The sequence below is a fragment of the Clostridium sp. HMP27 genome (assembly GCF_000765165.1).
GTDB lineage: Bacteria > Bacillota > Clostridia > Clostridiales > Clostridiaceae > Clostridium_AK.
On the sequence record NZ_JMFY01000001.1, the window covers coordinates 57,672 to 115,342 of the forward strand.

Below are 57,671 nucleotides of genomic sequence, written 5' to 3' on the forward strand. Positions count from 1 at the left end.
CTCAAATAATGGGAGTCTGTATAGACTGTGCTAAAAAGATGGGCCTTCCAGCATTAAACCAACTTTTAGAATCTACAGGAATTAGTTCAGATGATATGGAGAGTTATACAGAGCAGTTAAATAGTATGCTTGAAAATGTAGATTTAAATGAATTTGCTAATAATGATATGTTTAATAATATAATAAATAGTTTAACCGCAAGCAATGAAACATCTTTAGAGAAAAATGAATCAAAGGATGTATTTGAGAGTAATGAAATTAAGAATATGTTTAGGGGTTTTGAAGATGGCAAGGACTATGAATATGATGAAAATAAAAGCAATATAAAGACGAAAAATAATGTATTTAAAAAGAAAAGAAATAACTTAGATAAGTATGGTATAAACCTTAATGAAAGAGCTAAGAATGGTGAGGTTGATCCTGTAATAGGAAGAAATGCGGAAATAGATAGGGTAATTCAAATCCTTAATAGAAGAACTAAGAATAATCCTATACTTATAGGAGAACCTGGGGTAGGTAAAACTGCAATAGCAGAGGGATTAGCAGTTAGAATCTCTAAAAAGGAAGTTCCAGCAAAGCTATTTGATGCAGAGGTATATTTATTAGATCTTACAGCAGTAGTTGCAGGAACTCAATTTAGAGGACAATTTGAAGGAAGAATGAAAAGTATAATTGATGAAGCTAAAGAAGAAGGAAATATTATATTAGTTATAGATGAAATTCATAATATAATGGGGGCAGGAGAAGCTCAGGGAGGAGCTATAAATGCTGCTAATATATTAAAGCCCGCATTAGCCAGAGGTGAAATACAAGTTATTGGAGCAACTACTTTAGAGGAATACAGAAAACAAATAGAAAAGGATTCAGCGCTTGAAAGAAGATTTCAACCTGTACTCGTAGAAGAGCCAACTATAGAAGAAGCTATAGAAATACTAATGGGTATAAAGAAATACTATGAAGATTATCATAAAGTTCATATAAGTAATGATGTTATAATTGAAGCTGTAAAACTTTCCGAAAGATATATAAACGATAGATATCTTCCTGATAAAGCTATAGATGTAATTGATGAAGCTAGCTCTAGAGCAAACTTAAAAAATAAAGGTATTATGGAAGTAAAATCTTTAAAGGAAGAACTTCAAAAAATACAACAAGAAATAATGAAAGAAGCTAGCAATGGAAATTATGAAAGGGCAGCTGAATATAAAACACAGGAGTTTAGAATTAAAGAAAAACTAAAGAGAATTGAAGATGAATGCAATAGTGCGGAGTTAACTATAGAAGACATAGCTTCTGTTATAGAGGCGTGGACAAAAATTCCAATTCATAAGGTGAAGGAAAACGAAGGAGAAAAATTATTAAACTTAGAAAATAAGCTTCATGAAAGAGTAATAGGGCAAGAAGAAGCTGTAAATGCTTTGGCAAAATCTATTAGAAGAAATAGACTAGGATTTAAGAAAAAGAAAAAACCTTCGTCTTTTATATTTGTAGGGCCTACAGGGGTAGGAAAGACAGAACTTGTAAAGGCATTGGCTTCTGAATTATTTGGAAGCGAGGAAGCGTTAATTAGAGTGGATATGTCTGAATATATGGAAAAGCATACTTCGTCAAAGCTTATAGGAGCACCTCCGGGATATGTTGGATATGATGAGGGGGGCCAGCTTACAGAAAAAGTTAGAAGAAGGCCTTATTCTGTAGTGCTATTGGATGAAATAGAAAAGGCTCATCCAGATGTATTTAATATGTTACTTCAAATATTGGATGATGGAAGGCTTACAGATGGTCAAGGAAGAACTGTATACTTCGATAATACGGTAATTATAATGACATCCAATGCAGGAACAAATTTTAAGGGAAGCAAAATAGGATTTGGCAGTAGTGATTATGAAGCTTTAGAGGTTCAGGTAAGAGATGCACTTAAAGACACTTTCAGACCAGAATTTTTAAATAGGGTAGATGAAACAATAGTATTTAAACCGCTTGCAAAAGAAGAGTTATATAGAATAGTAGATTTAATGATTAAAGAGGTGGAAGAAGAGCTATTTGAAAAGAATATACAAATAAAGGTTAATCAGGATGTTAAAGATCTTATTCTTGAAAAGGGATATGATGAAAAATATGGAGCGAGACCTTTAAGAAGAGCAATTCAAAGATATTTAGAAGATGAGATAACAGAGGCTTATTTCCAAAAACGTATTAAGGAAGGCTCAACTATAGATCTAGGTGTAGAAAAAGATAAAATAATAATAAATAACGTTTTATAAAATTTTTAATTGAGTTTACAGCCTGGTATTTTAATACCAGGCTGTAAACTTTAAAGGAGGATATTTTGCATGAAGCTGTCAAGAGAATTTTATAATAGAGATACTTTAGAAGTAGCAAAGGAGCTCTTAGGAAAAAACTTAGTCACTGTTGAAAATAATATAATAACTTCAGGGAAGATTGTAGAAGTAGAAGCATATATGGGGCTAGAAGATAAGGCTGCTCACAGCTATGGTGGCCGTAGAACCAAAAGAGTGGAGGTTATGTATGGAAAACCTGGAGTTGCTTATGTGTATTTCATATATGGACTTTATTATTGTATGAATGTAGTATCAAGGGAGGAAGGGATAGCTCAGGCAGTATTAATAAGAGCTGTTGAGCCTTTACAAGGAAAAGAAATTATGAGTAAAAGAAGGTTTAATAAGAACTATGATGAACTAAAGAAAAGAGATATAATTAACTTAACCAGCGGCCCTTCTAAATTATGTATGGCTTTCAATATTGATAGGAGCATGAATGGTGAGGATTTATTAGGAGATAGGATATACATAGAAGAAGGTAACAAAGAAGAATTTGAAATTGGAGAATCCTCTAGAATTGGGATTGATTATGCTGAGGAAGCTAAGCATTACCCTTGGAGATTTTTTGTTTCGGGAAATCCATATGTATCTAAATAAGTAAAATGTGGTAAAATTATAATATACTAAAATATTTAATTTTTATAGATAAAGGGATGGGTGGAATTTATGAATATACTGTATTATGATTGCTTTTCAGGAATCAGTGGAGATATGAATTTAGCGGCTATGATGGATTTAGGAGTTCCTAAAGAATATCTTGTAGAAGAACTTAAGAAACTTGATATAAATGATGAATATGAATTAAATATAACTAAGGAAGTTAAAAATGGAATATCAGGAACCAAGGTAAATGTGGATTTAAACTCTCATCACCATCATGATGAACATAATCACCATCATCATAGAAATTTAAGGGATATAGAAGATATAATAAAAAATAGTGATCTTAAAGAGAAAGTAAAAAACTTAAGTTTAAATATATTTAAGATAGTAGCAGAAGCAGAAGCTAAAGTTCATAATAAGGAATTATATGAAGTTCATTTTCATGAAGTTGGAGCAACAGATTCTATTATAGATATTGTTGGAGCAGCAATATGCTGTGATTACTTAGATGTGGAAGAAATATTTTGTTCTACTGTAGAGGTAGGTAGTGGATTTGTTCATTGCGCTCATGGAGTGCTGCCAATACCTGCGCCAGCCACGGTAGAAATACTTAAGGATGTACCAATAAGAAAGGGAAGTGTGCCTTTTGAAGCAACTACCCCAACTGGAGCTGCCATATTAAAAGCTTTAGTAAAACAGTTTACAGATAGAGAGGAATTTAAGATATTAAAGGTTGGTTATGGCATAGGATGCAAGGATTTTGATAAAATACCTAATGTACTTAGAGTATTTATTGCTGAAAAGGAAGAAAAAAAAAACAGTGTTTTGTAACTGAATGTAATATAGACGATATGAGTTCAGAGATTTATCCATATGTAATAGATAGGCTTTTAAGCTCTGGAGCTCAAGATGTATATTTAACTCCTATAGTTATGAAAAAGGGAAGACCAGCTATAAAGCTATCTGTATTACATACAGAAGAAAAAGAAAAAAGTATCACAGATATATTGTTTAATGAAACAACAACTATAGGATTTAGAAAATACAAGGTAGAAAAGAGTATCTTAGATAGAGATATAAAAAGTATAAGCACTTCTTATGGAGAAATAAAAGTAAAAGCATGTTATATTGATGGAGATTTAGTTAAATACAAGCCTGAATTTGAGGATATAAAAGCAATTGCTTTAGAGAGAAGTATACCTTTTATAACATTATACGAGGATATAAAAATGGAAATAGAAAATTTGAAAGTATGGGGTGAATAAATTGTATAATGAGAAGTATGAAGAACTTAAAAACTATATAAAATCTCTTAAAAAGATTACAGTTGCCTTTTCTGGAGGAGTAGATAGTACTTTTTTATTAAAGGTTTGCCAAGATGCAATAGGTAAGGACGTTATTGCCATAACTGTAAAGGCACCATATATACCTGATAGAGAAATAAAAGAAGTAGAAAGTATAATAAAAGAGTTAAAAATAGAACATTATTTCTTAGAGTTTCCTATGCTAGAAGAGATAAAGTATAATCCTGAAGATAGGTGCTATATATGTAAGACACATGTATTTAGTAAAATAAAAGAATTTTCAAATAGAATGGGAATAGATTATGTAGTAGATGGAAGCAATTTAGATGATACAAAGGATTATAGACCAGGGATGAGAGCCCTTAAGGAACTTAATATAAAAAGTCCATTATTAGAATGTAAACTTACTAAAAAGGATATAAGAGAAATATCTAAAGAATTAGGGCTTATTACTTGGGACAAGCCATCCTATGCTTGTTTATTATCTAGGATTCCTTATGGGGAAGAAATAAAATTAGAAGAGCTTAATAAAATTGAAAAGGGAGAAAATTATTTAGCTGAAGCTGGTTTTAAGGGTGCACGTATAAGAAGTTATGGAGATTTAGCTCGTATAGAAGTATATAATGAACAAATAAATAACCTTTTAGATAAGGACGTAAGAAAAAGTATAATAGAAGGTTTAAAGAATGTAGGTTATAAATATGTGACATTAGATTTAGAAGGATATAGAACAGGAAGCATGAATGTAAATATAAAAGGTGGCATGGATAATGAATGAAAGGGAGTTAAGGGAACTTCTTTTAAAGGTTAAAGAAGATAATTTAGGGATAGATGAGGCATTAAATGAATTAAAGGAACTGCCATTTAAGGACTTAGGTTTTGCAAACATAGATAATCATAGAGAACTTAGAGTAGGCTACCCAGAGGTAATATATTGTGCAGGAAAGACTGTAGAGCAAGTAAAAAGCATAGTAGAATTTATGATGACAAGGGGAAATAATATACTAGCTACAAGGGCTACAGAGGAAATGTATATAGAAGTAAAACATATATGTGACAAAGCTCAGTATTTCAAGGAGGCAAAAATAATAAGAATTATGCAAACTGAGGTAAAAAGGAGCTCAAGCTATATAGCTGTAGTTACTGCAGGAACCTCTGACATACCTGTATCTGAAGAAGCGGCCATAACTGCAGAAACCTTTGGAAATGAAGTAAAAAGAATATATGATGTAGGGGTTGCCGGGATACACCGATTGTTTAATAGATTGGATGATATAAGAGGAGCAAAGGTAGTTATTGTAGTGGCAGGAATGGAAGGCGCTTTAGCTAGTGTAATAGGTGGCCTTGTAGATAAACCAGTTATTGCAGTTCCAACAAGTGTAGGATACGGGGCAAATTTTAATGGACTATCTGCACTTTTATGTATGCTTAACAGTTGTGCAAGCGGAGTTACTGTAGTGAACATAGATAATGGGTTTGGAGCAGGATATTCCGCAAGTATTATTAATAAATTGGGTGATAAAGATATATAATTCATGATTTATGGAGAGGATAACTCTAGATATAAGGAATACTTATAAGAAGTTCTTAAAAGGATTACAATAAAATGTATGCTTTCTAAAGGATATGAAATAGGCGGCATGGATATATTAATAAATGGAAGTATCGATAAAGTGCACTTAATAAAAATAAGTGAAGAATCAGGAAGTAATTTTAGCGTATTAATGAAAGTGTTAAAGAAATTATAAATTAAAAGGGTTGTAAAAGGTGATGTAAATATGAAAAGATATAAGAGATTCATTTCACTTTTTCTAATTCTTATATTTTTTATTAGTGTTTCTTCTTGTAAAGGTATAGGTGAATCTAATTCTCCTAAAAACATACGGGGTGTAATAAATATATGGTGTAGCGAAGAATATGAAGCTAGCATGAAGTTTGTGGCACAAGCTTTTAAAAAGGTATATCCTAAAGCTACTATAAACATAAAATTAGTTAGTAGGAAAGACTTAAATATAGAAGATAAGCTGCAAAATGAGGCTCATATATTTATGATACAAGATAGGGACACTCCTTACTATCTAAAAAAATATAAGGATGACTTGAGAAATGTAACTAGTATAGTAAGTAGTCGTAAGAACTTATTTAAAAAGGAAACCTTGAGTAATATATCTCTTAATGAAAAGATATATGCTGTACCTATAGAAAGCAATCCATATGTTATGGTTTATAGAAAAGATATATTTTCTAAGTATAAAATTAAAATAGAGGACATAAATACCTGGAATGATTACATAAATGAATATGAAAGGCTTAAAAAGGATTCTAAAATATCATATAGTTTTTTATCTGGAAACTCCATTGATTACTATGAGATGTTCTTAAGCCAATTAAATAAGGTATTGATAGACTCAAATAATAATATGTATATATCATCAGCTGAATCCATGAAGTCAATTAACTTGATAAGAGAGTTAAGAAAAATGGGAATTTTAAAGGACGATAAACAGAGGTTTTCCTTAAACTCCATAAAATCTGGCAAGGTAGTATCGTTTATTGCAAATTATAAAGAACTTAAGATATTAGAGGAAAGTGTTCCTGAGCTCAAGGGAAAGTTTCAAATTGCGGCGATGCCTTCATTTGAAGCTGGTGGAAATAAGTTTGTGTCTATCAATGGAAATAATCTAATTGCATTAGATAACAGTAAGTATAATAATTTAATTGATGGATTTTTTGAATTCTTATTAGACAATGAAAAATTGCAGCTTGATTTATTTGCGCAATACTCTATATTTCCATGTAATTTAAATATTCAACAAAGCAAGGCCGTATTAAATCCCGTAGAATACTTTGGAGCAGATAAGGCATGGCAATTTTTAAGTAATGTACAAAAGCAATCGTTTTATAATCCGTATGGTGCTAACTATCCTTATATAAAAGATGAATTCGAAAAGCATATATATGACATTATAAAACAAAAGAAAAACTTAAAAGAAAATACTTTAGATGTTGAGAAAGAATTAAAGGAAAAGCTTAAAGATACTGGGTTCTAAATCTTAAGAACCCAGTATTTTTTTATAAGCATTCAATGTAGCTAAGGCTGTATTATGCCAAGAAAATAACTTAGATTGTTTTAATCCTTTTTCACTTAATTCATTTAAAATGCTTTCACTGGACAGTGTTGTTAATAAGGCAGCTTCTAATTCTTGCCTATTTAGGGGATTTATAAGTATTCCTGCATCTCTAACAACTTCAGGAATAGAGGAAATATTAGAGGCTATAACGGGAGTGCCGCAGCTCATTGCCTCTAAAGGAGGGAGTCCAAAACCTTCATATAAAGAGGGATATACAAAAACATCAGAGGCATTATAAAACCAAGGAAGATGCTCTTCTGGTATAAATCCAGTAAACTTTATTCTTGAATATATTTCTTGGGTTTGACTTAAATTAAATAACTCTTCTAGGTTATCTTTATTTGCACCTGTAATAACTAGTGAATATTCCTTAGGTAAATCATTATATACTTTAGAAAATGCAAGTATAAGGGATTTAACGTTTTTCCTTGGGCTGAAGCCCCCTATATATAATATAAATGGGTTAGTTATGTTATAAGTTTTTTCAAGAGCCTGCCTGCACTTTTCTTTGTCTAAAGGTGTATATTTTTTGTCTGCAGCTAAGGGGGTAACATAAACTTTACTTTCATCAATGGGGAAAAATCTAAGTATGTCTTTTTTGGAGTATTCGGATACAGTAAGTATGCCGTCGCTTAATTCTACAAGCTTTGGTAGAGAAGATAAAAACTTGTTTAAATATCCATCCCCAACAGTCTCAGGCATTATATATGGAATTAAATCATGAATAGTGATTACCTTTTTACAAGAAATGCTTTCATCTAAGCCTATACCATTTTGAGGTACATGAAATAAATCTATACCTTCTCTTCTTGAATTTTCACCAAAGTAATATTTTTCAAAGAAACTTTTATGTTTTTTAGAGCTAAGTATTATATGAGAATTATCTCTTTTAAATTCATCATAGTTTTTTCCCCACCAATAAATAAAAAATTCATTTTCTTTATCTAAGTTGATCATATTTTTAACTAAATTTTCAGTATATGTTCCTATACCTGTGCCATTATACCAACTTATACCTCTTCCATCAATGGCTATTTTCATACATCTACCTCCTGTTAAAGCTTATAGATTGAAATTATGTGTATATATATTATTAATATTATTAAAATACGAAAATGTGCCTTATAAGCTAAAATAAACCTATATTATATGTATGTCACCTCAAAGCCATATAATTCATATAATAAAAATATAAGTATGCATATTATGAGGAGGCTGTATGAACATAGACAATGTAAAACAAGTTGTACAAGATAAATATAATTTAGATGTATTAGACATGACAAAGATAAAAAATGTATACAAAATATCAGGGGAAGAGGGAGATTACTGCTTGAAGGTTATAAATTATAATCTTTCTCGTTTTTTATTTGTAATTGGAGCTATAAAGCATCTACAAAATAAAAAATTTAAGAGCACTCCTACAATAATAAAAAACAAGGATGGAGGTGAGTATGTACAAATAGGTTCTTATTTTGCATATTTAACTCCTTGGATAAATGCAAGGGAATGTAACTATAGTAATCCATTAGATGTTATGGCAGCTGCATCAAAACTTGCAGATCTTCATAAAAAAAGCTTGGGGTTTATAGTGGATAAAAAAATGGAAGTAAGAACAGGATGGTTTAATTGGTCCAGAGATTTTTTAAAGAAAAAAGGAGATTTATTAAAATTTAAAGATGCAATACTTTCAAAAGCTCAAAGAACAGAATTTGATAATTTATATTTGGAATCCATGGAAGAGGAACTGGGAAGAATAGATAAAACATTAGGAAACCTATCAAATACCAAATATCTTTCAAAGATGGTATCAGAATATAAGCTCAAGGGCTTTTGTCATCATGATTATGCTCATCATAATGTGCTCATAGAAGAAAGTGGAGATATAGATATAATTGATTTTGACTACTGCCTTTTAGATACCCACCTGCATGATTTAAGTAGTTTAATTATAAGGGTTATGAAAAATGGAAAGTGGGATGTGGATAATGCAAAGCTTATATTAGACTCTTATAATGGTGTATACGCATTAGATAATGATGATATTCCAATTATGGCAGTCTTAATAGAATTTCCTCAAGCTTATTGGCAATTGGGGATACAATATTATGAGGAAAAACAACCTTGGGGAGAGGAATTTTTTATTAATAAGCTTATTAAAATATATGAAGATAAGGACTATAGGCAAGATTTTGTAGATGAATTTAAATCTATAAGTTATAAGTAGAACTGGAGGTGGAATAAATAATATGATGACTATAGTTACATTTGAACAATATTTAAAGGATAAAAATATAGATGTAGTAGACAAATTTAGTTATGCTAGTATAGCTATAAATGAAGAGAACTTGATAAAACAAATGAAGATTATAGATGAATTTCACAAAAGAACTATAGGAGGGCAAGTAATTTTTAAAAATAGATTAGAAAATAATATAGGAAAGCTTGTAGAAGATTTTAAGGTAGGACTTAAAAAGTTAAAAAGAGAAGAACAAGTATTAAAATCAAAAGGGGTAGAAAATAAATTTGAAATGCTTCTTTTAAATAACGTAGAACTCTATATAGAAAGAGGAGAGAAGTCGATTAAAACTATTTATGAAAATGGCTACTTGGATCTTATAAGAAGAAGCATGAAAAATAAGGAGATATGTATAGGGACTGAAGATTTTATAAATTTAACGGAAGATAATATCTTACAAATAAAAAATCTAAATAAGTGTAGTTATGATATGGTGGAAATAGATTGCTTTTATTTACTTCGAAAGTATAAGAAAAAAAAATATGAGTTGGATTATCAAAAGCTTATAAGAGAGTTTTGTTCTATAGAATTCTTAATGAACGATAGCTATAGTTTTATTGCTGGACTCCTGTCCTATCCTTATGATTTTGTAAGAATATGTACTAGATATAGAAAAAAGGACTTAACCCCAGAAGAATGTTTTGAAAAGTTAGTAAGGGCTATGAGGCAGGATGGAGATAGCTTAATATAGGGGGGATATTAATGGAAGTATATGATGAAAAATTATATCTTTGTGGATATGCGCTAGATACTGAATTATTTAATAAGTTTGATGTAGAAATATATGATATATATCCACTTAGAAGCGTATTTTTTGTAAGTACAAATAAAGGAAATAAGATATTAAAGAAAATAGATTACAGTATGGAAGAGCTAACATTTATATATAATGGTTTGGAATATATAAAGAAAAAGTTTAGTAGGGTAATGAATTTTCATCAAAGTAAAGATGGAGAAATATTTATAAGTTTTGAGGGTCAGGTTTATTGCTTAATAGATTTGGTAGAGGGAATGGAATGTGATTTTAATAATCCCATAGATATCTCTATTGCAGCACGGGGATTGGCAGAAATGCATTCAGCATCGGAAGGATTTAGGTGTAAGCTTGTAGGTAAAGATAACAATGGAAAACTTATCGATAACTTTAAAAGAAGAATAGATGAAATGAAGTTTTTTAAGAGAATTGCTGAAATGCATGAAAATAAAAATGAATTTGATATTAACTTTTTAAAGTATGTTGATTTTTATATAAAAGAAATTGAAGAGAGTATAGAAATACTTGAAGGTTCTTGTTACTACAAGCTTTGCAGTGAAGAAGATAAGAAAGTTTTATGTCATCATGATTTAGCGTATCACAATATTATAATAAAGGATAACGAGGCCTACTTCATAGACTTTGATTATGCTATGATAGATTTAAAAGTACATGACTTAGCAAACTTCACATTAAAGGTAATTAAAGATTTTGCTTTTGATTTAGAAAAGGCTAAGGTTATACTAAATGAATACATGAGCATAAACCCAATTGAAAGTAGAGAACTAAAAGTATTATATGGGATTTTAAAATTTCCTGAAGAGATATATTCTATTTGTAGAGATTACTATGGAAGAAGAAAAAGCTGGACTAATGAAGTGTTTATTGATAGATTAAATAAGAAAATAGAGAAGGAAGAATTTAGGCAGGAATTTTTAAATGAATTTAAAGCTGTGTGTCTAGTTTAATAGACACACAGCTTTTTAACTATTAAGTATTTTACTATATGCAATCATAGTATTGTGTGCAGTAGAGTCCCAGGTAAGTTCAGAGGAACGTACAAGCCCTTTCAAAATAAGTTTTTCACGGAGATTATCATCCATTAGCCCCTTGGAAATAGAATGAAATAGGTCGTCTATATTGTTAGGGTCTATAAGTAGTGCAGCATCCTTAACTACCTCAGGTATAGAGGTAAGGTTTGAAGCCACAACTGGTACACCACATGCCATAGCTTCCAGGGGGGGAAGTCCAAAACCTTCATAAAAGGATGGATATACAAAGAGTTTTGCTGCATTATAAAAATAAGGCATATGATCTATGGAAATAAATCCGGGAAATATTACCTTATCTTCTATATGAAGTTGTTCGCAGCGCTTTTTATATATTTCATAAGACTTACCTTTCTTGCCTGCAATGACAAGCTTTATATCCTTTTTATAGTGGGCGATAACCTTACTAAATGATTCAATAAGACCTATTATATTTTTACGAGGGCTAAAACCTCCTACGTATAAGATAAAGTCGTTATTTATTCCGTAAAAGTCTTTTACTACTTGTTTACTAACAAGCTTATCTATAGGCCTATAAATATCCTCACTAGCTAAATAAGTAACAAATATTTTTTCTCTTGGAAAATTAAATGCTTTTATAATATCTTCCTTTGAAAAATTAGATACTGTTATTATACCATCACACATTGATACTATTTCAGGTAGTTTTTCTTGAAATAACTTTAGATAACCTTCACTAGTAGTTTCTGGCATTCTATAAGGTATAACATCATGAAGTGTTATCATTAGGGGGCACTTTTTTTCCTCAGGACTTCCGATGCCGTTTTGTGGAACATGATAAAGATCTACTTCATTAGATTTTAGTATATTTGGGATGTTAACCTCGTCCCAGAAATTGTTTTTGCAGTTTTCTGTAATGTTTTTTATTGAAAAATTAGAGTTAAAATTAATATCATATTTAGAGTTTTGAGGCATAAAAACCATATAATCATTTAGGGAGTCAACCTTATTTACATAGTTTATAAGCTGATATGTGTAAGTACCTATGCCCGTTCCTCTATACCATTGAGAAGCCCTTCCGTCTATACCTATCTTCATACGAACTAACCTTCCTTATAGTGGTTATATTTTATTATATTAGACATGGATTGAAAGTGTTAATAAAAGTTCTTATATAAAAATCATATGATGGATATTATACAATTTATACATTAATTTAACTTCTAAATAATATGTTTATTTCATATAAATTATAAGGAGGTGATTACTATGATGAGAGAATTTGAAATAGAAAGGCAGTTCGACATTAAAATTGAAAGCCTTAAACCAAATAGAGGAGTTTATTTAGTAAAAACAAATAAAGGTATCAAATGTCTAAAGAAAATAAATTACGGGGTGCAAAAATTATTGTTTGTATATGGAGCAAAGGAACATCTTATAAACAAGGGATTTAGTGGAGTAGATAGATATTGCCTTAATGTAGATGGGAATCCATATGCTCTAGTAAATGAGGACATATACACATTATCTGAATGGATTGATGGACGAGAAGCAGATTTTAGAAACAAGGAAGACCTCTATATAGCAGCTCAAAAGCTTGCATATATGCATATTGTTTCCAAAGGATATGAACCTCCAGAAAATAGCAAACTTAAAAGTGATTTAGGAAGATGGCCTCACCTTATGGAGAAAAGGGTTAGATCTTTTGAAAAAATGAGGGACATGACTCGTAAAAGAAGTAATAAAAATAGCTTTGAAATGAATTATCTAAAGACAATCCAGTTTTATAAAGACTTAGGTAAAAGAGCAATGAAGGTATTAAATTCATCTAATTATATGGAGATTTGCAGAATAACAGAAGAAGAAAAGGCATTTTGTCACCATGATTATACTTATCATAATATAATAATAGATAATACTAATGATGTAAATGTCATAGATTTCGATTACTGTAAGAGGGAAGTAAGGGTGTATGATATTTCTTCCTTTATAATAAAGGTTCTTAAAAGAGTTGAATGGAATATAGAATATGCACATTTAATTATAAGTGCTTATAATGAGATAAGTCCATTGTCTACAGATGAGTATAAGGTATTATTTGCCTTTTTATTATTCCCACAAAGGTTTTGGAGACTTTGTAATAGATATTATTACAATGAAGTTAATTGGCCAACCAATACCTTTAATAATAAAATGGAGGAATTAATAGCTGAACAGGATTTATATATTAATTTTATTGATGAATTTAAAAAATACTATAATCAAGAGGAATAGTAATTAAGGCATGTATTACTTATAAAAAGTAGTACATGCCAATAATTTTGCACTTAACTAAGGAAACATACATATTATATATAATGAAATTAAGGGTGTATGGAGATGTTTTTATTGAAGATAGGAGATATAGTAGTAAGAAAGTCCTATGGAAAAGATATTACATTTAAGATAATAAATATAAAAGAAACAGAAGATGGAGAAATATATACACTTAAAGGAATAAATCTTAGAATAATAGCGGATTCAGTAGAAGAGGATTTGGAAGTAGTGGCTGAAGAAGATACAAAGCAGGAACAAGTTTTTAGCAGAAAAGTAAATTCATCAATAAAAAAGATTCTTTTAGGTAGAACAGGAAAAGATCTTTATAGAAGAGAGTTTAAAGTGATAAAAGGCAATAATAATGAACTGTCTTTTGGAAGGCCAGGGAAAATACTTCATGTTGATGGAGATTCAGAGTACCTAGATGTATGTTTAAAGGTGTATAAGCAATTAGGATTAGATGTTATCGGAAGAGTGATTGCAGAAAAGGATCAACCTTCACAGGTGCTTCAGCTAGTAAAGACAGTAAAGCCCGATATTGTAGTTATAACAGGTCATGACGCAGTAACTAAAGGAACAAGAGATTATATAGACATAAATAACTATAGAAACTCTAAGTATTATGTTGAAACTGTATCTGAGCTTAGAAATTATGAACCAGGGTATGATAATTTAGTTATCTTTGCAGGAGCATGTCAGTCTAATTATGAAGCTCTTTTAGACGCAGGTGCTAATTTTGCAAGTTCGCCTAATCGAGTTTTAATACATTGCCTTGATCCTGTATTTCTATGTGAAAAAATAGCATACACAAATATAGAAAAAGTGGTATCTATACCTGAAGCATTAGAAAATACCATTACAGGAGTAAAGGGGATAGGTGGGCTTCAAACAAGAGGAAAATATAGAGAGGGATTTCCAAAATCACAGTATTTAAAATAATTAAACATAAAGAAATCTTATGAAATGTAATAGAGATATGCAAAGAATTCTCATGCATATCTTTATTACATTTTTATGAATAATGCCAAACTAGTGAGGGAATACTATATGAGGATTAAGTCGAAAAGGAATAATATATGTATACGTTTTAAAAATAGCATAGTTTACAAAAAATTAATATTGACAAAGTATAAAAATCAAGATAAAATTATAAGTTTATTGACAAAAATGAAGCTATGTTATATAATGTATTATGTAGAAAGAGGGTGTTTAGTGTGGAAAGAGGAAATGTATTGGCTTCTATAAAAAAAGATATAGAAAACCATGTAGGGGAAAGCGTAACACTAAAGGCTAACGGAGGCAGAAGAAGAACTTTTGTTAACAAAGGCACTATTGAAAAAACTTACCCTAGCATCTTTGTAGTAAGGTTAGACAGTGACGCCCAGAGGACAGTGACTTACAGTTATTCAGATGTATTGACAAAGACAGTTCAATTGGTTTATGCATAATAAAACACATAATAAAAGAGCAGTGATAATATCGCTGCTTTGTTTTTTTGTCTGCATATAAAAAAGAAAGATGGCTTTTCCATCTTTCGACTATGGTATAAAAGGGTATTGAGAATTTATGAGAGGTTATATGGTCAACAACTAATTTTATAATACGCCAAAATAAGATATATGTCAACAATTATTAAGAAATTTTCAAAAAAATATAGATGTAAAACATAAAAAAATGACGAAATATGTATATTAATGCTTGATAAAAACCTCGTTTGTGTAAGAAACTAAATAATTAAAAATTATCATATTTATTACCAATCTACTATATATATAGATAGTAGGTTTATAATAGGGGGGAATATGATTATGTCTATAGAGTTGATAAGAGAAAATATAGAATGCGAACAGCTCCTAGGGGAAAATATGGCGGATACAATAGTTAAAGGAGAGTATGTTATACCTGATACCCATCCAGATGTAGTGGAAATACTGACTGTAGAGTCAAAGCCTGTTATAACTAATAAAGAAGTGCAGCAGGATAAGATTTTAGTAGAAGGTGAGGTAAAGCATAATGTAATTTATAAGGCTCGCGAAGATGAAAAGCTTGGCATACACAATGTGACTTACAACAATAAATTCTCTAATCAAATAGAGTTAAAAGGTGCAGAACATAGAATGGATTGTGATGTTGAGTGTTACGTTGAACACATGGGATGCAACATACTAAATGAAAGAAAGGTAATGGTAGAAGGCATAGTAAAATTAAAAGCTGAAGTGTATAAAAATAATAACTTTCAAATAGTTAAGGATGTTGATGGAGATAAAAATGTTCAAATGTTAAAAAATACTTCTAAAATAGATAAAATTGTGGGAACTATAAAGGGTAACTTAGAAGCAGATATAAATTTAGCGGTTCCTGCAGATAAGCCTCAAATAGGTAATGTGTTAAAAACCAATATAAATCTAAAAAAGAAAAATATAAATATTATGGAGAATAAAATAAACGTAGAAGCTAATGCTGTTTTGTATGTTTTATATAGGGGTAAGGATACAACAGATATAGCTTGCTTAGAAAAAGAAGTGGTATTAAATAACGAATTTGAATTTGATGGAATCAATCCACTTATGGAGGGATTTACTGAATTTAATGTAGAGCCAGTAGAAATTGAAGTAAAGGAAGATGAAGCTGCGGAAAATAGAGTAGTTGAAGCAAAGGTTAATGTTAAAACATCTACAAAGGTTCTTAATAAAGAACAGATGGATGTTCTAGAGGACATATATTCACCTGATGCAATATTAAACATGAAAAAAGAAAGCTATGAACTTAATGACATGGTTGGAAATGTTAATACAGAAACAGTAGTTAAGGGAGATATTGAAATAGATAAAGAGTCTCCAAAGCCTGTTGAAGTAATTATGGCTAGTGGAAATGTATGTATTACTGATAAGAAAGTAATGGAGGAAAAGGTAGCAGTAGAAGGTGTAGTTAGGGCAGAAGTAATGTACAAGGTAGATGATGAAAATAAGTCTGTTGAAAATATAAGAGAAGAACTTCCATTTAGTGCTACAGTAGATATTTCAGGGTGTAAGCTTGATATGCAGGCTATAGCAAAGGCGCTTTTAGAGAATTTAGAAGCTTCTATAGAAGCTGGGAATATAGCCATAAAGGCGCTAATAGAATTGAATGTAAGAGTAAATGCGCCAGTTAATAAAGAATTCTTAGTAGAACTTGAATCCGTAGAAGATGAAGTTACAAAGAAAAAGTGCAGCATTACAATATATATTGTTCAAAAGGAAGATACATTATGGAAAATAGCTAAGAAGTATTTTACAACTATGGATGATTTAATGAAAATGAATGGTATTGACTCACCGGATATGGTTAAGCCAGGTGAAAAACTATTGATACCTGGAAGATTAGTATTCTGATAATAAATTATTTAAAACACAGCATGTTCTGTATTTGTACAGGAGGATGTTGTGTTTTTTTATTTTGCATGAATAAGTGGGTTTAAATTGGGAAAAATAAAAAATACCTGCGGAAAGAGGTGTTGAGTTTTGGAGGAAAGAATAAAAAGCAATTTAATAATAATAGGAGGAGCAGAGGATAAAGAAGGCGATAAGAATATATTAAAAGAAGTTTGTTCTCATATTGATAAGGATAAGGATGAATTGCTTATAGCAACAGTGGCATCAGGAGTACCAGAAGAATTAGGGGATCAATATAAATACATATTTTCTGGATTAGGGGTAAAGAATATAGCAATATTGAATGTTAAGGAAAGAAAAGATGCTTATGATGATTATCATGTGAATTTAATTTCAAGAGCTTCCATAGTATTTTTTACAGGTGGAGATCAATTAAGAATAACCAGTCTAATTGGAGGTACTCCTTTGTATAGAATGATGAAAAAGAGGTATGAAGAAGGGTGTATGTTTGTAGGGACTTCTGCAGGGGCTTCTGTTATGAGTGATACTATGATTGTGACAGGTCCTGAGGAAGAATCTCCAAGAAAATGTACTTTAAAAATGGCTCCTGGACTGGGTCTTATAAAAGGTGTAATAATAGATCAGCATTTTGCTCAAAGGGGAAGGATTGGAAGATTATTAGTAGGAATATCTGAAAATCCTGAAAGTATAGGAATTGGTATTGATGAAGATACTGCTATTATAGTTAATAGAGAAGCTCAATTTAGTGTAATAGGTTCTGGGGCTGTATATGTAATTGATGGAAGTGAAATTACTAAAACCAATGTTTCTGAGCAAAATCCAGATGAAATATTATCTATATGTAATATTAAAATGCACATATTAAAAAAAGATGATAAATATGATTTAAATAGGAGGACACCTTAGAAAATGAAAGTAATAGAGATAGCTTGGTATGAAGGTAGAAATATCTATAGTCATAGGCCTTGTATAAAATTAGATTTAGATTTAGAAGGATATAGTGATGTTCCAAGCAATAAGATAGAAAATTTTAATAGTGGATTGCTACAAATTTTGCCTGAATTAAGGGAACATAGATGTGGCATAGATGAAGAAGGTGGATTCGTAAAAAGATTAAATGAAGGTACATATCTAGCACATATTTGTGAACATATGATACTTGCTATTCAAAATAAATTAGGCATAGAGGCTAAATATGGAAAGGCAAGAGAAGTAAATGGGGACCACTATTACATAATTTATGAATATAAATATAAAAAGACAGGTATAGATACAGGTAAACTTGCAGTATCATTGATAAATTCACTTATAAAAAATGAAGATATTAATATGGATAAAGATATTAATAAGTTAAAGAATACTCTGATATCTGAAGAACTAGGGCCGAGTACACTTGCTATTTTAGAAGAAGCTAAAAAAAGAGGTATTCCTGCAATTAGATTGAATGAGGGTAGTGTATTTCAGTTAGGTTATGGCAGCACTTCTAAGTTAATAGAAGCTACTGTAAGCAGCAATACTGGATGCATTCCGGTGGATATTGCATGTGACAAGCTACTTACAAAAAATATCCTTCAAAGACAATGCATTCCGGTAGCAGATGGGGAAGAGGTGAAGAGTCCTATTCAAATGCTTATGCTTGCAGATAGAATAGGATTTCCAGTAGTATTAAAGCCTAGATTTGGCAATCAAGGCAAGGGAGTTTTGGTGAACCTAAGAAATGAGCAAGAATTAATAAAAGCATATAAGACTATAATTAAGGAATACAAGGAAATAATTATAGAAAAATATGTTGTAGGAAAAGACTATAGGGTTTGCGTGGTAGATGGTAAGGTAGTAGCAGTATCAGAAAGAATACCACCATATGTAACTGGAGATGGGAAGAGTACTATAGAACAGCTTATTGAGAAATTAAACAAAGATCCAAGAAGAGGAGAGGGACATGAAAAACCTCTAACTAAAATAAAGATAAATGATGAGCTAATAAACTATATATCAAAAAATTCATATTATCTAGAATCAATACCTGAAGAGGGAGAGAAAATATCGCTAAGAGAAAATGCTAATTTATCAACAGGGGGAGTAGCGGTGGATTACACCGATTCTATATGTGATGAGAATATAGATATATGTGTTAGAGCGGCAAAGGCTGTAGGTTTAGATATATGTGGTATAGATGTGTGCTGTACAGATATAAGTAAACCTATAGATGGTGTGATTATAGAAATAAATGCTGCACCAGGAATAAGAATGCATGAAATTCCATATGAGGGACAGCAAAGAAATGTATCAGGGGCTATAATCGATATGTTGTTTAAAAATGTAGAAAATCAAATTCCTGTTGTATCAGTTACAGGAACTAATGGAAAAACTACAACAACAAGATTAATATCTTATGTTTTATCCTTAGTGGGACATAGAACTGGAATGACTACTACAGGAGGAATATATGTAAACAATAAATGTATTAGTAAGGGAGATACAACTGGATATAATAGTGCGATGACGGTTCTTCTTAATAAGGATGTAGATGCGGCAGTGCTTGAGACGGCAAGGGGAGGAATAATTAGGAAAGGCCTAGCATATGATTTAGCAGATGTTGGGGTAATAACTAATATAGCATCAGATCATTTAGGGTTAGATGGAATAAATTCTATTGAAGAATTGGCATTTGTAAAATCCCTTGTAGGAGAAGCTGTTAAGGATGATGGCTACGTGGTATTAAATGCAGATGATAAAATGAGTATGAGCATAAGAAGTAGAATAAAAAGTAATATAATATTATTTTCTAAAGATAAGCATAACGAAGATGTATTGCAACATATAAAAAATGGAGGAAAGTCAATTTATATAGAAAATGACTACATTTGTCTAGAAAATAATGAAGGAATGACCCCTATAATCAAAGTAAAGGATATAAAAATTACAGTAGATGGTAAATTAGAATACAATATAGAAAATGCTATGGCTGCTTGTGCAGCACTTATAGGTTTAAATATAGATCTTAAACTTATAAGAAAGGGCATGAAAAATTTTTATCCGGATGAGGAACATAATCCGGGAAGATTTAATATGTATAGGATAAATGATATAACTGTAATATTAGATTATGGGCATAATATAGAAGGATATAAGGCTGTACTAGAAGGTGCAAAAAAACTAAGATGTAAGAGGCTCATAGGAATAATAGGAGTTCCAGGAGATAGAAAAGATGAAAATATATTAAGTTTAGGAAAGATATCGGGAGAAAATTTTGATTATATTTATATAAAAGAGGATGAAGATAGAAGAGGAAGAAAAGTGGGGGAAGTAGCAGAGCTTTTAGAACGAGGCGTACGACAAACTAATTTTAGTACTAAGAATGTAAATGTAGTATTAAATGAAAAAGATGCATTATTAGAAGCAATCAGAAACTCTAGAAAGGGAGATTTGATTATAGTATTCTTTGAAAAGTATGAACCATTATTAGATATTGTAAAAAATGAAATTAATATGAATAAGGACATAAATATTAAAGAAGTGTTAACGTGCGTATAAGCTATAAAATAAAGCAGCATTTTATAAAGGGATGCTGCTTTATTTTATAGCTTTCTTTTAATGGGTATATTATAATAAATTAATAAAAAACTTATACAAAGGGATTGAGGAATTATGAAATTAAAGGCTTATGCAAAAATAAACTTGTTCTTAGATGTTATAGGTAAAAGAGTCGATGGATATCATGATTTGGAAATGATTATGCAAACCGTAGATCTATGGGATGAAGTTGATGTTGAGAAGAGTGATGAGGGAATAGAATTAATCTGTGATAATGCTAATTTACCTAAAGATAAGGGCAATATTGCCTATAGGGCAGCAGAACTATTTATAAGGACTTATAATATAAATAGCGGAGTTAAGATTAAAATAAAAAAGAATATACCTGTAGAGGCGGGTCTTGCAGGGGGAAGTACTGATGGAGCTGCAGTAATTAAGATGCTTAATATAATATTCAATAAAAACTTATCTCAGGAAGAAATGATAAGTTTAGGAATGGAAATAGGTGCAGATGTTCCATTTTGCATAGTTGGAGGAACTGCTAAGTGTGAAGGAGTGGGGGAAATAATAAAGCCTTTAAAACCTTTAAGGGATTGTATTTTAGTGCTGGTTAAACCAAACTTTGGAGTTTCAACAAAAGAAGTATTTAATAAAATAGATAGCAAAATTTATGTTCATCCATCAATAGATAAAATTCTTAAAGGGATTGCTGAAGGAAACTTAACTAAAATAGGAAGTAGCTTAAATAATGTATTAGAGCAAGTAACCGTAGAACAAAATCCTATAATAGGAGACATAAAGGAAATGATTAAATCAAATGGTTCTCTTGGGACTTTGATGAGTGGAAGCGGACCTACAGTATATGGGGTTTTTGATGACTTACATAAAGCGAAAAATTGCTATAAGGAAGCTATAAAAAGTTATGATCAAGTATTTTTGACTAAAACAATTATACCGTAGATATAAAAAAGACTTAGGACTATATTAAGTATGTCCTAAGTCTTTTTATGTATAAATAAGATAATGATTAGAGAAAATAAGTAAAGCAAATTATTTATTTAAGTGAGGTTAACTATGAATATATTATTAGACTTATTGGAGCTATTCGATGGATATTTTTTAATACTTATCTTAATACAAAGTTTTGTATTATACATGTTAGATTATAACTACTTTAAAAGAGAAAATATGTGTAGAGCTACAAGACAATGTAAATCAATATCTTTTGTCAGTACTATAGTTGCTGCAGTACTTTATATAACTAGAATGATATTGCTATAAAGGAGGTGCGGATTATGAAAGAGGAAATAAGAAATAAAATTTACTCCAATTTAGATGAGAATATAGATTACATAAAGAGCTTGCTTAAGGATGTATCTGACATAGTATATAGAGAATTTTACATAGGAGAAAACAAAGCCACATTAATATATATAGATGGTATGGCAGACAAAATTCTTATAAACAATTTCGTGCTTGAGAGTTTAATGTTGGAGAAGACATCTATAAAGGTTGAGGATATTGAGAAAAGATTTCTGACTGTATCTGATATGAGAGAGGAAAAGGACTTAAGTAAAGCTGTAAATTCCATGATGTCTGGAGATACTATGTTATTCATTAATAATTTTACAGCTTGCTATGTTATAGCAACACGTTTTTGGCCAGCTAGAGGGGTATCAGAGCCATCTGGAGAAACTGTTGTCAGAGGTGGTAGAGATGGGTTTACTGAAACTATAAGATTTAATACAGCCCTTGTAAGAAGAAGGATAAGAGACACTCGTCTTAAAGTTATACCTAAAAGTCTAGGAAGTAGATCTAAAACTGATACAGTGATTATGTATATGGAAGATATAGCTGATAAAAATATAGTTGATGAGACTATGAAAAGAATAGAAAGAATAAGTATAGATTCTATACTAGATAGTGGATATGTTGAACAGCTAATAGAAGATAGTAAGTGGTCGATATTTCCTCAAGTACAAAGTACAGAAAGGCCGGATGTAGTAGCAAGCGCATTATATGAAGGAAGGGTAGCAGTATTAGTAGACAATTCACCCTTTGCGTTGATAGTACCTGCAACTTTACCGGTGTTTTTTCAATCTCCAGATGATTATTATCAAAGATGGGCATATGGAAGTATGTTTAGAATTATAAGATTAATTGCAGTATTTATGTCTCTTGTATTGCCAGCATTATATGTAGCAGTAACTTCTTTTCATGTATCCATATCTCCTACAAAACTTGCTTACTTTATTGCAGCCTCTAGGGAAGGTGTGCCTTTTCCAGCATTTGTAGAAACTATTATCATGGAAGTGAGTTTAGCGCTGCTTACGGAATCTACTGTAAGGTTGCCCAAACCTATTGGTTCAACTATAGGTATAGTAGGGGGATTAATTATAGGTCAAGCGGCAGTAAGCGCAGGAATAGTAAGTCCCATAATGATAATAATTATATCAATAACAACTTTAACCAATTTTACAACACCTAATTATGAAGTAGCTATGGCAATACGAATTATAAGATTTTTATTAATTATTGCGGCTTCATTTATAGGTTTATATGGAATAGTATTAGGTCTTATATTGTTATTGATTCATCTTATAAGGCTTAAAAGTTTTGGGATATCGTATTTATCACCACTTGTTAATCCTAATATAAGGGATTTTAAAGATGTATACATAAGATTACCTTGGGATTCATTTAAAGAAAGACCTAAGTATTTAAATACTAAGGATAAAATAAGGCAAAAGTAAAAGGGGTGAGAAAGTGATATGGATAATAAAAAATTCACAACAGGATATGGATTATTTTCTACAATTATAGTTACTTTATTGGGAGTTAATGTATTTTCATATCCTAGAGAACTTGCTGAGATAGTTGGAAATGATGGATGGATATCTATAATTATTAGTGGATTTATAGTATGGCCATTAAGTTATTTAATATATAAAATAATGAAAAATAATTCTTACAAGCACTTTGAGGAAATAATTGAGGGGACCTTTGGGAAAATACTAGGTAAAATAGTAGGACTAAGTTTTGTAATATATAGCGTTGTATTTTCAGCATTTGGTCTCAGAGTATTTGGAGAGGAAATAAAACTATACTTATTGGAAAGGACTCCAATAGAGTTTTTATTCTTAGTAACTATACTGGTTGGAAGTTATTTAATTAGAGCAGAGGTAGATAACTTAGTGAAATTTAATGAAGTTTCATTTTGGCTTATGTTTATACCAATTGGAGTAGTGTTTATGGTGTGTTTATACAATGTGGATTTTACTAATCTATTGCCTGCATTCGATGCTAAACCAATTAAATATATAACTAGTTTAAATACATCGATAATTAGATATGGTGGATTGTCGATACTATTCTTAATTCTTCCTTTGGTAAAAGAGCAAGTAAATACAAAGAAGGCTATAAAAAGAGGAATTATATTTACAACAGTATTTTATTTGATTACCTTTGTTCTTACAGTAGCTACATTCGGGGAAAAACAAGTTTCAATTCTATTATGGCCAGTTGTAAGTATGATAGGAAATATAAATATACCAGGCTCGTTTATAGAAAGATGGGAAGGGATATTTATGAGTATATGGATTATTTTTTATATGACTACCTTTGTAAATCAGTATTATTTTGCTGCGGATATGACAAAAAGGATATTTAATTTAGAGGACATAAAACTAGGGGCAGCGATAATTATACCTTTAACATATCTTGTTGCTCTATATCCTAAAAATGTTCAAGATGTATCTGAAATATCTTCGCTCGTCAGTCCTATATTATTTCTTATAAATATAGTACTGATTCCTCTTGCGCTGCTTATCTTTAAACCTAGAAAAAGGAGGGGGGATATAAATGAGAAGCCGCAATAAGCTTTTATTAACACTTTTATTAAGTATGAGTATATTACTTAATGGTTGTTGGGATAAAGTTGAAATAGATAGAAGATACTTTATTTCTACCATAGGAATAGATATAGGGACAGATATAGGAAAGATAGATGAACTTAAAAAAATAAAGCCTGGAGATCCATTTGCAGAGGTTGATATTAAAAAGCTAAGTGTATCCTACAATTTTCCGGATATAAGTCAGTTGGGACCGCAACAAGGAGGAGTTGCAGAAACAAAGACAATAACTACGGAAGCTTATTCCATGGAGGACGCTATATCTAAAGCTATAGAAAAAAGTAGCAGAAGTATAAGTTTTGCGCACACAGAAATGATTTTGTTAGGAAGTGAGTTTTTTGCACATCCTGATGTAGCAAAGGAAGTTGTGGATTATCTCCAAAGACAACCATCCTTAAATAGGACTATGCTAGTTATTATGACCCTTGGAAAAGTAGAAGATTTCTTGAAATATAAACCTGAGATGGAGAAGAGTTTAGATAACTATCTCCAAGGACTTATAAAAGGGAGCGATAGAAAAATTGGTGTAATACCAATAACCTTGGATGAATTTCTGAATGATTTAATTACATCTGGAAATGTTACTGTTCCTTGTATATCGTTAGATAGAGAAAAGAATGAACTTAAACTTGCAGGAACAGGTATAGTAAAAAATTATAAGATGGTAGATACATTATCAGTGGATATGACTGAAGATATTCAAATTTTACAGGGTAAGCTTAAAAGAGGAAAGAGAGTGGTATATAAGGAAGGTCACCCTATTGATTTTGAAATAGAAGGAATTGAGAAGAAAATAAAAGTTAAGGAAAATGATGATAAATTGGAGTTTGATATTAATTTAAATTTAGAAGGAGAGATTAAAGGATATTATGTTGGAAAGGAAGTGCTTTCTAGAACGTTTATTGAGGAACTAGAAAATAACTTGGGTAAATCATTGAAGAATGAAAACGAAAGGCTTGTAAAAGCACTTCAAAGTAAATACGAATCAGATCTATTGGATCTTAGGGAATATGTTCAAAAGTTTCACCCGTTTATATGGAATAAAGTTAAGGATAATTGGGGTGAGGTATATAAAAGTGCTAAGGTAAATGTAAACTGTGTAGTTAATGTGAGAAGAATAGGTCAAGTAAAATAAAAAAATATAAATAAGTGATTATTTAAAAAAATACTGGTAATAATAGCTAGTACAGTAGGGGAAAAGTTTAGATATATTAGGGGGAAAAAATTATGAAAAAAACTTTTATAGCTATTATTACTATATTTTTAGCATTTATAACTATAAGTATTTATGGATCTGAATTTAAGACAAGCTTTATGCAAAAGCGAATTGCAGACAAGCTTATAAGGTTTCATGTAATAGCAAATAGTGATTTAAATTATGATCAAAAGCTTAAGTTAAAAGTAAGAAATGAAGTGTTAAAATATATGACACCTAAACTCAAAAATTCAAAGAGTATAGATGAATCAAGAAAGATAATAACTGAAAACGATAATGAAATAAGAAAAATATCAGAAAGAGTAATAAAAGAAAGTGGATATAAATACACATTGAACACAACTTTATCCCATGAAAATTTTCCAGTTAAGACTTATGGAAGTATAACCTTGCCAGCAGGAAATTATGAAGCATATAGAATAATAATAGGGGAAGGTAAGGGGCAGAATTGGTGGTGTATTATGTTTCCGCCATTATGCTTTGTAGATATTACAAAAGGAAACATAGCACAAAAGGAAACAGAAAAAGAAATGAAAGCTGTATTTACAGATGAAGAATATAAGTCTGTAGATAATACTGTAAAAAACAATGATACAGATAAAAGCAAGAGAAATAAAGAGAACTCTAAAGATGAAAATAAGATAGTTGTTAAATTTAAGTTATTTGAGCTGATAAAAGAAGTGTTTAATATATGAGTTGAATTTACTTAATTAAAGTATAAGTTAATATTCTAAAATAAAGGTCAATGGCATAATTCGATAGAATTTACCATTGACCTTTATTTTAAAGAACTTTTATCTAGTAGGCTTTTCAATATATCATATAAGTTTTCGCCGACATGTGGGTTTGAAAATTCTCTGCAATTATCTTTCATTTCCTGAAGTTTTGCCTCGTTCGAAATTAGATAATCTATAGCATCTATACAATTCTTGCTTTCGCTTAAGTTTATAGCAAGATTATATTTTAACAGGAACTCTGCATTTTTTTCTTCTTGGCCTGGTATTGGAGAAAATATTGCGAGAGGAACTCCGCATATTAAAGCTTCTGTAACAGTGAGTCCACCAGGTTTGGAAATAAGCAAGTCACAAGCTTGCATATACTTGTTTACATTATCTGTAAAGCCAATGATATAAGTAGGCTTCGTCTGAAAATTATCCCTAATTTTAATGAGTTCATCATATAGCCTTTTGTTCCTACCTGTAACTATTATTATCTGTATGTCTTTATCTAGAAATAAAAGCTTTTTGTATATATTCTCTATTTTACCAATACCTAAGCTGCCTCCCATAATGAGAATGGTCTTTTTATTTGGGGAAAGTCCTATATCTTCTAGAGTTTTTGCAGAATCATATTTTTTAAAAAACTCAGGCTTAATAGGTATTCCTATATTGTATATAGTATCTCTATCTATTCCCTTAGACACCATCTCGTTAGCCATATCTGAATTTGAAACTATATAGGCATCTATATAAGGATGAAGCCAAAAGCTATGACAAGCATAATCAGTTATTACAGAAACTGTTGGTAAGTTTTTCTTATGCTTCATCTTTATAATGGATATCATTTCTGTAGTAAATGCATGAGTAGAAATTAAGATATCCGGTTTAAACTCATCTATAAGAGGTATTAGTTTATAAGTTAATATTTCATTTATTTTAGCACTTAAGTTTGCAATCCCGTAGTCTGATTCAGAATAATCATAAAGCTTGCCAAATAGATTAGGAGATAGTTTTATAGTTTTTAGATATCCTCCTATTACAACTTTATCTATTAAGGGATTTATGTATCTTATTGTATCTATTATTTTTACTTCACTATTATTATCGTAAATATCAATATAGGATTTTACTGCTTCAGCTGCACGTTTATGCCCTCCGCCTGCGGATACTGAAAAAATCAAAGCTTTCATTATCTAAGTATGTCCCCTTCCTGTAAAACTCCTAAAATTAGCAAAAACTCACATTAGATATTGTACACTATTTTAACTAAAAATATAAGTAACTAACAATATGATTTAATAGTTAGATAACTTTATTACAAATACATTATACCACACAAGTAAAGGGGAGTCTTTTAAATTTAGGTAATGAATAACTATAAAGGTTATTACAGATAATAAAAAAGAAATTTATCCAGATAGGAGGTATTGGTATGAAGATAAGAAATAAAAGAGTGTTGTATACAATAATAGTAACACTAATAGTAGTTTTTTCTACTACATTTGCCATATTAATGACGTTGGAAAGAACAGATTATAGAAACTATCTACAAGCAGAGTATAGTAAAAATATGTATGAGCTTATAAACTCTGTGCAAAATATAAGAGTAAATTTGGGTAAGTCAGCTATAGTAGGGTCTAGGGAACAAAGTATAATTGTTTTTGGAGATATATTTAGAAATGCAGCTATTGCTAATGATAAGCTACATTCTTTACCTATAGAACAACAAACGATACAGAACACTAGCAAGTTTTTATCTCAGGTAGGAGATTTTTGTTATTCATTAGGGAAAGCAGCATCTCAGGGTAAAGAGTTAGAGGAAAAGGATTATAATACTATAGAATTGCTTAAAAATAAATCTTTTCAATTAGAAGCATCATTAAATGAAGTTGCAAATGATATTAACAGCGGAAGAGTAAAGTGGGGAGAAATAAGAAAAAAGGTTTCTGGAGTGCTAGCAAAGAATGGTGAAGAAACTATAGTAGAAAAGTTTTCATCTATACAGAAACAAGTAGCACAATATCCTGCCCTAATATATGATGGGCCATTCTCTGATAACGTACAAGACATAAAACCCAGGATAAGTTCGGAAAGGGAAGTTTCAAAAGAAGAAGCACAAGGGGTAGCTGAAAAGGCAATAGGGAAAAATAGAATAGAAAATATAACTTTAAAGGAAGAACAGACAAGAGCAAAGATTCCTACATATTCCTTTGATATAATATTAAAGGGAAGAGATGAAAAGTCTAAAGTAGTATGTGATATAAGTAAGAAAGGTGGGAAAGTAGTATATGTACTAGATTATAGACAAGTGAAAACAGCAAGTATATCTAAGGAAAAGGCAATGGAGTTGGGGAGAAACTATTTGCAAGGGTTAGGATATGATAATATGTATCCAACATATGCATTAAATTATAATAATACCTTAATAGTAAATTATGTTTATAAACAAGGTGATATAATAGTATATCCTGATCAAATAAAAGTTAAAATGGCATTAGATGATGGAAAAATAATAGGTGTAGAGGCGGAAAAGTATCTTATATCACACTTAGAAAAAAGAAATATAGAAAATCCTAAGATTACACAAGAAGTTGCAAAACAAAGGGTTGGAAAAAAATTAAATGTAAAATCTGTAAATCTTACTATTGTGCCAACTGAAGTAAATACAGAGGCATTGTGCTACGAATTTTTAGGAGCATATAATGGAGAAAGCTTTATAGTATATATAAATGCAAATACAGGTTTTGAACAGAGAATAATACAAATAATAAACACTCCTAATGGTGAACTTACTATGTAAAATATAATAAAAAATTATTGATTAAATACATAAAAAAAATTAAACTATTCATAGTGAGTATTTACATTTTTAAATAATATATTAAAATAGTATAGTATGATATTATAATACTCCGATGATGTATATTTTCCAATTATTTTAAGAGGAGATGGAATAATGAATAAAATAGCTATTCTTTTTGGGGGAAAATCAACAGAACATGAGGTATCTAGAGTATCGGCAGCATCAGTACTTAGAAATATAGATAGTTCTAAATATGAAATACGTGTAGTAGGAATTACAAGAGAAGGAAGCTGGTATGAATACCTGGGTTCTATAGATAATATAGAAAGTGGATTATGGGAAAAAGATAATGAAAATAAAAAGGAGAACGCTCAAAATATACTGTTTAATAAAGAAGTTGATGTAGTGTTTCCTGTAATGCATGGTTTATATGGAGAAGATGGAACAATTCAAGGATTATGTAAGCTTGTTGGAATACCTTTTGTAGGACCGGGGGTTCTATCATCATCATTATGTATGGATAAAGTCTATACTAAGTATGTTCTAGAAAACTTCGGAATAAAACAAGCTAATTATGTAGTTGTTACAGAGTATAATTATAATAAAAATAAAGATGAATTAATAGAAAATATAGAAAGCAAGCTTGGATATGATGTGTTTATAAAACCATCTAACAGTGGATCTTCAGTAGGCATAACTAAGGCTCATAATAGACAAGAGCTTATAACTGGTCTAGAAGAAGCCCTAAAGTATGATAGAAAAATACTTGTAGAAGAGGCTTTAAACGCAAGAGAAATAGAAGTAGCTGTACTTGGAAATGATGAACCTCAGGGTGCTGTGCCAGGAGAAATAATACCTGCAAAGGAATTCTATGATTTTGAAGCGAAATATCAAAATGAAGCTTCAAAGCTTTTAATACCAGCTAATTTGTCAGACGAAAAGTTACAAGAAATAAAAGAATTAGCTATAAAAATATATACATTATTGGATTGTCAAGGAATGTCTAGAGTAGATTTTCTAATGGATAAGGAAACAGGAGAAGCTTATTTCAATGAAGTAAACACATTACCTGGATTTACTCAAATAAGTATGTATCCTAAGCTTTGGGAGGCTTCAGGTAAAAAGTATTCACAGCTTATAGATGAATTAATTGAACTTGCAATAGAAAGAAATAATAAATAAAGGGTGATGAATATGACAAGAGCATTAGCGATGATGTCAGGTGGGTTAGATAGTACACTTGCTGCTAAACTAATAAAAGAACAAGGTATAGATGTAATAGGAATATGCTTTAGATCAAATTTCTTTAATGAAAAAAATGCTTTAAGAATGGCAGAACAAATAGAAATACCGTTACATGTAGTAGACTTTTCTGATGATCATTTGAGAATAGTAAAAAATCCTAAGCATGGTTATGGAAAGAATATGAATCCATGTGTGGATTGCCATGCTTTAATGATGACTTATTCCGGAAAACTTTTAGAAGAACTTAATGCAGACTTCATAATAACAGGAGAGGTATTAAATCAAAGGCCTATGTCTCAAAACCGTTCTGCATTAGATATAGTAAAAAATGAATCAGGATATAGTGATAAGATATTAAGACCATTATGTGCTAAGAATTTACTTCCTACAGAAATGGAGCTAAATGGTTTAGTAGATAGAGAAAAGCTTTTAGATATTTCCGGAAGAAGTAGAAAAGTTCAAATGGAACTAGCCGAAAAGTGGGGCGTAGTTGATTATCCATCTCCTGCTGGTGGATGTAAGTTAACAGAACCTAACTATTCTAAGAGATTGAAGGAACTATTGGAATATAATAAAGAACCAAGTTCATCAGAATTATATCTTTTGAGAATAGGTAGACACTTTAGAGTTACACCTAATTGTAAGATAATATCTACCAGAACATTAGATGAAGCAAATTCTATAAAAGAATATTTAAATTATGAAGACTTAATATTTTTTGCTGAAGATTATAATGGATCTATGGTAGTACTTATTGGGAAGCCTACTAATGAGGATATAGAGATGGCAGCTAAGATAACTGCAAGATATTCTAAAGGAAAAGATAATCCTAAGGTGGTAATAAAGTATGGTAATTTTTCTAAAGAATTAAATAATCATATAACTGTTACTCCAGCTACTGATGAAGAAATAAATAAATATATAATATAAGTTTCGTAATAGTTATATGAAGAGGTGGTTGTTCTAATGCTAAAGGAAGTACTTATTACTGTTAAAAGTACTCAGGATAATGATGAAAAAAACTCCATTGAGGTAATTTCTGTTGGTAAATTTGCTAAAATGGAAGGGCTTTATCGTGTAGTATATGAAGAAACTGAAATATCTGGGATGGAAGGTACCACTACTCATTTTAAGATTTACCCTGATGAAAAAAGGATGATTCTTTTGAGAATGGGAAGTACAGACGCTAGAATGGAGTTTGAAAATAGAAAAAAACATGTATGCCTTTATGATACTCCCTATGGTGTTTTAGAAATTGCCATAACAACTAATGATTTGAAAATTGATATAAACGATGATGGAGGAAAAATCCGCATAGATTATGAAATGAGCGTATCGGGTCAAAAGCCTATTCGCACTATTTTGTCCATAGATATAAGACCTCAATAGAATACTCTATTGAGGTTTTTTTATATATAATGGTAAAATAAGGTTTAAAAATAAAAAATATGGGCATTAATGTAAGTAAATATTTAAGGAAGGTAGTTGAATATAAATGAATTATTTTTTTGATAGACATAATAGATATAAAAATATAATAGAGTTTTTATGTCAATATAAAGGCGTAAGTGAAGGAGAACTTTTCAAAATACTAGAGGATGAAGATTGTAAGTATTTGTTAGCCTTGCTATTAAAAAAGTATGAATGTTTAAATCAACAAGAATTTCATGAAAACTTTCCTTCAAGCAAGGTAAATTTTAAAGAATACATGAAGAATGCAGAGGAGAAAATGCTTTTTAATAAAAGAATAAGGGACATGTATTTTGAAGCAGAAGAGCTATTGGATAAGAAAGTGAAATAGTAATATACTAAAAAGAAGGAATTTTATAATATTTATAGAAATGTTATAAATGCTATAATTTTAGTTATTTTAAAATTTTTGGAGATGAAAAAAATGATAAATTCAAATATTACTATAGCTTTAAAAAACCATATGATTAAATATGAGATAAGAGAAATTTCCATATTTAAATTAAGCTCTTTAAAATATGAAGTTGACTCTATTAAAGATGTAAGTATAGAAGATAGGCAAGTATGTTTGGAAATTGTATGCCCACTTTGCGGACGAAATCATCAGTATGAATATAGTATTCAAGAATTTCTGAATTCTAAATTAATAGTAGGTGGATGTAAGGAGATTTATATACCATTATTTTATATAGGAAATCATAAAAAGGTTATAGAAAAGGTTAAGTTATTTAATAGTACTAATAATAAGATTTATGCATTATTATAAAGATATTTAAATACCACTCTAATAATATTAATGCTTAAAGTTTTTCTGGATAAAGTTCATAAAATAGGTTATAATGTTATCGCATGTATCCCTTCGAAGAGTTTCTTTTATTTTCCCAGAGGATTTATTATATATAATTTAATATCACAGGAGGTGTTATTTTTTGTCAAATGTGGAATTAGACAATATGACTGTAAACGAATTAAAGTCTATTGCTAAAGAATTAGGAATAAAAAATATATCTAAATTAAAGAAATCAGAGCTTATAGAGGAGATTAAGAAGGTATCTCCTATGTATATAGAAAAGGACGGAGTAGTATTAAGAGAAAAAATAAGTCCTAAAAGCACAGTAGAGGCTAAATATGAACCGGTGCAGGAACAAGAAAAAGAATACATAAAGCCACAGGAAGTAAGTCCTGAGGAGAAAAAAGAAAAGCTTAAAGAAATGATAAATGAATCAGATACAGCTAAAGGTGTATTAGAGATAATAGAAAATAATAACTATGGATTTTTAAGAGGAAAGAATTATTTAACAGGACCGGACGACATATATGTATCACCATCTCAAATAAGAAGATTTAACTTAAAAACTGGTGACGAAGTACAAGGTAAAGTTAGAACTCCTAAGGAAGGAGAAAAATTTAAGGCCTTATTATATGTAGAAAAAGTAAATGGGGAAAATCCTGAAAGAGCAGTGAGAAGAAAGCCTTTTGAATTATTAACTCCTATTTATCCAAATAAGAGAATAAGACTTGAAACCACAAAAGAAGACCTTTCAGCAAGACTTATGGATATAATATGTCCTATAGGAAAAGGTCAAAGAGGAATTATTGTGGCTCCTCCTAAGGCTGGAAAGACCACTCTTCTTAAAAAGATTGCTCAAAGCATTTCTACTAATCATCCTGAATCTAAGCTCATAGTATTGCTTATTGATGAGAGACCAGAAGAAGTTACTGATATGCAAAGATCTATAAATGGCGAAGTTATATACTCTACCTTTGATGAAGAACCAGAACATCATACAAAGGTGGCATATATGGTTCTAGAAAGAGCTAAGAGAATGGTAGAACAAGGACAAGACGTGATTATACTTTTAGATAGTATAACAAGATTATCAAGAGCATATAACTTGACAATTAATCCAACAGGAAGAACACTTTCAGGTGGTCTTGATCCAGGAGCTTTAATAATGCCTAAAAAGTTCTTTGGTGCTGCAAGAAATATAGAAGAAGGCGGAAGTTTAACTATACTTGCGACAGCTTTGGTGGAGACTGGAAGCAGAATGGATGATATGATATTTGAAGAATTTAAAGGTACTGGTAATATGGAAGTTCACTTAGATAGAAAGCTTCAAGAAAGAAGAATATTCCCAGCTATAGATATCTATAAATCTGGAACAAGAAAAGAAGATTTACTTTTAACAGAAGTAGAGTATGATGCATCATTTAACATAAGAAAGATGTTATATACTGAAAATAACACTCAAAATGTAACAGAACAATTAATTAGCATGTTGTTTAAAACTAAAAATAATGGTGAATTTTTAAATATAATAGGTAAAGAAAAGTTAAATAAATAAAAAAATAAACCCGAATTAATTCGGGTTTATTTATTATAAAAATTATTCTTCGTTCTTTAAGTTGAACTTCTTCATGAACTTATCAACTCTTCCGCCAGCATCAACGATCTTCTGCTTGCCAGTGAAGAATGGATGGCATTTAGAACATATTTCAACCTTTAGTTCTTTTTTAGTAGAACCAGTTGTAAAAGTGTTTCCACATGCACACTTAACTACTGCATCATGATGGTAGTCTGGATGTATGCCTTCTCTCATGTTTTTCACCTCTCTCGTGAATTCTAGACTTTATCGTCCGAATTTTTAACTCCTAAATTATAACACAGTGATTATTTGTAAGTCAATAAAATTTAATTATTTCCTCTTTATTATATTATGCTTCTCTGTTACAATTATACTTGTTTATTAAAGACTGGGGGGATTTCTATGTATGGACCAAAGAATCATGGCTGGATAGAGGTAATTGTAGGGCCGATGTATAGTGGTAAATCAGAAGAACTTATAAGAAGAATACGAAGAGCTAAGATTGCTAAGCAAAAGGTTCAGGTCTTTAAACCTGAAATTGATGATAGATACAGTAAGGAAGATGTAGTTTCTCATTGTGGAGATAAGGAAGATGCCATACCTGTAACAGTTAGCAATCAAATAATCGAATTAATTGATAAAGACGTTCAAGTAATAGCCATAGATGAGATTCAGTTTTTTGATGACAATATAATAGACGTAGTAAATTATTTAGCAAGCATGGATAAAAGAATAATTTGTGCAGGGCTTGATATGGATTTTAAAGGAGAACCTTTTGGACCTATTGCAAAACTTATGGCTGTGGCAGAATTTGTAGATAAAATTCAAGCTATATGTATGAGATGTGGCAACCCAGCTACTAGAACTCAGAGACTTATAAATGGTAAACCAGCGAGTTATGATGAACCTATAGTTCTTGTAGGGGCTAAGGAGTCTTATGAAGCTAGGTGTAGAAAATGTCACGTTGTTTTAGGAGAGAGGTGAAGCAATGAAAAGGAACTGTACAGTAGGAGGACAAGCAGTTATTGAAGGCGTAATGATGAGAGGGAGTAAGGGCATTGCTACTGCGGTGAGAAAAGAAAATGGAGAGATTGAAGTAAAATTAGAAAAGTTTGTACCTTATTCAAAAAGAAATAAGCTTTTTAATATACCAATTATAAGAGGATTCGTATCTCTAATAGAATCTTTGATAATAGGGATAAAAACCCTAAATTATTCAGCTTCATTTTTTGAAGAGGAAGAGGAAAATAAATCTACCTTTGATAAGTGGTTTGAAAATAAATTTAAAGAAAAAAGCGACAGTATAATAGCAACTATAAGTCTTATTATATCATTAATTTTTTCAGTTCTTTTATTTTTTATACTGCCTAATTTAATTGCAAGTGGATTTAAGCTTTTAAGAATAGAAAATACAATTATGTTAAATATAATAGAAGGAATAATAAGGGTGAGCATATTTTTAGCTTATTTATATTTTATAGGAAAGTTAGAAGATATAAAGAGGGTTTTTGAGTATCACGGGGCAGAGCATAAGACTATATTTTGCTATGAGCAAGATGATGAGCTTATATCTGAAAAAGCAAAGAAATATCCTCGTTTCCATCCTCGATGTGGAACTAATTTCATGTTTTTGGTAATGATAGTAAGTATAATATTATTTTCAGCAGTGGGATGGAATTCTTGGTGGGAAAATATGCTTTGGAGAATAGTGCTATTGCCATTTGTATCAGGAATAACTTATGAACTTATAAAGTGGTTAGGAAGGAGCAAAAGTAATCTGTCAGGTATTATAGCTTACCCAGGATTAATGCTTCAAAAATTAACTACTAGAGAGCCGGATTTAAGCCAATTAGAAGTAGCTATTAAGGCAATTAAAGCAGCTGAAGGCATTGATGTAATGGAGAACGGAGAAAATCAATAAATGGATACAAGGGAAGTTTATACAATAGGAAAAGTTTTAGAGCAGGGCTATAAAACCCTTAAGGAATCAAATAATTGTAGTTATATACTTGATTCTCAGCTTCTATTGAGTAAAATTATAAATAAGGATAAGTTATTTATAATGCTTAACAGAGATTTTCAAATATCATCCGAGGAAGCTAAAGGGTATTTTGAATTAATTAAACTTAGAAAAAATAAAATGCCTATTAAGTATATATTAGGGTATACTGAATTTATGGGACTTAACTTTAAGGTTAAAGAGGGTGTGCTTATTCCCCGCCCGGACACAGAGATATTAGTGGAAAATGTAATATCCGTCATTAATAAAAATAAATATGTGAATATAGCGGATGTATGCTGTGGTAGTGGGGCTATAGGAGTATCTATAGCTGTCTATTGTCCTAAAGCCCATATAGACTGCTTTGATATTTCCAATACAGCTTGTGAAGTTACCAATGAAAATTCAAGTATTCAAGAAACAACACATAGGTTAAAAGTGTATAAAAGCGATTTACTAGAAGTGGCAATAAAAAACGGTTCGATGTATGATGTTATAGTTTCTAATCCTCCTTACATAAGAAAAGATGTTATTCCGAGCCTTATGGAAGATGTTAGGGATTATGAGCCCTATGAAGCTTTAGATGGAGGAGAGGACGGACTTTATTTCTATAGAAGAATTGCACTTGAAAGTAAGGGCGTTTTAAAGAATAATGGACTTATTGCCCTAGAGATAGGACACGATCAACGAGAAACTGTAACTGAAATCCTTAAGAACAGTAATTTTCATACTATAGAATGTTATAAAGATTTAGCAGGAAATGATAGGGTAATAACAGCCTACTTAAATAATAAGTAATGTATTATGTATTAAACAATGTATTTGATTTAAATGCATGTATTGTGATATAATTGGTAGTTGTTAAAATATAATAACGGAGTGATAAAGTTTATGTTAGAAAGACTTGATTTTATAGAAAATAAATATGAAGAATTATCCATAAAAATAAGTGATCCAAGTGTAATGACAAACCAAAAAGAGTGGCAGAAGCTTTGTAAAGAGCATTCAGACTTAGAAATAGTAGTTAACAAGTATAAAGAGTATAAAAAGGTTATAGATGATATAAGTACAGATAAAGAAATGATACAGGAAGAATCAGATAGAGAACTTAAGGAAATGTTGCAGGAAGAATTGAAAGAACTTTCCCAAAGACAAGAAGTGCTTGAACAGGAACTTAAAATATTAATGCTTCCTAAGGATCCTAATGATGATAAAAATGTATTTATAGAAATAAGAGCTGGTGCTGGTGGTGAGGAAGCAGCTTTATTTGCTACAAATTTATTTAGAATGTATACAAGGTATGCAGAAAGAGTTGGCTGGAGAGTAGAACCTATGAGCGTTAATGAAACTGACTTAGGTGGACTTAAGGAAGTTGTATTTATGCTAAAGGGAAATGGTGCATATAGTAGACTCAAGTATGAAAGTGGAGTTCATAGAGTTCAAAGAGTTCCTGACACTGAATCAAGTGGAAGAATTCATACCTCAACAGCTACAGTTGCTGTTTTACCAGAAGTGGAAGATGTAGAAGTAGAGATAAATGCTAATGATTTAAGAATAGATGTGTTTAGAGCATCAGGACATGGTGGACAGTGTGTTAATACTACAGATTCAGCAGTAAGAATTACGCATCTGCCTACAGGACTTGTGGTTTCCTGTCAAGATGAAAAATCACAGCTTAAAAATAAGGAAAAAGCTATGAAAGTACTAAAGTCTAGATTATTTGATAGACTTCAAGCAGAGAGAAGTGCTGGTATTGCCGAAGATAGAAAAAGTCAGGTAGGTACTGGAGATAGAAGTGAAAGAATAAGAACGTACAATTATCCTCAGGGAAGAGTTACTGACCATAGAATTGGAGTTACGTTATATAGATTGGAATCTTTCTTAGATGGAGATATAGACGAAATCATAGATTCACTTATAACTGTAGAACAAGCAGAAAAGATGAAGAACTTGGGCGGCAATTAATTATTAAAAGAGAGAGAGGGGCATTATGAATATAAATAAAGCCATTAGGAAGCAACAAAAGTCTTATAAAAGATTTATGCTTATAATGTGCTTTGTTTTTTTTATAATTCCTGCTATATTGATTTATACTAAAAAACTGTCATTATTCTACATTGTATATGCTGGTATAATACAGTTTTTAATTATAATATCCATGCTTGTAAAAAAACATAATGAACATATTAAATTTAAAATTATAGAAAATTACAGGCTATATATAGAATTAGGATTGTTTAAGAAAAAAATTAACATATTATGCGATAATATTGAAATAGTACATGCTGAAAGTTTCAAAAGAAAGTCCGATGGCAAAGAGGATTTTAAAATTATAATGATCACCTCATCTAAATTTAAAAGTGAATATGTAGTGCCTGTTAATTCTAAATTATTTAAGCTGCATCCTTTTATAGCACATCGCTATAAAAAGAGAAAAATGCTTTATCCTGAGAAATCATATTTTTTCACAGTTATAAAAAAGGGAAAACTTTATAAATATGTTCTTTTAGATATGATATATAGAAGATGCGTAAATGCAGAATTTACTTATGAAGCCATAGATAGAATAAAAGAATATAGGGAATCGCTATAAATAGAATAAATAAAACCATCATTAAATATATCTATATAGATAATATTTTTAAAAGGTGGTTTAAAGTGAATAACCTATATTTAATAATAATTATAGGAAGCATAGTGGCAGTAGCTGGTACTCTTATCGGTTCTTTTATAGCTATTTTTATAAGGAATCCTTCGAATAAAACATTAGGATGGCTTATAGGATTTTCTGGAGGGTTGATGCTTGCTGTAGTAGTCTTTGATTTGATTCCAGAAGCGCTGAGTAAGTGGAGCTTTGTATATACTATTATATGTTGTATTATGGGTATACTAACAGTAGCATTTATAGATAAAAAAACTGAGGAAAAGAAAATAAACAAGCATGCAAAGATAGCTTTTATTACGGCTATAGGACTTATGATGCATAATTTTCCTGAGGGAATTATAATGGGGTGTGGATTCGCTACAGGGGGGATGCTTGGAATAAAAATGAGCATAATAATAGCGTTACATGATATTCCCGAGGGTTTAGCGGTTGCAGCGCCACTTATGGCTTCAAAAACTAAGGTGTTAAAAATAATTATATATACTTTTCTTACAGCGGTGCCTACTATATTTGGAAATTTTATAGGATTATATATAGGGAACATTTCTCAGAGTGCACTAGGAATAAGTTTATCATTTGCTTCAGGGATAATGTTATATGTAGTGTGTGGAGAAATGATACCAGAATCCAATAAGCTTTGGGAAGGAATAACTACTACATTTGGAATACTTTTAGGTATAATTGTAGGACTTGCTATAATCACGTTGCTGTAGGATAAGAACAATGACTTTAGAAGGAGATGTAATCTTTGGATACAAAAGTTGTAAAGCTAAATTACAATAATTTAGATAGGGAAGCAATAAAGGAAGCGGGATGTATTTTGAGAAATGGAGGTCTAGTGGCTTTTCCAACTGAAACCGTATATGGATTAGGAGCCAATGCTTTAGATGATAGAGCTGTAAAAAAAATATTTGAGGCTAAAGGAAGACCGCAAGATAATCCTCTTATAGTACACATTGCAGAAGTATCTGATATAGAAGGCTTAGTAGAGGAAGTTCCAGAGGTTGCTTTTAAATTTATAAAAAGGTTTTGGCCTGGACCCTTAACAATAATATTACCTAAAAGTAAAAAAATACCTAGTTCCACTAGTGCAGGACTTGATAGTATAGGTATAAGAATGCCATCAAATGAAGTGGCAAGGGAAATAATAAAATCATCAGGAGTGCCTATAGCAGCACCTTCAGCTAATATTTCAGGAAGACCTAGTCCAACAGATTTGGAAAGATGTGTAGAAGACTTAAATGGCAAAGTTGACTGCATAATTGGAGGGGAAAAGTCAAACGTAGGTGTAGAATCTACTATAATAGATTGTACAATATATCCTCCGTGTATATTAAGGCCTGGTGGAGTTACGTTAGAAATGTTAAGGGAAGTAGAAAAAGGAGTTTATATAGATCCTGGTATAATGAAGAAGCCAGAAGAAAAATTAAGACCTAAAGCCCCTGGCATGAAGTATAGGCATTATGCGCCGAAGGCACCAGTAAAAGTTATACAAGGTGACCTAGGTTTTACAATAACAAAGATTAATGAATTGATAGATAAGTATACCAAGGAAGGAAAAAAAGTAGGGGTAATAGCTACGGATGAGACCCTAAGTAAATATCATAATGCAATAGTAGAAACCTTGGGAAGTAGGAACAATATAAATGTAATAGCACAGAACCTATTCGAAACCTTAAGAAGGTTTGATGATAAAAATGTTGATGTGATTCTTTCGGAAGCATTTGAAGAAAAGGGAATGGGAATTGCTGTTATGAATAGGTTAAAAAAATCAGCAGGATTTGATATAATATCTATATAAATTTATGTTGATATTGACATAAGGCTAGTATTAATATAAAATGATTAACTGATAGTTAAAGAAAAAGTAAGGAGGTAATTATGAGGGTTTTATTTGTATGTACAGGTAATACTTGTAGAAGTTGTATGGCAGAAGCTATATTTAATTATTGCTCAGAACAGTTGCATCAAGGATTGTCAGCAGGAGTAGCTGTAGTAAGTGGTAGTAAAACCTCCTTAAATTCTTCAGCTGTTGTTATGGAAAATTTAAAAGTTGATATAAGTGACAGAAAAGCAGTTCAACTTACAGAGGAACATATTAAAGATAGTGATCTTATACTTACTATGACAGAAAGTATATGCGATTATTTAAAAAGAGTTTATCCAACATATCAAAATAACATATATTCTTTAAATAGTTTTGTCGGCATAGAAGGTGAAATTTTAGACCCTTATGGTGGCACACTTTCTGTTTACAAAAATACATTTGAACAATTAAAAAATAGTATTATATTATTATTAAATAAATTAAAGGAAGATAAAGGTATCTAAAATAGCTACTCCTATCTTCCTTTTTTGTGGGTAAACTAAGAATTATAATTATTTTGGAGGTGTTTTTATGAAAATAGCATTAGGAAGTGATCATGCTGGATTTCCATTAAAAGAGGAAATAATAAAACATTTAAAAAACAAGGGTATAGAGTTAGAAGACTTTGGTACTTTTTCAGAGGAGTCTATTGATTATCCAGATTACGCTTTAAAGGTTGCAGAGGAAGTAGCTAATAAGAATTTTGATTTTGGTATACTTGTATGTGGAACAGGAATAGGAATAAGTATTGCAGCCAATAAGGTTACTGGTATAAGAGCAGCTTTATGTTCAGATACATTTAGTGCGCATTCTTGTAGAGAACATAATAATGCTAATATATTAGCATTAGGACAGAGAGTAGTAGGTTTAGGGTTAGCGCTTGATATAGTTGATACATTTTTAAGTGCTGAGTTTCAAGGTGGAAGACACCAAAATAGAATAGATAAAATTTCTAATATAGAAGCAAAATATAATAAATAGAGATTATAGGGAGGAATAACAATGAGTAAAGTAACACAAATAGCACATCCATTAATATTACATAAACTTGCATTTATAAGAGATAAAAATACAGGGTCTAAGGATTTTAGAGAACTAGTAGAAGAAGTAGCAATGCTTATGGCTTATGAAGTGACAAGAGATCTTCAAGTGGAAGAAGTAGAAATAGAAACACCTATATGTAAAACAAAATGTAAGGTATTAGCAGGAAAGAAAGTTGCTATAGTTCCTATACTTAGAGCAGGTCTTGGTATGGTAGATGGCATGTTAAGACTTATCCCGGCAGCAAAGGTTGGACACATAGGATTATATAGAGATGAAGAAACTCTTAAACCTGTAGAATATTTCTGCAAGCTTCCACAGGATATAGGAGAAAGAGACATAATAGTTACAGATCCTATGCTTGCTACAGGTGGATCTGCTATAGATGCTATAGCTCTTCTTAAGGAAAAGGGAGCAAAAAACATGAAACTTATGTGCCTTATAGCGTCCCCAGAAGGAGTAAAGGCTGTTACAGATGTACATCCAGATGTAGATGTATATGTAGCTGGAATAGATGAAAAATTAAATGAACATGGATATATAGTACCGGGTCTAGGAGATGCAGGAGATAGATTGTTTGGAACTAAATAATATTAAAAGTCGGCTAATTTAAGCCGACTTTTAAATTACTTATACTTTTAATTAGTATTTTTTTAGTATAGAATAGTACATAGTAGTACTAAGTATTTTAATAACGGAGGAACTATGGATAGAATAGATAAAAACAATTATTATCTTGATATATGTGAAACTGTATTAGAGAGGGGAACTTGTCTTAGGAGAAATTTTGCAGCTATAATAGTAAAGAATGATGAAATTATGTCAACTGGATATAGTGGAGCTCCTCGTGGAAGAGTTAATTGTTGTGATTTAGGATGTTGCAGAAGAGAAGAACTTAATGTGCCTAGAGGTACAAGATATGAATTATGCAGATCTGTGCATGCTGAGCAAAATGCCATAATTTCTGCAAGAAGGCAGGATATGATAGGTTCTACTATGTACCTAGTAGGAAAAGAAGAAAGAACAGGAAAATTTGTAGAAAATGCATCACCGTGTTCTTTGTGTAAAAGGTTTATAATAAATTCAGGAATTGATAAAGTAGTAATACGAGATACTAAGGAAGAATTTAGAGAAATACTCGTAAATCAATGGATAGATAATGATGATTCACTTGCGGGAGATGGATCATATTAAATGGGGAGATAAATATGGATAATATGCTTTTCTTAGGAGTGATTGCAGCAATCTTATCATTTCTTTTTACTCCTTTAATAAAAAGGTTAGCGATAAAAATAAATGCAATAGATGTACCTAAAGATGAAAGAAGGGTACACAAAAGGCCAACTCCACTTTTAGGAGGATTAGCAATATATTTTTCTTTTATCATTACAATGATATTAAAAAATGGGCATTTAATTAAACAGGAAAAGGGAATAATTATAGGTGCTACTATTATTGTCATAGCAGGATTTTTAGATGATAAATATGATTTGAAACCAATTATAAAGTTATTACTTCAAATATCAGCTGCAATGTGTTTGATTTTATATGATATAAAGATAGTATCTGTTACAGATCCTTTCTCCAGCTATGATTCTTATATAAATATAATGTGGCTTTCAGTACCTCTCACCATAATTTGGGTAGTAGGAATAACTAATGCTATTAATCTTATAGATGGACTAGATGGATTAGCAGCTGGAGTAGCATTGATTTCAACTGTAACATTGTTTATTATAGCTTTGCTTAATATAAGTACTAGAATGGAAGCAGCAATACTGACATCTGTACTTATTGGATCTATAATGGGATTTTTGCCATATAACTTTTATCCTGCATCTATATTTATGGGGGATACGGGAGCACAGCTTTTAGGATTTCTATTAGGAGCCATATCTATACAGGGTGCCATTAAGTCAGCGGCAGCCTTTGCTATATCAGTGCCTATATTAGCACTGGGACTTCCTATATATGATACTTTATTTGCCATGATAAGAAGAAAAATAAATGGGAAACCTATAATGGGGGCAGATAGGGGGCATTTGCACCATAGGCTTTTGGATATGGGATTAACTCAAAAACAAGCGGTTATAATAATGTACCTTATAAGTACTGTTCTAGGAGCCTTTGCAATAATAGCTATGCAAATAAGTAGTGCGAATTCTTATTTCTTATTGGCGTCAATAATGATCTTAATAGTTATTATTGCATGGAAATTTGGATTTTTTCAACACAAAGAATGATTTTCTGGAGGTAAGGTAATGGAAAAAATTAAGATAATTACTATATTTGGAACCCGACCAGAGGCTATAAAAATGGCACCGCTGGTAAAGGAGCTAAAAAAGTATGAGAAGGTTGAAAGTATAGTTTGTGTTACAGCTCAACATAGGCAAATGCTTGATCAAGTACTTCAATTATTTGATATAACTCCAGAGTATGATTTGGACATAATGCAAAGCAAGCAAAGTTTAACAGGGATTACAGTTAAAGTTTTACAAGGCCTAGAAGAAGTATTTGAAAAAGAAAAACCTGATTTAATATTAGTACATGGTGATACAACAACAACTTTTGCAGGAGCTCTAGCTGCATTTTATCAAAAAATTAAGGTTGGGCACGTAGAGGCCGGACTTAGAACGCATAACAAACACTTTCCGTTTCCTGAGGAGATGAATAGAAAGCTTACTGGAGCTATAGCAGATTTAAATTTTGCGCCTACTGAAAGTTCTAAAAATAACCTGCTTTTAGAAGGAGTAAAAAGTGAAGATATATATATTACAGGAAATACTGTAATAGATGCAATGAATGTTACAGTAGAAGATAATTATGTTTTTGAAAATAATGAACTAAACAATATAGATTACCAGAATAAGAAGGTCATAATGGTCACTGCTCATAGAAGAGAAAATTGGGGGCAGGGTATAGAAAATATTTGTAAATCTTTAAAGGTATTAGTTGAAAGATATGAAGATGTGGAGCTAGTATACCTTGTCCATTTAAATCCTATAGTAAAGGATGTAGTATATAGATACTTAGGGGGAATGGATAGAGTACACCTTCTTTCTCCTCTAGATACTAAGGAAACTCACAACCTAATGAATAAATGTTATATGATTATGACAGATTCAGGAGGACTTCAGGAAGAAGCTCCTCATTTAGGGAAGCCAGTATTAGTTCTAAGAGATGTAACGGAGAGGCCGGAAGCGGTAGCTGTAGGCACTGTAAAGCTTGTAGGGACAGATATAGATAGCATATTAGAAAATGCAAGGATTCTTATAGAGGATAAAAATTGTTATGAAAGAATGAGTAAGGCAATAAATCCTTATGGTGATGGTCGTGCGTCTCAGAGAATAGTAGAATCTATATTATATCATTTTAAAAAAGATACGAGAAAGCCAGAAGAATTTAAAGTAATATAAACTTTGTGTTTTTTTTAACAAAATCTATTGATTAAATTTTAATTTATGGTTATAATGGAGTTGTTGACAGAAAAATTTGTGAATTATAAAATAAATACTAATAAAAATATATATTTTAGGAGGGTTACTAATGAAAGAAGTAGTTATAGTTAGTGCAGTTAGAACAGCATTAGGTTCTTTTGGTGGAGGATTAAAAGATGTTCCAGCAGTTGAGTTAGGCGCTATCGTTATAAAGGAAGCTGTAAAAAGAGCAGGAATAAAGCCAGAAGATGTACAAGAAGTTATAATGGGAAATGTTTTACAAGCAGGTCTTGGACAAAATCCAGCTAGACAAGCAGTTATAAAATCAGGTCTTCCACAGGAAGTTTCAGCATTCACAATAAATAAAGTTTGTGGTTCAGGATTAAGAGCAGTAAGCTTAGCAGCTCAAATGATAAAAGCAGGAGATGCTGATGTAATTATAGCTGGTGGTATGGAAAACATGTCCAGAGCTCCATATGTAATGAATGATGCAAGATGGGGACAAAGAATGGGAAATGGACAGATAGTAGACGAAATGATAACTGATGGTTTATGGGATGCATTTAACCAGTATCATATGGGAATGACAGCTGAAAATATAGCTGAAAAATGGGGATTAACTAGAGAAGAGCAAGATCAGTTTGCTTTAAGCTCACAGTTAAAAGCTGAAGCGGCTATAAAAGAAGGAAAATTCAAGGATGAAATAGTTCCAGTTGTTATACCACAAAGAAAAGGAGAACCAAAGGTATTTGATACAGATGAGTTCCCAAAATTTGGTTCAACTATAGAAAAATTAGGAAAACTAAAGCCAGCATTCAAGAAAGACGGAACAGTTACAGCTGGTAATGCTTCAGGTATAAATGATGGAGCAGCTGCATTCGTAGTAATGAGTGCTGAAAAGGCTCAGGAATTAGGATTAACTCCATTAGCTAAAATAACATCCTATGGTTCAGCAGGATTAGATCCAGCTATAATGGGATATGGTCCATTCCATGCAACAAAAGTAGCTTTAGAAAAAGCTAACATAGCAGTTGAAGATTTAGACTTAATTGAAGCTAATGAAGCATTTGCTGCACAGAGTATAGCTGTTGCTAAAGATTTAGGATTTAACATGGACAAGGTTAATGTAAATGGTGGAGCTATAGCATTAGGACATCCAATTGGAGCGTCAGGTGCTAGAATACTTGTATCATTAATTCACGAAATGCAGAAAAGAGATGCTAAAAAAGGTTTAGCTACTTTATGTATAGGCGGCGGAATGGGAACAGCTCTAATAGTTGAAAGATAATACAATTAGTTTTATATAAAGAGATTGAGTAATTTGCTCAATCTCTTTACTTTTTTGTAAAATTTTATGTGTAGGCTTTATTATATTTCTTTTTAGTAACACTTTTTCTTTAAAATTATATATTAGTAATATATTTATTGAATAAATAGCATGTATTTGTCCATAATTCAAATATGTTTCAAGATGAATTAAAAGGGGGAAGGCTCTTTAGGGCAAATATATGAAAAAGTTAAGATGGGTTATTGTGGTCATCATAATATTAATAATATGGGGATACAAATTTCCCATGTACTCTCAAGCAAACCAAAAAGTAGACATGTTTTCCGAAATAATTAACAAAACTAGAACTCAGGTAATGGAGTATGGAGTTCAAGTGAACTTTTCTACACAGAACTCTGGAGAAGAGGCGTGTAAATCTATTCTTATGAAGTTAGATTATGATAAAAACACTAAAATTAATATAGAAAAAAGTGATGGAAATTACTATGTGGAGTTTTCAAGCCCTACAGTTGAAGGATATATTCAAAGTATAAATTCAGACAATGATGATATTATATCTATTAATATAAAAGAATACAGTGATGAAAATAAATTAACTGAATTAAAAGAAAGAATTAAGAACTCTATTGAGTGTGATAAGGAAGTAGCTTTTTTTGAATATATAAAAGGAAAAACTATTAATTCTAATATGAAAGAGTTAAATAAACAAGTTATAGGTATATTAAAGTCTTTTAATACAAAAGAGATAAAAACAATAGAAATAAATAATGGATTAAGTACTACGGCATATACTCATCAATATAATGAATTAAATGTTGGAGGAAGATTTATAGATTTCAACTATGCTTTATGCAGTTATGATACGGGAGATTATATAATCTTAGCTACACCAGTTATACCTATAACTTATTAGTAATTTTTATGGAGGATATATATGGATAGGATTATAATCAAGGGTGGAAAGACCTTGAAGGGTGAAGTTGAAATAAGTGCTGCAAAAAATTCGGTTCTTCCTATTATAGCGGCAAGTATTTTAAGCGGAAATAAATGTGTTATAGATAATGCTCCTATGCTTGAAGACGTTTTTGTTATAAGCGATATACTAAGATCTGTATCAGCAGATATTGATATAGATGCAGGGAATAGAAAGATAATAATTGATACAAAATCTGTATGTGATGTTGAACCTTGTAGTGAACTCGTAAAAAAGCAGAGAGCTTCATTTTTGATAATGGGCCCCATGATATCAAGATTTGGTAGGATTAGAGTATCCTTGCCAGGTGGGTGCAATATAGGAACAAGACCTATAGATCTTCATTTGAAGGGACTAAATGCCCTTGGAGCTGAAATCAACATAGGACATGGATATGTAGAAGCTAGAGCTAAAAAGCTTATAGGGAAGAAAATTTATTTAGATTTTCCATCTGTGGGTGCTACTGAAAATATAATGATGGCAGCAGTACTGGCTGAGGGAGAAACTATAATAGAGAATGCTGCAGAGGAACCTGAAATAGAAGATTTGGCAGACTTTTTGAATAAGATGGGGGCAAAAGTTACTGGAGCAGGAACGGATACAATAAGAATTGATGGTGTCAAAGAACTAAAGGGAATAACTCATAAGCCCATATATGACAGGATAGAAGCGGGAACATTTATGGTAGCAGCTGCAATTACTAAGAGTTCAATAAAGATAAATGGTGCAAATGATCAGCACTTAAGGCCTGTAATAGCAAAACTTATTGAAATGGGAGTTAGGATAGATGTTAAAGGAGAAACTTTAATAGTTGATGGAACTAACAGGCTTAATGCTACAGACATAAAAACAATGCCATATCCAGGATTTCCAACAGATATGCAGTCTCAAATGATGTCTCTTTTATGTACCGTGGAGGGAACTAGCATAATAACGGAAACTATATTTGAAAACAGATATATGCATGTTTCAGAAATGAAAAGAATGGGAGCAAATATAAAGGTAGATGGAAGAAGCGCTATTGTCCAAGGTGTTAATAAATTAACAGGGTGTGAAGTAAAAGCCACAGATCTAAGAGCAGGAGCAGCGCTTGTGCTATGTGGCCTTGCGGCAGAAGGAATCACTAGTGTTACAGATGTATATCATATAGATAGAGGATATGTAGATATAGAGAAGAAGCTAAAGTGCTTAGGTGCAGATATATTTAGAGAAGAAATTTAAATAAAGGTAAGTTATAACTTATCTTCTGTTTTCATATATTTTTATATAAACATATAAAGGAGAAATGTATATGAGAACAGAAGATGTTTTTTTATTTGTAAAGAGATTTTTAATTTTTATTTTAGCTAGTATAGTTTTTATTGTTATTTTATCATTACCTTTGGCAAAGGGCGGCAATAAACTGTCTGAAGATAAATTAAATAATAATATAACATATAATATGAAGCCTGATAATATAGTAACTATCAAAGAAATTAAGGTGAAGGTATATAGAGATAAAACAAAAAAGATAGAAGAAATGAGTTTAGAGGATTATATTAAAGGAGTTGTAGCTTCGGAGATGCCTGCAGAATTTCATATAGAAGCACTGAAGGCTCAAGCTGTAGCAGCAAGAACTTATGCAGTGACGCATATAAAGTCTCTTGGAGGTTCTGGGTGTAGTAAGGATAAAAATGCAGATATTTGTGATACGGTACATTGTCAGGCTTTTATGGATAAAAGCGATAGAATGTCGGCATGGCCCAAAGATAAAGGTAATTATTACTGGAGTAAAATTGAGGAAGCTGTAAATTCAACTAAGGGGCAAGTATTGAAATACAACGGAGAAGTGGTAAAAGGTGCTTATTATTTCGCTATAAGTAGTGGGAAAACTGAGGATGTGAAGGATGTGTTTTCAACTTCACTTCCATATTTAAAAAGTGTTGAAAGTCCAGGAGAAGAGATAGCACCTAAGTATAAAACTACTTCTATATATAGCTATTCTAAGTTAGCGAGTATTATCAATGAATACTTTGATAAAAGCATAGTATCATCAAGTGGTTTGAAAACTAACATAAAAATTAAAAGTAAAACTGAAGCTGGTGGGGTAAAGGAGATTCAAATTGGGAGCAGGACATTAAAGGGAAGTCAATTTAGAAGTATGCTTGGACTTAATTCTACGAATTTTGTTATTAGTTTTGGTAAAAAGGATATACAAATAGTGTGTACTGGTTATGGACATGGAGTGGGGATGAGTCAATGGGGAGCCAATGTGTATGCTAAGGGTGGAAAAAGTTACAATGAAATATTAACACACTATTATCAGGGAGTAAAAATAGAGCAAATAAATTAAAGTGTAGAGCTGTTTACCGACAGCTCTATTTTTCATGTCAAACATTGTCATAAAAAATAGAAATAAATTGGAAATAAAATTATAATAAAATGTATTTTTTGATAAGCTCTGGACAAACTAGAAATTGGAGGTGTTGATATGAAAAACAAAAATTTTGGTAAAATTTTCAACTTTTTTAAGAGGGAGGGATTTTACGTTGTACTGTTTTTATGCCTATGCATACTTGCTACAGTAGCTGTTGTAACTACAAGAGATAATAGGCAGGCTAAAATTGAACAAAATAATACATCGGTGGTGGAGCAGGAAAAGAAGAAGGATACAGCTCAGGTTACTGAAAAGCCTTATACAGATTATGACAATGCAGAACAAGTAAAAAAGCCAACTAACACAGAAACAAAGGTAAATAAAGAAGTGAAGAATACCGAAAAAACTGCCACAGTATCTAAAACAGTAGATACTAAGTTTGGAAAACCTGTAGAAGGAATTATAGGAAGACAATATTCTGAAGAACCTGTATTTTGGAAATCCACCAATAGCTACAGACCTAACTTTGGTATAGATATTAAATGTGAATTAGGGAAACCTGTTGTAGCAGCATTAGATGGAAAGGTTGAATCTGTAAAAAATGATACAGTAGATGGTATTCAAGTAATAGTAGATCATCAAAATGGACTAAAAACAGTATATTCAAATTTAGATTCAAAGGTAAGTATATCAGCAGGAAAAGTGGTTAAAAAAGGAGATAAACTTGGAGTTGTAGGAAGAACAACTTTAAGAGCTATGTATGAAGCTTATGGAGATCATTTACATTTTGCAGTATTAAAAGATAAAGATTTTGTAAATCCAGATAAGTATGTAAAATACTAAACTTTAGGCCATTTTTCGTTCATCTTACGGAAAATGGCCAGACAGATGTAATTTAAGTATATGAATAAGCATATTTATAAATATAGAAGGGTTAAGGAGGTACCACCTTGAAAGACTACATTGAAGAAAGAGTTCTTGAAGTAGCAAATTATATTATAAGTTCAAAAGCAACAATTAGAAAAACAGCTAAGGTATTTGGTGTTAGTAAAAGTACTATACACAAAGATATGACAGAAAGGTTGCCTAAAATAAATCCTCAAATAGCAGAAGAAGCCAAAATTATTTTGGATTATAATAAAGCAGAAAGACATATAAGAGGTGGAAAAGCTACTAAAATGAAGTATAAAGCTATTGAAGGATAAAAACATTCCGATTATAATAAAATTATGTCGTAAAATATATGAAGTTGCATTTTGTTGCAAAATGTTATGGAAAGAGTAGGTGGAGATAATAGGGATGTTTTTTAAAATGGGTACAGATATGGGTATAGATCTTGGTACAGCTACAGTACTGGTTTATGCAAAGGGTAAAGGAGTTATTTTGAAAGAACCTTCAGTAGTAGCGATAGATAAAACTAATAATAGAGTCTTAGCTGTAGGGGAGGAAGCTAGACAAATGATTGGTAGAACTCCTGGTAATATTGTAGCTATTAGACCCTTGAGAGATGGAGTTATTTCTGATTATGACTTGACGGAAAAAATGTTAGAACATTTTTTAAGGAAAGCCTGTGGAAAGAAAAAGATGGTTTCCCCCCGAGTTGTGGTTTGTATACCTTGTGAAGCTACAGGAGTAGAAAAGAGAGCCGTTATTGATGCTGCTAAGAATGCTGGCGCAAAAAAAGTGTTTTTGATAGAGGAGCCTTTAGCTGCAGCCATTGGAGCGGGTGTAGATATCACTAAGGCTAGTGGAAATATGGTGATAGATATAGGTGGGGGAACAACAGATATTGCCGTTATTTCTCTTGGAGGAATAGTAGTAAGATCTTCTATAAAGGTTGCAGGAGATACTTTTGATGAAGCTATTATAAGATATGTAAGAAAGAAACACAAGCTCATGATAGGAGAAAGAACTGCTGAAGATTTAAAAATTAATATAGGATCAGCATATGTAAGAGAAGAAGAAGTTAGTATGGAAATAAGAGGAAGAGACTTGGTGTCTGGCCTTCCTAAAAATATAAATGTTTCCTCAGAAGAAATGAGGCAAGCCCTAAGTGAAACTGTAAATTCTATTGCAGAATGCACACATTCAGTTTTAGAAAAAACCCCACCTGAATTAGCTGCAGATATAGCAGATAAAGGAATAGTTATGACTGGAGGGGGAGCCCTCTTAAATGGTCTTGATAAATTAATTCAAGACGTTACAAAGGTACCAGTTTGTATCGTAGAGGATTCTGTTTCTTGTGTAGCAATGGGCACAGGTAAGTTTTTGGATTATTTGGACAAATTGGATGGATCCCTTTCTGGAGATGATATATCATTATTATAATGATATGCTTTAGTGGAATAAAAGCATAATAAGTGCTTTCGTCTTATTAAATATAAGCGAAAGCACTTATTTTTTTATAGAAGGCAGTCTTTTATATCGGATAGAGTGCTGGAGCTTAAATGATAAGCATGAAATAAGGCGTCGCAGATTACTTTAGCCATATTAAAAATTAAACTAAGACGTATATTGTTATTATTAAATACGTTAGCATCAGTTGAGTCTACAATTCCTATTATGGAGGACTTTCCTACAAGGGGGAGGGTTTTACCTACGCCTTTTCCAGGATGGATTGGATAATCCCTGGCTTGTATTTCTCCTACATTATCTTCATCACCAAGGCATGCATCTATTCCTATTATATTTGCACTAGGATGAAGTAAACTTATTTCATATAATTTTCTATCTAAATTTAAAGCGTGTATAGGATCAGATATTGTTCCGAATACTGGAAGAGGGAAACTCTTATCTTTAAGTAGAGTGCCAACTAATGGGCCAAGACAATCTCCTATACATCTATCTGTGCCTATACATACTATTATAGTGTCTTTCATAATATAATTTTTTATAAACTCTCCAATTTCATAATATCCTAAAGAATTGTTAAAATGAGTTCTAGCTTTATTCAATAGTTACACCTCCCTTAATAATTTATATGAGAGCTGTGTGATAAATATTAAAAGAAAAAAGATGTTTTTTAGATAATATTAATTTTTATTAGCTAAATCAACTATAAGAAATATGATAAATATAATAAAATAATGGTGTAATATGGAGTAAATGAGAATGAAATAGAGTATATTAAAGAAGGATTTGTTTAATAGGCCTATATTGCATTTGAAATTTAGACTATAAGATTGTATACTAATCCATGTTGAAGTTATTAAGTGCGGAAACGCGCTAAGATAATTTAATAATAAGGTTATTAACTTGTTAAACAAGTTATGAAACTTATAATGGAGGAATTCCCGAGCGGCCAAAGGGGGCAGACTGTAAATCTGTTGTCAGTGACTTCGATGGTTCGAATCCATCTTCCTCCACCACAATAATTTAATATATCCATATGCTGGCATGGCTCAACGGTAGAGCAGCTGACTTGTAATCAGCAGGTTGTAGGTTCGATTCCTATTGCCAGCTCCATTATATGGAGGAATTCCCGAGCGGCCAAAGGGGGCAGACTGTAAATCTGTTGTCAGTGACTTCGATGGTTCGAATCCATCTTCCTCCACCAAAGACACCAAAGCGGTGTCTTTTTTTATATTCATTTGTTTAATAGCTTATAGCTTATAGATTATCGATCATAGGATACATAACAATTAAACTTGATATTGACACAAGATTATTATTGTGCTAATATATGCTAGTAAATTTAATAGAAAACTCTTATCAAGAGAGGTGGAGGGAAAGGGCCCTATGAAACCCGGCAACCAAGTACTTTGTACCAAGGTGCCAATTCCTGCAGGTTTGTTCTGCGAGATAAGAGAGGAATGCAAATTAAGCCTCTTCTTATCGAAGAGGTTTTTTATTTTACATATTATATTTTTCATTGGAGGTGCAAAAATGAGAAGATTATTCACATCAGAATCCGTTACTGAAGGACATCCGGACAAAATTTGTGACCAAATCTCTGATGCTGTATTAGATGCTATATTGGCTCAAGATTCTAAGGCAAGAGTTGCATGTGAAACTACGGCTACAACAGGAATGGTTATGGTTATGGGAGAAATAACAACATCATGTTATGTTGATATTCCTAAAGTTGTTAGAGAAACAGTGAGAGAAATAGGATATACAAGAGCTAAGTATGGCTTTGATGCTGATACTTGTTCAGTATTGACTTCAATAGATGAACAATCTCCTGATATTGCAATGGGGGTTGATGACGCATTAGAATCAAGAGGTACTAGCAAGGATGAGGTTGAGTCTGTTGGCGCAGGAGACCAAGGTATGATGTTTGGTTATGCAGCTACTGAAACTCCAGAGTTTATGCCAATGCCAATAGCAATGGCTCATAGATTATCAAGAAGACTAACAGAAGTTAGAAAAAATGACACATTAGATTATCTAAGACCAGATGGAAAAACTCAGGTTACAGTTGAATATGAAGATGATAAACCAGTGAGAATAGATGCAATCGTTATTTCTACTCAACATGGACCTGAAGTAACACAGGAACAGATTAATAAGGATTTAATGGAGCATGTTATAAAAGCTGTTATTCCAGCTGAATTACTTGATGAAAAAACCAAATACTACATAAATCCAACTGGTAAGTTTGTTGTTGGAGGTCCACAAGGAGATACTGGACTTACAGGAAGAAAAATTATAGTTGATACTTATGGTGGATATGGAAGACATGGTGGTGGAGCTTTCTCAGGAAAAGATCCAACAAAGGTTGATAGATCCGCAGCTTATGCAGCCAGATGGGTTGCTAAGAACTTAGTAGCTGCTGGAATAGCTGATAAGCTTGAAATAGAGCTAGCGTATGCTATAGGTGTTGCACACCCAGTGTCAGTAGAGGTGGAAACCTTTGGAACGAACAAAGTTGAACATGATAAAATTATTGAAATAATAAATAAGGTATTTGATTTAAGACCAGGTGCAATAATCAGAGATCTTGATCTTAGAAGACCTATTTATAAGCAAGTGGCAGCCTATGGACATTTCGGAAGAAATGACTTAGACTTACCATGGGAAAAACTTAATAAAGTAGAAGAAATAAAAAAATATTTATAGTAGTAAAAACTCCCTTCAATTCATGAAGGGGGTTTTTTTATTTAATCAATATAATTATGTTATAATTGTATTATAGATATCGTCTTATAGTATTAAGTAGAACAGGAGAAGATTATATGGAAGAAATACAGGGAATTGTAGATTCCATAATATTTAAAAATGATGAAAATGGTTATGTAGTAGCAAGATTAAAAGATAATAAAAGTTATTATACAACCTTTGTTGGATGCATTCCCTATATTAGTGAAGGACAGGGCTTGAAACTTAAAGGACAGTGGGCAGTTCATCCTCAATTTGGAGAACAGTTTAAGGTTGAAAGTTGTGAGGAAGTGGTCCCTGATTCTGTAAGTGGTATAGAAAGATATTTAGCATCGGGAGTAATAGCTGGGATAGGGCCTGTAACTGCTAAAAAAATAGTGGAGAAGTTTGGAGAAGAGTCTTTAAATATATTAGAAAATGATATAGAGAAGTTAAGGGGAATAGAGGGTGTAGGAGAAAAAAAGATAGCTATTATATATGAGTCCTACGGTAAACAAAAGGAATTAAGAACTGTAATGATGTTTTTTCAAAGTTATGGAGTTACTCCTAACCAATGTGTAAAAATATATAAAAGATTTAAGGCTGATTCTGTAAAGATTATAAAAGAAAATCCATATATATTAACAGAAGAAATTTCAGGAATAGGATTTAAAACTGCGGATAAGATTGCAAGAAGCTTAGGAATAGATTTGAATTCATCCTTTAGAATAGAGAGCGGAATAAATTATATAATAAATCAATTTTGTGCATTGGGAAATACCTATATACCTGTGGAAAGGCTCTTAAATGACGGAAGAGATATATTAGGAGTAAGTGATGAAAATATAAAAGAGGGAATAATGCAGAGTGCATTTCATGGAAAAATAAAAGTAGAAACGGTTAACAATAAAGAATGCATATTTACTATTCCCTATTATTATTGTGAGCTTGGAGTAACAAAGAAGATACTAACCTTATCTATAGCGAAATATGATGAGTTGGAGTTGAATGTAGATGAGGAAATAATGAAATTTGAGCAGGAGAGAGGGATATCTTTTGCATCTTCTCAAATAGAAGCTATAAAGGGTGCAGTAGCTAATGGAGTTGAAATTATAACAGGAGGCCCAGGGACAGGAAAAACGACTATAATAAATTGCATTACATATATATTTGAAAAACATGGACTTAGAGTCTTTATGGGGGCACCTACTGGCAGAGCTGCAAAGAGAATGACAGAAGCTACTGGAAAAGAAGCGAAAACTATTCATAGGCTTTTAGAAATGGGTGCAGGAGAAGATGAAGATATGATGTTTTCAAGAACAGAAGAAACTCCGCTAGAATGTGATGCAGTAATTATAGATGAGGCATCTATGATAGATATAATGCTTATGAATAATCTTCTTAAATCTATAGCGCTTGGAACTAGGCTTATAATTGTTGGGGATGTGGATCAGTTACCATCAGTTGGACCAGGAAATGTGCTTAGGGATTTAATTGATAGTAACTGTGTTAAGGTAATAAGGCTTAAAGACATCTTTAGACAGTCTTCACAAAGCATGATAACTGTAAATGCCCATAAAATAAATAATGGAGAAATGCCTTTACTAAACGGAAGGGATAAGGACTTTTATTTTATAAATAGTGAAGAAAGCTCATCTACATCGGATATATTAATGGCGCTTATAAGTGAAAGATTACCAAAGTTTAATAAGGAATGGGATAAACAAAGACATATACAAATACTTACACCAATGAGAAAGGGCATATTGGGAGTAGAAAATCTTAATAAGGGACTTCAGGAAGTATTAAATCCCCCTGGAAAGTGGAAAAATGAAAAGAAGTCTAGAGATAATGTCCTTAGAGTTGGGGATAAGGTAATGCAAATAAAGAATAACTATTCTTTGAAGTGGAAGAGAATTAAAGGTGATGGGGAAGAAGAAGGGGTAGGAGTGTTTAATGGGGATGTAGGATATATAGATGAAATAAATGAGGAAGAAAATACTTTAAGCATAATATTTGATGAAGAAAGAAAAGTAGTTTATGAAGATACTTATTTAGATGAGATAGATTTAGCATATGCTGTAACCATACATAAAAGCCAAGGAAGTGAATTCCCAGTGGTTATCATACCTATGTTTATGGGACCTCCAATGCTTATGAATAGGAATTTGCTTTATACAGGAATAACTCGTGCAAAGAAGTTAGTAGTTCTAGTAGGTTCAATAAAGGCTATGAAATTTATGATAGATAATAATAGAAGTTTTGAAAGATATTCCTTGCTAAAATGGAGAATAACTAATGTTTTAGAAAATGCTATAGAAGATTAGTAATGGAGTGAAGTATATGAATACTAAAAATGCTGTAATAAGAGAGAAAAGAAAAAAAGTATCTCAATTAATACAAAGATGGTTATTTTCAAATGAACAATTTTTAAATATTATAACCATTCCTTGTGCATCTACAGATATATTCATATATAGTATCTTAGAGTATATGAATAAAGGAAAAAGCATATTGTATATAAGTAATGAAGATGAAGAATATGTAGATA

General features: G+C 31.3%; 56 protein-coding genes, 3 tRNA genes, 1 pseudogene and 1 riboswitch (2 of these 61 cut by a window edge). Of the genes and pseudogenes, 55 read left to right on the forward strand and 5 right to left on the reverse strand.

The window, feature by feature from the left end; translation table 11 throughout:
• The 7 genes and pseudogenes from DP68_RS00270 to DP68_RS00295 form a co-directional block, all read left to right on the forward strand.
• A protein-coding gene (locus DP68_RS00270; RefSeq protein WP_035304657.1) for an ATP-dependent Clp protease ATP-binding subunit crosses the window boundary here: on the forward strand, positions 1-2,264 show its 3' portion. 70 nt of this gene lie to the left of the window's left edge; 2,264 of the gene's 2,334 nt are visible here — the last part of the coding sequence; the start codon falls outside the window, past its left edge; its stop codon occupies positions 2,262-2,264.
• A 69-nt stretch (positions 2,265-2,333) separates the two neighbouring features.
• The gene (locus DP68_RS00275; protein WP_035304658.1) at positions 2,334-2,939 is read left to right on the forward strand and encodes a DNA-3-methyladenine glycosylase; all 606 of its coding nucleotides are present in this window, start codon (positions 2,334-2,336) and stop codon (positions 2,937-2,939) included.
• Between the two features lie 69 nt (positions 2,940-3,008).
• A pseudogene (gene larC, locus DP68_RS00280) lies at positions 3,009-4,210 on the forward strand (nickel pincer cofactor biosynthesis protein LarC).
• A gap of 1 nt (position 4,211) precedes the next feature.
• Positions 4,212-5,027 (forward strand): ATP-dependent sacrificial sulfur transferase LarE, encoded by an 816-nt coding sequence (gene larE / locus DP68_RS00285; RefSeq protein WP_035304659.1) that lies wholly within the window; start codon positions 4,212-4,214, stop codon positions 5,025-5,027.
• Positions 5,020-5,781, forward strand: coding sequence for a nickel pincer cofactor biosynthesis protein LarB (gene larB / locus DP68_RS00290; protein WP_035304660.1), 762 nt, complete (start codon positions 5,020-5,022; stop codon positions 5,779-5,781). The genes larE and larB overlap by 8 nt, the downstream gene beginning before the upstream one ends.
• 78 nt (positions 5,782-5,859) lie before the next feature.
• On the forward strand, positions 5,860-5,997 hold the full coding sequence (locus DP68_RS19400; RefSeq protein ID WP_291546756.1) for a hypothetical protein: 138 nt from the start codon (positions 5,860-5,862) through the stop codon (positions 5,995-5,997).
• 30 nt (positions 5,998-6,027) lie between these two features.
• Positions 6,028-7,299 (forward strand): extracellular solute-binding protein, encoded by a 1,272-nt coding sequence (locus DP68_RS00295; protein WP_035304661.1) that lies wholly within the window; start codon positions 6,028-6,030, stop codon positions 7,297-7,299.
• 3 nt (positions 7,300-7,302) lie between these two features.
• On the opposite strand, the gene DP68_RS00300 is transcribed toward DP68_RS00295, so the two are convergent.
• Entirely contained in the window at positions 7,303-8,421 is a 1,119-nt protein-coding gene (locus DP68_RS00300; protein WP_035304663.1) for a glycosyltransferase family 1 protein, read from the reverse strand.
• A 178-nt stretch (positions 8,422-8,599) separates the two neighbouring features.
• Between DP68_RS00300 and DP68_RS00305 the strand changes: the two genes are divergently transcribed.
• From DP68_RS00305 to DP68_RS00315, 3 genes are read left to right on the forward strand one after another with little or no spacing between them, the layout of a single operon-like run.
• Positions 8,600-9,607 (forward strand): CotS family spore coat protein, encoded by a 1,008-nt coding sequence (locus DP68_RS00305; protein WP_035304666.1) that lies wholly within the window; start codon positions 8,600-8,602, stop codon positions 9,605-9,607.
• Positions 9,608-9,629: 22 nt separating this feature from the next.
• Positions 9,630-10,370 carry a hypothetical protein gene (locus DP68_RS00310; protein WP_052085569.1) on the forward strand — a complete coding sequence of 247 codons (741 nt, stop codon included), beginning with the start codon at positions 9,630-9,632 and terminating at the stop codon, positions 10,368-10,370.
• Positions 10,371-10,381: 11 nt separating this feature from the next.
• Positions 10,382-11,401 (forward strand): CotS family spore coat protein, encoded by a 1,020-nt coding sequence (locus tag DP68_RS00315; protein ID WP_035304667.1) that lies wholly within the window; start codon positions 10,382-10,384, stop codon positions 11,399-11,401.
• A gap of 15 nt (positions 11,402-11,416) precedes the next feature.
• On the opposite strand, the gene DP68_RS00320 is transcribed toward DP68_RS00315, so the two are convergent.
• Complete coding sequence (locus tag DP68_RS00320; protein WP_035304668.1) at positions 11,417-12,541, reverse strand: glycosyltransferase family 1 protein; 1,125 nt, start codon at positions 12,539-12,541, stop codon at positions 11,417-11,419.
• A 171-nt stretch (positions 12,542-12,712) separates the two neighbouring features.
• Here DP68_RS00320 and DP68_RS00325 point away from each other — a divergent pair, with 171 nt between their 5' ends.
• The 12 genes from DP68_RS00325 to spoIIR all read left to right on the forward strand — a co-directional run bounded on the left by DP68_RS00325 (position 12,713) and on the right by spoIIR (position 26,507).
• Complete coding sequence (locus DP68_RS00325; RefSeq protein WP_035304670.1) at positions 12,713-13,717, forward strand: CotS family spore coat protein; 1,005 nt, start codon at positions 12,713-12,715, stop codon at positions 13,715-13,717.
• 114 nt (positions 13,718-13,831) lie between these two features.
• A complete protein-coding gene (yabG, locus tag DP68_RS00330) occupies positions 13,832-14,698 on the forward strand; it encodes a sporulation peptidase YabG (protein ID WP_035304672.1) in 867 nt (288 codons plus the stop codon).
• Positions 14,699-14,973: 275 nt separating this feature from the next.
• Positions 14,974-15,207 (forward strand): Veg family protein, encoded by a 234-nt coding sequence (locus DP68_RS00335; protein ID WP_035304675.1) that lies wholly within the window; start codon positions 14,974-14,976, stop codon positions 15,205-15,207.
• 360 nt (positions 15,208-15,567) lie between these two features.
• The gene (locus DP68_RS00340) at positions 15,568-17,130 is read left to right on the forward strand and encodes an SPOCS domain-containing protein (protein ID WP_035304677.1); all 1,563 of its coding nucleotides are present in this window, start codon (positions 15,568-15,570) and stop codon (positions 17,128-17,130) included.
• 129 nt (positions 17,131-17,259) lie between these two features.
• Positions 17,260-18,057, forward strand: a complete 798-nt coding sequence (locus tag DP68_RS00345; RefSeq protein ID WP_035304679.1) for a cyanophycinase — start codon at positions 17,260-17,262, stop codon at positions 18,055-18,057.
• A gap of 3 nt (positions 18,058-18,060) precedes the next feature.
• The gene (cphA, locus tag DP68_RS00350; RefSeq protein WP_035304682.1) at positions 18,061-20,685 is read left to right on the forward strand and encodes a cyanophycin synthetase; all 2,625 of its coding nucleotides are present in this window, start codon (positions 18,061-18,063) and stop codon (positions 20,683-20,685) included.
• A 114-nt stretch (positions 20,686-20,799) separates the two neighbouring features.
• A complete protein-coding gene (gene ispE, locus DP68_RS00355) occupies positions 20,800-21,645 on the forward strand; it encodes a 4-(cytidine 5'-diphospho)-2-C-methyl-D-erythritol kinase (RefSeq protein ID WP_035304684.1) in 846 nt (281 codons plus the stop codon).
• Between the two features lie 114 nt (positions 21,646-21,759).
• Positions 21,760-21,966 (forward strand): CLC_0170 family protein, encoded by a 207-nt coding sequence (locus tag DP68_RS00360; RefSeq protein ID WP_035304686.1) that lies wholly within the window; start codon positions 21,760-21,762, stop codon positions 21,964-21,966.
• A 14-nt stretch (positions 21,967-21,980) separates the two neighbouring features.
• Positions 21,981-23,438 carry a spore germination protein gene (locus tag DP68_RS00365; RefSeq protein WP_035304688.1) on the forward strand — a complete coding sequence of 486 codons (1,458 nt, stop codon included), beginning with the start codon at positions 21,981-21,983 and terminating at the stop codon, positions 23,436-23,438.
• Positions 23,439-23,456: 18 nt separating this feature from the next.
• Positions 23,457-24,563, forward strand: coding sequence for an endospore germination permease (locus DP68_RS00370; RefSeq protein WP_035304690.1), 1,107 nt, complete (start codon positions 23,457-23,459; stop codon positions 24,561-24,563).
• The gene (locus DP68_RS00375; protein ID WP_035304691.1) at positions 24,547-25,731 is read left to right on the forward strand and encodes a Ger(x)C family spore germination protein; all 1,185 of its coding nucleotides are present in this window, start codon (positions 24,547-24,549) and stop codon (positions 25,729-25,731) included. Before DP68_RS00370 ends, DP68_RS00375 begins: the two co-directional genes overlap by 17 nt.
• Before the next feature lie 92 nt (positions 25,732-25,823).
• Positions 25,824-26,507, forward strand: a complete 684-nt coding sequence (gene spoIIR / locus DP68_RS00380; RefSeq protein WP_035304692.1) for a stage II sporulation protein R — start codon at positions 25,824-25,826, stop codon at positions 26,505-26,507.
• Between the two features lie 83 nt (positions 26,508-26,590).
• On the opposite strand, the gene DP68_RS00385 is transcribed toward spoIIR, so the two are convergent.
• A complete protein-coding gene (locus DP68_RS00385; protein ID WP_035304693.1) occupies positions 26,591-27,721 on the reverse strand; it encodes a glycosyltransferase in 1,131 nt (376 codons plus the stop codon).
• A gap of 242 nt (positions 27,722-27,963) precedes the next feature.
• On the opposite strand from DP68_RS00385, the gene ypeB reads away from it, so the two are divergent.
• The 7 genes from ypeB to rho all read left to right on the forward strand — a co-directional run bounded on the left by ypeB (position 27,964) and on the right by rho (position 34,394).
• Complete coding sequence (ypeB, locus tag DP68_RS00390; protein WP_035304694.1) at positions 27,964-29,331, forward strand: germination protein YpeB; 1,368 nt, start codon at positions 27,964-27,966, stop codon at positions 29,329-29,331.
• A 153-nt stretch (positions 29,332-29,484) separates the two neighbouring features.
• Complete coding sequence (locus tag DP68_RS00395) at positions 29,485-30,516, forward strand: D-alanine--D-alanine ligase family protein (protein ID WP_291546822.1); 1,032 nt, start codon at positions 29,485-29,487, stop codon at positions 30,514-30,516.
• Between the two features lie 12 nt (positions 30,517-30,528).
• Positions 30,529-31,509, forward strand: coding sequence for a DUF814 domain-containing protein (locus tag DP68_RS00400; protein ID WP_035304697.1), 981 nt, complete (start codon positions 30,529-30,531; stop codon positions 31,507-31,509).
• A 36-nt stretch (positions 31,510-31,545) separates the two neighbouring features.
• Positions 31,546-31,968, forward strand: coding sequence for a DUF1934 domain-containing protein (locus tag DP68_RS00405; RefSeq protein WP_035304699.1), 423 nt, complete (start codon positions 31,546-31,548; stop codon positions 31,966-31,968).
• 106 nt (positions 31,969-32,074) lie between these two features.
• Complete coding sequence (locus DP68_RS00410; protein ID WP_035304701.1) at positions 32,075-32,380, forward strand: hypothetical protein; 306 nt, start codon at positions 32,075-32,077, stop codon at positions 32,378-32,380.
• Between the two features lie 93 nt (positions 32,381-32,473).
• Entirely contained in the window at positions 32,474-32,815 is a 342-nt protein-coding gene (locus DP68_RS00415; RefSeq protein ID WP_035304703.1) for a hypothetical protein, read from the forward strand.
• A 163-nt stretch (positions 32,816-32,978) separates the two neighbouring features.
• On the forward strand, positions 32,979-34,394 hold the full coding sequence (gene rho, locus DP68_RS00420) for a transcription termination factor Rho (RefSeq protein WP_035304705.1): 1,416 nt from the start codon (positions 32,979-32,981) through the stop codon (positions 34,392-34,394).
• Between the two features lie 42 nt (positions 34,395-34,436).
• Here rho and rpmE read toward each other — a convergent pair whose 3' ends face one another.
• On the reverse strand, positions 34,437-34,649 hold the full coding sequence (gene rpmE, locus DP68_RS00425; protein ID WP_035304707.1) for a 50S ribosomal protein L31: 213 nt from the start codon (positions 34,647-34,649) through the stop codon (positions 34,437-34,439).
• 168 nt (positions 34,650-34,817) lie between these two features.
• Between rpmE and DP68_RS00430 the strand changes: the two genes are divergently transcribed.
• The 20 genes from DP68_RS00430 (at position 34,818) to DP68_RS00525 (ending at position 52,369) form a co-directional block, all read left to right on the forward strand.
• The gene (locus DP68_RS00430; RefSeq protein ID WP_035304710.1) at positions 34,818-35,399 is read left to right on the forward strand and encodes a thymidine kinase; all 582 of its coding nucleotides are present in this window, start codon (positions 34,818-34,820) and stop codon (positions 35,397-35,399) included.
• Between the two features lie 4 nt (positions 35,400-35,403).
• A complete protein-coding gene (locus tag DP68_RS00435; RefSeq protein WP_035304712.1) occupies positions 35,404-36,336 on the forward strand; it encodes a DUF1385 domain-containing protein in 933 nt (310 codons plus the stop codon).
• Entirely contained in the window at positions 36,337-37,212 is an 876-nt protein-coding gene (gene prmC / locus DP68_RS00440; protein ID WP_035304715.1) for a peptide chain release factor N(5)-glutamine methyltransferase, read from the forward strand.
• A gap of 93 nt (positions 37,213-37,305) precedes the next feature.
• Positions 37,306-38,379 (forward strand): peptide chain release factor 1, encoded by a 1,074-nt coding sequence (gene prfA / locus DP68_RS00445; protein WP_035304717.1) that lies wholly within the window; start codon positions 37,306-37,308, stop codon positions 38,377-38,379.
• Between the two features lie 25 nt (positions 38,380-38,404).
• On the forward strand, positions 38,405-39,007 hold the full coding sequence (locus DP68_RS00450; RefSeq protein ID WP_035304719.1) for a hypothetical protein: 603 nt from the start codon (positions 38,405-38,407) through the stop codon (positions 39,005-39,007).
• 44 nt (positions 39,008-39,051) lie between these two features.
• Complete coding sequence (locus DP68_RS00455; protein ID WP_363330937.1) at positions 39,052-39,792, forward strand: ZIP family metal transporter; 741 nt, start codon at positions 39,052-39,054, stop codon at positions 39,790-39,792.
• Between the two features lie 35 nt (positions 39,793-39,827).
• Positions 39,828-40,880: an L-threonylcarbamoyladenylate synthase gene (locus tag DP68_RS00460; protein WP_035304723.1), complete on the forward strand. Its 1,053-nt coding sequence runs from the start codon at positions 39,828-39,830 to the stop codon at positions 40,878-40,880.
• Between the two features lie 80 nt (positions 40,881-40,960).
• Positions 40,961-41,410, forward strand: a complete 450-nt coding sequence (locus DP68_RS00465; protein ID WP_035304726.1) for a low molecular weight protein arginine phosphatase — start codon at positions 40,961-40,963, stop codon at positions 41,408-41,410.
• A gap of 67 nt (positions 41,411-41,477) precedes the next feature.
• The gene (gene rpiB / locus DP68_RS00470) at positions 41,478-41,927 is read left to right on the forward strand and encodes a ribose 5-phosphate isomerase B (protein ID WP_035304727.1); all 450 of its coding nucleotides are present in this window, start codon (positions 41,478-41,480) and stop codon (positions 41,925-41,927) included.
• 21 nt (positions 41,928-41,948) lie between these two features.
• Positions 41,949-42,578: a uracil phosphoribosyltransferase gene (gene upp / locus DP68_RS00475; protein ID WP_035304729.1), complete on the forward strand. Its 630-nt coding sequence runs from the start codon at positions 41,949-41,951 to the stop codon at positions 42,576-42,578.
• Between the two features lie 114 nt (positions 42,579-42,692).
• Positions 42,693-43,181, forward strand: coding sequence for a cytidine deaminase (locus DP68_RS00480; protein ID WP_035304730.1), 489 nt, complete (start codon positions 42,693-42,695; stop codon positions 43,179-43,181).
• Between the two features lie 14 nt (positions 43,182-43,195).
• Complete coding sequence (locus DP68_RS00485) at positions 43,196-44,230, forward strand: MraY family glycosyltransferase (RefSeq protein WP_035304731.1); 1,035 nt, start codon at positions 43,196-43,198, stop codon at positions 44,228-44,230.
• 18 nt (positions 44,231-44,248) lie between these two features.
• A complete protein-coding gene (wecB, locus tag DP68_RS00490; protein WP_035304732.1) occupies positions 44,249-45,403 on the forward strand; it encodes a UDP-N-acetylglucosamine 2-epimerase (non-hydrolyzing) in 1,155 nt (384 codons plus the stop codon).
• Positions 45,404-45,533: 130 nt separating this feature from the next.
• Positions 45,534-46,712: an acetyl-CoA C-acetyltransferase gene (locus tag DP68_RS00495; RefSeq protein ID WP_035304733.1), complete on the forward strand. Its 1,179-nt coding sequence runs from the start codon at positions 45,534-45,536 to the stop codon at positions 46,710-46,712.
• A gap of 220 nt (positions 46,713-46,932) precedes the next feature.
• Entirely contained in the window at positions 46,933-47,625 is a 693-nt protein-coding gene (locus DP68_RS00500) for a YwmB family TATA-box binding protein (protein WP_035304734.1), read from the forward strand.
• 21 nt (positions 47,626-47,646) lie between these two features.
• A complete protein-coding gene (gene murA, locus DP68_RS00505) occupies positions 47,647-48,906 on the forward strand; it encodes a UDP-N-acetylglucosamine 1-carboxyvinyltransferase (protein ID WP_035304735.1) in 1,260 nt (419 codons plus the stop codon).
• Between the two features lie 70 nt (positions 48,907-48,976).
• Positions 48,977-50,017: a stage II sporulation protein D gene (spoIID, locus tag DP68_RS00510; RefSeq protein ID WP_081957037.1), complete on the forward strand. Its 1,041-nt coding sequence runs from the start codon at positions 48,977-48,979 to the stop codon at positions 50,015-50,017.
• Positions 50,018-50,155: 138 nt separating this feature from the next.
• Positions 50,156-50,884 carry a M23 family metallopeptidase gene (locus DP68_RS00515; protein ID WP_035304737.1) on the forward strand — a complete coding sequence of 243 codons (729 nt, stop codon included), beginning with the start codon at positions 50,156-50,158 and terminating at the stop codon, positions 50,882-50,884.
• A gap of 107 nt (positions 50,885-50,991) precedes the next feature.
• Positions 50,992-51,246 carry a sporulation transcriptional regulator SpoIIID gene (spoIIID, locus tag DP68_RS00520; RefSeq protein WP_035304740.1) on the forward strand — a complete coding sequence of 85 codons (255 nt, stop codon included), beginning with the start codon at positions 50,992-50,994 and terminating at the stop codon, positions 51,244-51,246.
• A 94-nt stretch (positions 51,247-51,340) separates the two neighbouring features.
• On the forward strand, positions 51,341-52,369 hold the full coding sequence (locus DP68_RS00525; protein ID WP_035304742.1) for a rod shape-determining protein: 1,029 nt from the start codon (positions 51,341-51,343) through the stop codon (positions 52,367-52,369).
• A 74-nt stretch (positions 52,370-52,443) separates the two neighbouring features.
• On the opposite strand, the gene yyaC is transcribed toward DP68_RS00525, so the two are convergent.
• Entirely contained in the window at positions 52,444-52,995 is a 552-nt protein-coding gene (gene yyaC, locus DP68_RS00530; protein WP_035304743.1) for a spore protease YyaC, read from the reverse strand.
• A gap of 329 nt (positions 52,996-53,324) precedes the next feature.
• Between yyaC and DP68_RS00535 the strand changes: the two genes are divergently transcribed.
• The 6 genes from DP68_RS00535 to DP68_RS00560 all read left to right on the forward strand — a co-directional run.
• A tRNA-Tyr gene (locus DP68_RS00535) sits at positions 53,325-53,409 on the forward strand.
• A gap of 22 nt (positions 53,410-53,431) precedes the next feature.
• Positions 53,432-53,506, forward strand: a tRNA-Thr gene (locus DP68_RS00540).
• Between the two features lie 6 nt (positions 53,507-53,512).
• A tRNA-Tyr gene (locus tag DP68_RS00545) sits at positions 53,513-53,597 on the forward strand.
• 149 nt (positions 53,598-53,746) lie between these two features.
• Positions 53,747-53,849, forward strand: a riboswitch (SAM riboswitch).
• Between the two features lie 77 nt (positions 53,850-53,926).
• The gene (gene metK / locus DP68_RS00550; RefSeq protein ID WP_035304744.1) at positions 53,927-55,102 is read left to right on the forward strand and encodes a methionine adenosyltransferase; all 1,176 of its coding nucleotides are present in this window, start codon (positions 53,927-53,929) and stop codon (positions 55,100-55,102) included.
• 116 nt (positions 55,103-55,218) lie between these two features.
• On the forward strand, positions 55,219-57,447 hold the full coding sequence (locus tag DP68_RS00555; RefSeq protein ID WP_035304746.1) for an ATP-dependent RecD-like DNA helicase: 2,229 nt from the start codon (positions 55,219-55,221) through the stop codon (positions 57,445-57,447).
• Positions 57,448-57,463: 16 nt separating this feature from the next.
• A protein-coding gene (locus DP68_RS00560; RefSeq protein WP_035304748.1) for a hypothetical protein crosses the window boundary here: on the forward strand, positions 57,464-57,671 show its 5' end (the start). 809 nt of this gene lie beyond the right edge of the window; the window shows 208 of its 1,017 coding nt (coding positions 1-208); the start codon lies at positions 57,464-57,466; its stop codon lies off the right edge, out of view.

What these genes read in the sequence shown, in the direction of transcription:
- DP68_RS00275 (WP_035304658.1), top strand. Translation starts at nt 2,334, where the DNA reads ATGAAGCTGTCAAGAGAATTTTATAATAGAGATACTTTAGAAGTAGCA.
- larB (WP_035304660.1), top strand. Translation starts at nt 5,020, where the DNA reads ATGAATGAAAGGGAGTTAAGGGAACTTCTTTTAAAGGTTAAAGAAGAT.
- DP68_RS19400 (WP_291546756.1), top strand. Translation starts at nt 5,860, where the DNA reads ATGCTTTCTAAAGGATATGAAATAGGCGGCATGGATATATTAATAAAT.
- DP68_RS00295 (WP_035304661.1), top strand. Translation starts at nt 6,028, where the DNA reads ATGAAAAGATATAAGAGATTCATTTCACTTTTTCTAATTCTTATATTT.
- DP68_RS00300 (WP_035304663.1), bottom strand. Translation starts at nt 8,421, where the DNA reads ATGAAAATAGCCATTGATGGAAGAGGTATAAGTTGGTATAATGGCACA.
- DP68_RS00305 (WP_035304666.1), top strand. Translation starts at nt 8,600, where the DNA reads ATGAACATAGACAATGTAAAACAAGTTGTACAAGATAAATATAATTTA.
- DP68_RS00310 (WP_052085569.1), top strand. Translation starts at nt 9,630, where the DNA reads ATGATGACTATAGTTACATTTGAACAATATTTAAAGGATAAAAATATA.
- DP68_RS00315 (WP_035304667.1), top strand. Translation starts at nt 10,382, where the DNA reads ATGGAAGTATATGATGAAAAATTATATCTTTGTGGATATGCGCTAGAT.
- DP68_RS00320 (WP_035304668.1), bottom strand. Translation starts at nt 12,541, where the DNA reads ATGAAGATAGGTATAGACGGAAGGGCTTCTCAATGGTATAGAGGAACG.
- DP68_RS00325 (WP_035304670.1), top strand. Translation starts at nt 12,713, where the DNA reads ATGATGAGAGAATTTGAAATAGAAAGGCAGTTCGACATTAAAATTGAA.
- DP68_RS00340 (WP_035304677.1), top strand. Translation starts at nt 15,568, where the DNA reads ATGTCTATAGAGTTGATAAGAGAAAATATAGAATGCGAACAGCTCCTA.
- cphA (WP_035304682.1), top strand. Translation starts at nt 18,061, where the DNA reads ATGAAAGTAATAGAGATAGCTTGGTATGAAGGTAGAAATATCTATAGT.
- ispE (WP_035304684.1), top strand. Translation starts at nt 20,800, where the DNA reads ATGAAATTAAAGGCTTATGCAAAAATAAACTTGTTCTTAGATGTTATA.
- DP68_RS00360 (WP_035304686.1), top strand. Translation starts at nt 21,760, where the DNA reads ATGAATATATTATTAGACTTATTGGAGCTATTCGATGGATATTTTTTA.
- DP68_RS00365 (WP_035304688.1), top strand. Translation starts at nt 21,981, where the DNA reads ATGAAAGAGGAAATAAGAAATAAAATTTACTCCAATTTAGATGAGAAT.
- DP68_RS00370 (WP_035304690.1), top strand. Translation starts at nt 23,457, where the DNA reads ATGGATAATAAAAAATTCACAACAGGATATGGATTATTTTCTACAATT.
- DP68_RS00375 (WP_035304691.1), top strand. Translation starts at nt 24,547, where the DNA reads ATGAGAAGCCGCAATAAGCTTTTATTAACACTTTTATTAAGTATGAGT.
- spoIIR (WP_035304692.1), top strand. Translation starts at nt 25,824, where the DNA reads ATGAAAAAAACTTTTATAGCTATTATTACTATATTTTTAGCATTTATA.
- DP68_RS00385 (WP_035304693.1), bottom strand. Translation starts at nt 27,721, where the DNA reads ATGAAAGCTTTGATTTTTTCAGTATCCGCAGGCGGAGGGCATAAACGT.
- ypeB (WP_035304694.1), top strand. Translation starts at nt 27,964, where the DNA reads ATGAAGATAAGAAATAAAAGAGTGTTGTATACAATAATAGTAACACTA.
- DP68_RS00400 (WP_035304697.1), top strand. Translation starts at nt 30,529, where the DNA reads ATGACAAGAGCATTAGCGATGATGTCAGGTGGGTTAGATAGTACACTT.
- DP68_RS00405 (WP_035304699.1), top strand. Translation starts at nt 31,546, where the DNA reads ATGCTAAAGGAAGTACTTATTACTGTTAAAAGTACTCAGGATAATGAT.
- DP68_RS00410 (WP_035304701.1), top strand. Translation starts at nt 32,075, where the DNA reads ATGAATTATTTTTTTGATAGACATAATAGATATAAAAATATAATAGAG.
- DP68_RS00415 (WP_035304703.1), top strand. Translation starts at nt 32,474, where the DNA reads ATGATAAATTCAAATATTACTATAGCTTTAAAAAACCATATGATTAAA.
- rpmE (WP_035304707.1), bottom strand. Translation starts at nt 34,649, where the DNA reads ATGAGAGAAGGCATACATCCAGACTACCATCATGATGCAGTAGTTAAG.
- DP68_RS00430 (WP_035304710.1), top strand. Translation starts at nt 34,818, where the DNA reads ATGTATGGACCAAAGAATCATGGCTGGATAGAGGTAATTGTAGGGCCG.
- DP68_RS00435 (WP_035304712.1), top strand. Translation starts at nt 35,404, where the DNA reads ATGAAAAGGAACTGTACAGTAGGAGGACAAGCAGTTATTGAAGGCGTA.
- prmC (WP_035304715.1), top strand. Translation starts at nt 36,337, where the DNA reads ATGGATACAAGGGAAGTTTATACAATAGGAAAAGTTTTAGAGCAGGGC.
- prfA (WP_035304717.1), top strand. Translation starts at nt 37,306, where the DNA reads ATGTTAGAAAGACTTGATTTTATAGAAAATAAATATGAAGAATTATCC.
- DP68_RS00450 (WP_035304719.1), top strand. Translation starts at nt 38,405, where the DNA reads ATGAATATAAATAAAGCCATTAGGAAGCAACAAAAGTCTTATAAAAGA.
- DP68_RS00465 (WP_035304726.1), top strand. Translation starts at nt 40,961, where the DNA reads ATGAGGGTTTTATTTGTATGTACAGGTAATACTTGTAGAAGTTGTATG.
- rpiB (WP_035304727.1), top strand. Translation starts at nt 41,478, where the DNA reads ATGAAAATAGCATTAGGAAGTGATCATGCTGGATTTCCATTAAAAGAG.
- upp (WP_035304729.1), top strand. Translation starts at nt 41,949, where the DNA reads ATGAGTAAAGTAACACAAATAGCACATCCATTAATATTACATAAACTT.
- DP68_RS00480 (WP_035304730.1), top strand. Translation starts at nt 42,693, where the DNA reads ATGGATAGAATAGATAAAAACAATTATTATCTTGATATATGTGAAACT.
- DP68_RS00485 (WP_035304731.1), top strand. Translation starts at nt 43,196, where the DNA reads ATGGATAATATGCTTTTCTTAGGAGTGATTGCAGCAATCTTATCATTT.
- wecB (WP_035304732.1), top strand. Translation starts at nt 44,249, where the DNA reads ATGGAAAAAATTAAGATAATTACTATATTTGGAACCCGACCAGAGGCT.
- DP68_RS00495 (WP_035304733.1), top strand. Translation starts at nt 45,534, where the DNA reads ATGAAAGAAGTAGTTATAGTTAGTGCAGTTAGAACAGCATTAGGTTCT.
- DP68_RS00500 (WP_035304734.1), top strand. Translation starts at nt 46,933, where the DNA reads ATGAAAAAGTTAAGATGGGTTATTGTGGTCATCATAATATTAATAATA.
- murA (WP_035304735.1), top strand. Translation starts at nt 47,647, where the DNA reads ATGGATAGGATTATAATCAAGGGTGGAAAGACCTTGAAGGGTGAAGTT.
- spoIID (WP_081957037.1), top strand. Translation starts at nt 48,977, where the DNA reads ATGAGAACAGAAGATGTTTTTTTATTTGTAAAGAGATTTTTAATTTTT.
- DP68_RS00515 (WP_035304737.1), top strand. Translation starts at nt 50,156, where the DNA reads ATGAAAAACAAAAATTTTGGTAAAATTTTCAACTTTTTTAAGAGGGAG.
- DP68_RS00525 (WP_035304742.1), top strand. Translation starts at nt 51,341, where the DNA reads ATGTTTTTTAAAATGGGTACAGATATGGGTATAGATCTTGGTACAGCT.
- metK (WP_035304744.1), top strand. Translation starts at nt 53,927, where the DNA reads ATGAGAAGATTATTCACATCAGAATCCGTTACTGAAGGACATCCGGAC.
- DP68_RS00555 (WP_035304746.1), top strand. Translation starts at nt 55,219, where the DNA reads ATGGAAGAAATACAGGGAATTGTAGATTCCATAATATTTAAAAATGAT.